The sequence below is a fragment of the Peribacillus deserti genome (assembly GCF_016909175.1).
Taxonomy (GTDB): Bacteria; Bacillota; Bacilli; order Bacillales; family DSM-1321; genus Paraperibacillus; species Paraperibacillus deserti.
Genome location: NZ_JAFBFI010000003.1, coordinates 57,672 through 115,342, shown reverse-complemented (window position 1 = coordinate 115,342; position 57,671 = coordinate 57,672). Strand labels below are relative to the sequence as shown.

The following is a 57,671-nucleotide window of genomic DNA, read 5'->3' as shown; positions in this document are numbered from 1 at the left end:
TCAGACTGTAAGATCCCAGATTCAAACCTGGCACTCTTTAAACCAATGTCAATCCATTCACTTTCCCATTCGAAAAACTCTCGGTACTCAGAATGAAAATAGAATTCTCTGTTCTCTAAAACCAGTCTCTTGTTTTCCTTTATCCAGAGTACATCTTTTCCTGTTTCTCTAATAAGCTTCCATAATCTTTGGCCAGTTATGGGCATAGATTCCTGTAGCTCGTTCTTTAATAGAAGTGGAATAGTGACATCATCCAATTTAATTTTGAAAGCCAATTCATCATCATCATTAAATGCCTCTGGTAAAGGTGTAACTATTAACTGTTCATCCTGTGAAACACTAACAGTTTCATTTTGTTCCTTAATTTCAACCTTTTTTTGATCCACCCTGTTATTAAAGATTAAATTGTTATCGTCGTATTGAATCTCAATGACACTTTTATCCGGATCCACAAAATAAACCGATTTATATTTATCAAGGAAGATAGGTTCAATTGGAAGAACTGCTATTAAGAATTCAGCACCCATTGTTGCTTTGTTTTCGTGCCTATATGCAAATTTTATAAAAGTAGGTTCTGTTTTTTTTGCATTCATGCTTACGCTAATATTTTTCGTTTTTACATCTATACCTATATCTTTTGGATTGGACTTGAATGGTTTGAGGTATTCTTTAGACAAGCTTTTAATATTGCCCATTAAATTAAATCCAAACTGAAGCTGAACCTGCTCATTTCCGTCCGGATTGAATACCACTATATGTCTTTTGCGTTTTCCTGCCGCTGTTTCTTTGTTTGGTTTATCCCAGTATAATAATTTATCAACTACTGTTGTTGAGAAAAATTCCACTTTATCATGGTCAGCTTTGATAATGGCACGTTGGACTTTTGTATACGATTGCTCTTTCCAATTCTCTCCCGCTAATTCCCTGGCTCCATCCTGTACAAATCTTTTTTCTAGCTCTTCCTGTCCAAGGCCGAAATCATGGACTTTCCTGACAAACTCAAATAATTCACGGTTTTTATTTAACCGTTCCTTTTGCTCTTTCCCTTTAAAGCTTTCCAAATCAGGATCTTTAAAAAGACCAAACTTATAATATTCTGTATCATCAATAGAACCCTTTTGAAGTGTTGTAAATATGTCTTCAAATTCAAAAAACGTTATTTGCTGATATTGCTGTTCCCTTAATAGGTTATCTAAATTATCCAGCAAAATAATTTTTTCGACTTTTTGTAAGTCGCTTTTTTCTATTCTAGACTTAAGATTATTAAACAGTGATGACGGATGTAATGGCATCCCTTCCTTTTGAAGATCACTGCTTCCTCCCTGGATGGAATCCAGCTGTTCAGAAACAATACTGATCAAGGCAGTATTCTTCCAATCATCTTTTTGTTCTCCTGCCTGATTCCTTAAGGTAACTAGGAAATCAGGTGTAACGTCTTCAGAAGTATTAGCAACCACAAGCTTAACTGATTGAAAAGGAATATAAAACGTTCTAAATTCTTCCCCTAATTTATGTCTCCAAGGAAAAGGCTGTGTCCCTTCGATTTGTCTTAATGTCTGGATTAGCTGTGATACTTCTGACTCTTTGTCTAATTGTAAATAAAAACGATCTCCCGGTTTTACTCCATTTCGACTAAAATAATCGTTTAAGAGTTCAGAAATATAATTATAAAATTGGCTTGACATACTGAGCATCACCACTATCACTTTTTTTATCTAATATGTTTAGATTATCAAATAACGTAATTATTTCTTTTTTAGAGTATCTATCAAAAGCTAATCCTCTTTTCTCGAATTCCACAAACAATTCGTTAAGAGGAATTCGCTTATCCTTAACAGATACGGCTGTTAAGAGAAGAAGAAAATCATGCTTTATGTTAAGTATCTGCCCTAAGCTTCCCCGGCTCTTTATGAATTGTCCAGCACCCAGGTCTTCGATATTTTTACCGTATTTTTCACATACTCCGGCGTTCATTCCGGCTTTTAAACAGTTAAATAAAACTTTAAAAGCACTCTCAAGGTCATTGGAATCATCTGTGACCTTTTTCCTTGACCATTCTTGGTATTTATAGATCCACTGTTTAACATCTCTGAAAAAGGATTCTTCGAATTCTTCCCCATTTTCCTTTATTCGTTTATTAAGTTCACTATACGGCATAAAAGGGATTTTTTGGCCTCTTTTGTATAGATCATCATTGAAGATATTATGGCTCAAATGAGAAATGGTATGGATATGCCTAAATAGATTAATAGAATGGTCTTTAATAAATTTGAACCCTTCTAATTCATCAGCTGCTTTTCTTCTTTTGCTAATTGACTCCATTTCAAGTGCAAAATACAGCGGCTGTACTTTCTGGAAATCTGCTTCCGTAAATTGCTCAAACTTAAGAATCAGCTGGCATGCGTACATAAATACATAGTAATGTGTTAAAAGAGGAAAGGAAGTGAGAAAATAATCCTTATATTTGCTTAGATACAAAAGATCTTCTTGGTATAGAGAAGTAAAGGCAGGCAGAAGCGGCTGATATTCCTTTTCCTGCTTATTTTTTTGTTCTTCCAATACATCCATTTTACTTAAGACCAGTTCCGTTAGTATGTCCTCTGTCTCTTTGCTGCCGAAAACATTTTTAATTTCTTGATTTCCCTTTACAAAGCTTTCATACATAAAACTCGCATATTTACCGAACTCATTATTTAACTTTTTATCCACTTTTATAAAATTAAAGATATAGGGGTGTACAGGTTTGATTTCTTCCTGATTAAATAAATACTGAGATAAAAATCTTATAAAATCATATTTATCATCTTCATTATCAAACTCAACACTATCTGCCATATGTTCGCTCAATATATTGTCTTCAGACGAAATAAATAACTCTTTATTCTTAAGAGACTTTTCGTCTAACTTTACTTCACAAATCTTTCTAATGAATTCACCAAGAACTTTATTAAAACCACTTTTCCGGATTTCTTGGGTACGCTTTGTTAAAAATGGCAATACATCTAAAGCCATACCTGTATCATTCTTATTTTTATTCTTAATATTATCTGTTAAATAATCTACTTTTAAAATTTGTTCCATTTTTTACTCCCTTTCAAAGACAAAAGATCCGAAGTCATCTCGTTTAATCATGTAAAACTTACCGTCTTGCGGGAAATAAACAAGCATCTCTTCCTTTTTGTCTCCAAACGCCATAAGTTTCTCAATAAATTCAACAAATTTTATTGCGTCTTCTTCATCTTTCTTATTTGGACGGTACCCATCTTGAACCTTGGTTAAAAGCTGATAAAGAGGAAAGTCTATATCCAAAAATATTTTATGATCAGAATCACCATTGCGATAGGCTAAAAGAATAGAAGATTTAAAGGTGTCCAGAACTTCTCTGTCATCTTGTTTAAGATGGTCAATAGATGGCCGCAAATTTAATTTTTGTGCAAGCCTGAATTTTTCAGAAGCCTTATTCATATAAATGTAATCCTTTTTAGGGCTGCCCTTCCATTTATAGATGGCTGTCTTAATTTCTTCGTAGAAATCCCTTATCTGCTTTTTGTCTCCAGTGTTAAATGAATAAAGATTTTTTAAATATTTTTCATAGCTTTGTTCAGCGATCTGCAGAGCAAATTCTTCGTTACATAAAAACGTAATTCTAATAAAAGATTCAAAAAACGTATTAAATGAATGTCCTGTAAGACTGCTTTTCGCTACAAAAGGACTTAACCAGCTAATGGGTGTTTCGTCCTTTATATATTCTTTCATTAAGGTATTCCAGTCAGTAAGAGTATTCAGATCAATAACTAATTGGTCAATCACTTCTGCTCGGCGATGAATGGGGTCCAGTTGACTCATGGCGAGCATTATCGCTGAGCGCTCTCTTCTATTAAAAAGAAGATTAGGCAGAGAAGCTTCAAGCTTATCGAATTCTGTCGTCATTTCCAGATTAATCACTTCATCAGGTATTAGAATATCTGCAATAAAATTTAGGAATGAACGAGCAGAAATTACCAATTTTTTCTTAACTATCGTTTGAATAATTAACTGAACAACCTGGTCTTGCACAAATCGGTTCTGTAAAAACCTGTAATTTTGATGGACCATGGTTTTCACATTGTTCTTCTCGTCTTCCTCCAGGGCTAAGTAAAACGGATTATCTGATGCAGGTTTGAATACCCTTTCAACCAGTGCGGAATAAAAGGAAGATATTGCCCCTTTTTCAGTAATCTCATATGAATGATAATCAGCAAAGCTTAATAAATCGAACATCTCACTGCTAAAGTAAGTGGTTATATCTTGTGAAAATAAGTTACTGTCCTCTACGAATGTTTGCAGTGCATTGTAGGTATATTGATTATGTTCCGTATTAATGAAGTTATGTAAAACACCCATATTAATAGCTAAGATTACTTTATGCGTACATGTGCCAATTTTTTCGTCTGAGAAGTTTTGTAAAACCTCTTCCAATGTCTCCATCGCATTTTTGCTTGGAGAAAAACTTTCTGTGGCATCATTAAATATCGTATATTGATCGATTAGCTGCGGTTTTTTCTCTTTAAGATATGCAAGAAGATGTGACTTTCCATCCCCTACACTTCCGCATAAGAGTATTAGGTTACCTTTCCTGCTATTTACATTCTTCTCTAGGATGTGCTCCAGATCCAACTGAATTTTTCGGTCAACATGCATATAATCTTTAAATGTACTGAATTGGCTTGCATTTTCGATTGCCTCTTGGGAAGAATCTTTTAATCTGCTTAGCTCTCTTAAGAGATAACTTCCACCAGACTGAAGGTCTTTTTTTAGTATTTCTTGATCCTTATTCTCTTCTTGTATGTCAGTTGTTTCAGGGGTGGAAGTTGATACTTTATCTTCATCCAATATCCCTGTTCCTAGTAACTCTAATATTTTTTTCTGAACAATTTCCTCAATGTTTTCTTTTGGACGTGGTTTAGGAATTTCATAGGCTGATATTTTGGCCTCCTCAGAAGAATAAACTTCGTAGTACCAAACGCCAATTTTATATACTTCTTTATGTAACTTAAAAGCTTCCACTATATCATTAAATTTTCCGTCATGTGCAGCTTTATTCCCTGCAAGCCTTATAGTATCGAAGGACTTCTGAATATCTCTCGTAAATACTTCTTCTTTAGCAAGATATGATATTTTATCAAATAAAGTAGAAAGAAATGGTGCATCTTTTTCATTTTGCAATACACCTTCAAGAATCTCCTCAGCAAATACACGTGCTTTAATAATGGAACTGCTCGGATCCTCAAATAGTAGCTCTTCTAATTTCTTTGCATTTTGAGCAGCAGTAGGATTCACATTTTCTAAAAAATTTAGAAAATACACTTCGGGTGAACTCATCTATAAATCAACTCCGTTAGAAATTCTCATCATTATATTTTACCATAATTTCTCCAATTATTTTAACAACCTTCGACAATATTTATTTATAGCAACCTGTTAATTAGTGGAAACCAAAACCGAATAAAAGTTCGGTTTTATTTATTGAATTATATTTCTATTAAGTTTATAATCTTTTTATAAATTACGTACGTAATTAGGAGGAAATACAATGGATGCAGCTTTCAGCTATAATTTCCCTTCGATAAGAGGTGTACAAGCTGGTAAAGAATACTTTGTTGCTATGTGCCCACTAAGAATAATACCAAAAATATTTTTATTCGATGAAGAAGAGATTCCACCCGAGCATAGAGCACAAAGAATTATAAATAAGGCAAGAATACCTGAAATGGCTAACTACATAGTCGAAAACCAGAATGATTATGTCTTTTCTTCGATTACCGCCTCCATAGATGGCGAAATTGAATTTATTCCATTTAACAACGATACCTCTTCAAAGGACTTAGGTCAGTTAAGAATCGCGCTGGATTCCAGGTTTTTAATTAATGACGGCCAGCACAGACGAGCGGCAATAGAAGAAGCCTTAAAAATTTCTCCCGAACTTGGAAACGAAACAATTTCTGTGGTCTTCTTCCATGACGACGGCCTTAAAAAATCACAGCAGATTTTTTCGGATTTGAATAGGCATGCGGTAAATACCACTTCATCAATAGGGATTCTTTATGATCATCGTGACCAGTTAGCAATGGTAACAAAAGATGTAATAACTGCTACACCAATATTAAATAGATATACAGATAAAGAACGAGTCTCATTGTCAAAAAACTCACCAAAAATTTTAGCTTTAAATCACATTTTCAATACCAACCTAAAGTTAATAGGAAAAGCTAAAGGTGATGAGATCTCAAAAGAAGATGAGGATTTTATTAAACAATTCTGGCCTATTTTATGTGAATCTATTGTAGAATGGAATTTGGTTTTTAAAAAGGAACTAACTCCTAGAGATTTAAGAGCTAATTATATAGTAGGCCACGGGGTTTTTATTGAAGCCCTAGGACTAGTTGGTATATATCTAAGAAACTATTACCCAGATAAATGGGAAGATTATATAAAAAAACTTTCAAAAGTTGATTGGAACCGCAGCAATACAAATGATTGGCTTGGACGGGCTTTTAACCAGAATGGAAGAATCCAGAAAACTTCCTATACCATCCAGTTAACAGCAAATAAAATTAAACAATTGATCGGGCTTCCATTAACTGAATCAGAGCAGACACTTGAAGATAAATTTTGTAAAGGAGCGGTTTAATAGATGAAAGGTATTATTAGTAATTTATTAACCAAACAAATGCCCATCGTAGATGATGCAAAAGAACGGATTAAAAAAGCTTATAAAGAGGATGACCGCCCATGGGTGGTCGGGTATAGCGGCGGTAAGGATTCTACTGTCGTCGTACAGCTTGTCTTTGAAGCATTGAGTGAAATGCCCAAAGACGAATTACATAAAAAAGTATATGTAATCTCTTCAGATACACTTGTTGAAACGCCCTTAATTATTAATTCTATTAATACTACACTAAGACGTATTCAAGATGCAGCTCTAAGCCTGGACCTGCCGATTGAAACACATAAGGTAAAACCGGATTATGAACAGTCATTCTGGGTCAATATTATCGGAAAAGGCTATCCATCTCCTAACCAGCAATTCAGATGGTGTACTGACCGCCTTAAAATTGATCCTGCTAATAAATTCATAATGGATAAAGTCTCCTCTTTTGGAGAAGTTATTATGGTTTTAGGGGTTCGGGAAGACGAAAGTGCCACTAGAGGGAATGTTATACGCTCCCATACTATAGAAGGTAAAACGTTTATGAGACACTCTACTTTAGCTAATGCTTATGTGTATGCACCAATAAGAAGCTTTACCTTGGATGATGTTTGGGATTATCTGTTAAACTATCCTTCTCCATGGGGAGACGATAATCATGACTTACACCGTCTATATCAGGATTCAAGCAGTGGTGAATGTCCTCTTGTTGTAGATAAATCAATAAAAGAAAGTGCCGGATCCTGCGGAAACAGCCGTTTTGGCTGCTGGGTCTGCACAGTTGTTAATGAAGATAAAGCTCTTACTGGTTTTATCCAAAGCGGCCATGACTGGATGAAGCCTCTGCTAGATTACCGTAACTGGTTAAGTTTTATCAGAGACTCAAGAACAAGAAGAATGAAATATAGAATGAACGGACAGGTTTATTTTAAAGATGTAAAAATTGAGGATGTTGATGGAATACCGCATGTATTAATTCCAAAGAAGTCTGGAAGGGCAAAATCTCTTACACCTCTTGAACAATATACAATTGTAGATAGAAATGAATTTAAGACCTATGTTGCAGAACACAATATTGATTTAAGCTCACCTGAAGATCATAAGATTCTTGTTACTTACGAAGAAGAAACATTAGAGGGAGAGAAAAATCTTAAGTTTGCTCAGCTTGGCTTAGGACCTTATACTATGGAAACCCGCAAAGAAATGTTAAAACGTCTTTTAACTGTTCAAAAGGAACTGAAGCATCCTGAAGATCCAAATTTTGAGCTTATCAGTATTGAAGAGATGAAAGCTATTAGAAAGATTTGGTTTAAGAACGGTGAATGGGAAGATGATGTTCCAGCTATTTTTGAAGAGGTAATGGGTTATTCCATCGACTGGGAAATTGATGACCGTCCGCTTTTTGATAAAGAGCAAATTTCTGATCTTGAATTGCTAAGTGACCAATTTAAAGTAGACATTAAAGTTCTTAAAAAGCTCATTTCCATTGAAAAAGACTACTCTGGCTACAAAGTTAGAAGGGGTTTAATGGATGAAATCAGCAAAGCATTAAAGCAAGATTATCTACATTTATAATAGTAGAAAATGAGGTTCTAACATGATTATTAATGAAATTCAACTAACAAATATCGGCGCTTATAGAGGGATTAACTCCTTTGATTTTCGTCCGGGAAACGATCAAAATGTTATCCTAATAGGCGGAGAAAACGGGGCTGGGAAAACAACTCTATTAAATGCAATAAAGTTAGGCCTATTTGGTTCATATGGTTATGGGTTCAAAACAGACAATTCCGAATACTTTAAAAGAGTTATAACAATCCTAAATCACGATGCGAAGAAAATCAACGAAAATAATTTTAGGATAAAACTAGAGTTTTCGTTAATAGACGATTTTGAAAGAACAAATTATGTACTTTTCCGAAGCTGGAGGTTCTCTGGCCAACAGATAAAAGAATCAATTGATTTAGTTGCGAATGGAAAACACTTATCCGAATATGAGAAAGAGATTTTCCAATCGAAGCTAAGGGAAGTTATGCCTCCTCAATTATTGGACTTATGCTTATTTGATGGTGAAGAAATTGCAAGGATCATTAGTGAAGATAAATTATCAGAGTACTTGAAAAACCTTTCTAGAGTAGTTTTTAATCTTGACCTGTTTGAAACGCTTGAAGTTGATCTTGAAAACTTTTCGAGCCAGACATTAGATCCTGAGAAAATGGAATCAGCAGAAAAAGAACTCTATAGCCTTAATCTAAGAGAAAAAGAGCAAAGAGAAAAAATAAAAGAATTAATAAACCAGGTTGCCAGTATTAAAGAACGAAAATCCTTGCTTCAGGATGAATACCATCAATTAAAAAACGACTTCGAAGTTAACGGTGGACTTGTAAAAGCTGAACGAGATGAAATTTTGCGGCAAATGTCAGCTATTGAGGCGACCAGAAAACAAAACCTTGAGAAAATCAGGGAATTTGTATCTACCCTTCTTCCCTTTTACTTGTCTAAAGATCTTCTTACTCAAACAATAAAGCAAATTGAGAATGAAGAATCGCTGCAGCTTTATAAGCAGCTAAACTCTAAACTGACGGATGAAAAAATAAGCAGCATCCTACATTCCATTTCAAGCTCTATAAGTCATTCTAGCAGCACAGAATTAAGGAACCAAGTTCTAAATCTAGTAAAGCCTGAGAAAGAAATTACTCAGATCCACGGAGCTTCTTTCTCTGAAAGCAGTTTAGTTGAGAATATACATCAGCAAGTAATAGGTGATAAAGATTCAAGTGCATTGAACATTATTGAAGAAAATAGGACTAAGTTATCTGAACTTCAAGAGTTAAGAAGTAAACTCAGAGACAATGATAACGCCAATGAGTTGAGTGATATGTTTGAGAAAATGGAACTAATTCAACAAACCGTTCTTAAATTAGAAGATGAATTAGTTAAAACAGAAAGTGAACTGGAAGAAAACAAAAAGGCTTTAAGTATTACCCTCTCATCTATTGAAAAGATTCAAGCTTCACTTAGAGACAGTGATAAAACAAAAAGTTCATTTCTTGAATCTCAAAAAATTATTGCCTTAAGCCGACGTTTCCGTGAAATTCAATTAAAGAAAAAATTACAGCAGGTTCAAATTGAAGCTTCTACAATGCTAAAGAAGATCTTTAGAAAGCATAACTATATTTCTGCCATTATTATTGAACCTGAAACATATAATGTCGTTTTGCTGGATTCTCATAAGGATCACATTGAAAAATCTACTCTTTCAGCAGGAGAAAAAGAAATACTTTTAATTTCAATTATCTGGGCGATTTTTAAATGTTCAGGAAGGAAAGTACCGTTTATATTTGATACACTTCTTGGGAGATTAGATAAAACTCACAAGACCGCAGTATTAAAAGAATTTATACCAAACTGTGGAAAACAAGCCATTATTCTTTCTACTGATACGGAGATTGATGAAATCCACTATACTGCATTAAAACCGCATATAGCGAATGAATACATGCTTGATTTTAATGTTGAAAGAAAGCAGACCCAGATCCTTAATAGATATTTTCCTTTTAGAAAAATGGAGATGAACGTATGAATTTCCGAATAAAAACATCCAAAATGACAGGTGAAAAGCTAGCTGCACTTCAATCAACAACTGGTTTAACATGGAATATCTTATCCCGAATTGCAGTATCGCTTTCTTTGAGGGATCCTTCTATACCAGCATTAGTAGAAAATAAATCTGGAGTAGATATTCATAGGAACGCGATGACCGGAGAATATGATTATATTTATAAGGCACTAATTCGTCAGCATGCGCAACGTAATGTTTCGGATGAAGAATATTTCCCTGATCTATTCAATGCTCACTTAGAACGAGGCATTGGACTCCTGGATAGTGAATACAGGCATGCCGGAAATTATGAAAAGCTGTTACAAAACCTTATCAAAATGGAAAACTAGGTGAAAACTTATGCTTTATTTAGATAATAGTGCAACGACACAAATTCATCCTGAAGTAAAAGATGCCATGCTCCCCTATTTAATGGAGGAATTCGGCAATCCTTCAAGCAAATACTATTCAGCTGCGGAAAATGCCAAAATTGCAGTTAAAGAAGCAAGACACTCTCTTGCTTCTTTAATTGGCAGTTCAGATTCAGAAATTATTTTTACAAGCGGTTCAACCGAAAGCAATAACATGATTATTAAGGGTGTAGCTGATTTTTACGCAGATAAAGGCAATCATATTATTACTACTAAAGTTGAACATCCTTCCGTCTTGGAGACTTGCAAATATCTAGAGACCAAGGGTTTTGAGGTTTCTTATCTTGATGTTGATGAATATGGAAGGATCGAACTGGATGATCTAAAGAGTCATATCAAAGAAAACACAATATTAGTTACCGTGATCTGGGGAAACAACGAGCTTGGATCTTTAAATGATATTAAATCAATATCTGAACTATGTTTGGAAAATAACGTATTCTTTCACTCCGACGCTACGCAGGTTGTTGGGAAAATAGAAATAAATTTAAGTAACTACCCTGGTGTTACTTTTCTATCATGTTCATCGCATAAATTTCATGGTCCCAAGGGCATTGGTGCTGCTTTCATAAGAAAAGATGAGTATGATATTCTTACTCGACTTACTCCCCTTCTCCACGGCGGTGGTCAGGAGCAAGGTATCAGAAGCGGTACTCTGGCAGTCCATAATATTGTTGGTTTGGGAAAAGCAGCTGAACTTGCAACCAAGCACCTACCAGATAACATTAAGAAAATAAAAGAATCGGAACAATATCTAGTAGGTATTTTAAAAGAAAAGTTCGGCAGCCAAATATATTTTAACAGCGATGAACTTAAAAAAATACCAGGAGTAATCAGTGTACAATTTAGAGGAATTAATAATGAAGTATTAGTTAAAAGTTTAGCTCCTTATGTAGCAGTATCTACTGGTTCTGCCTGCAGCTCAAGTAAACCTTCACATGTTCTTGCAGCCATCGGTTTGACGATTGATGAAGTGAGGTCTACGGTGCGCATTTCATTATCTAGTTTTATTAAAAAAGAAGACCTAGATATTTTTAAACAACTATGAAGAGGGGGAATCTCCTCTTCTTTTTTATGATAATATTTCTCCGATTCTATAATATCTAATAACTGTTTTATTGCTGCCCTAGCCGAATTGCAGGTTTGGCTAACAACACCTGTTGCTTGACTCTCACTAGACCCAAATGTATTAATTTGCAAAGATTTCTAACCATTCCTATGGACTATGTTGTAGGAAGCATTTACTTCACTCTATACATTTGCGATTATACTTATTTTTGTAAACTCTGATTAATACCATGATAGAAGCTTCTTTTTATCCAGTTAATTATCACCTTTAGTATAAATTTATTTATTCAACTACTTCTATAATTAGGATTTTATCTTTGATTTTGCCATTTTCATGAGTTTTTTGCCGCCTTACCTCTTCTACCCTTACATATGTAACACCATGAATTTCTGCCAGAGCTAACTAGCTCCAAAACATCCGCTAACTCCTCTACAGCCTCTTCGTTATTTGTGGCATTCATATATTCTTCTAACTCTTCAAAAGTCTTTTTCTTGAGTTCATTTATGTATTTTTCTTCGGAAAGGATCCTTGTCTTAAGGTTCTTTCCACCCTCTTCTATAATATTGGGTATTAGATCACGGACTATTTTTTTATATATAGGCATGTTCTGCCTCCTAAAATTTAAACTTGTTATGTGTTTGTAAACAACCCAGTCAGGACCATTAAGAAAACCTTAGAACAAAAAGTTTAACAATTTTTTCAATTAGTATAAAATTGTTAGAAAAATAAACTTGAAAAGGTGATAAAGTGAGCCAATTATCCGAAATGTTATCAAATAATCATGATCAAAATATTGAAGAATTAAAAGAATTGCTTCGTATTCCAAGTATTAGTTCTTTATCCGAGCATAAAGAGGACATTCAAAAAGCAGCTTCTTGGATTACTAATAAATTAGAAAGAATTGGATTGGAACATGTTGAAATTGTTCAGACAAAAGGACATCCGATTATCTATGCGGACTGGCTTCATCAGGAAAACGCCCCAACAGTATTAGTATACGGTCATTATGACGTTCAGCCTGTTGATCCTATTCATTTGTGGGAAACACCTCCTTTTGAACCAACGATTCGTGACGAAAAGATTTTTGCCAGAGGGGCAACCGACGACAAAGGGCAGACATTTTTACATATCAAATCAGTGGAAACACTTTTGAAATTGGAAGGCAGACTACCGGTAAACGTTAAATTCTGTATCGAGGGGGAAGAAGAAATTGGAAGCCCTCATCTTCCGCAGTTTCTATCCGAAAATAAAGAAAAACTAGCCTGTGATGTGGCTGTGATTTCTGATTCAGATATGTGGGAACGAGGTGTCCCTGCCATTACCTATTCCTTAAGAGGTCTGTGTGCACTAGAAATTTCCCTAAAAACTGCAAACTCTGATTTGCATTCAGGTATGTTCGGCGGGGGTGTTCAAAACGCCAACCATCTATTGATTCAGCTCCTTTCCACTCTTCATGATTCAAAATGGTAAAGTACATGTTGACCATTTTTATGATGATGTCGTGGAACTGACAGAATTTGAAAAGGAACAAATTAAAGCATTGGGTTTTAATGAGGAAAAGTTGAAAAAATCATTGGGGCTCACAGATTTAACGGGAGGGTGGGGAAAACAATTTTCCTTACCCTGAGAGAATCAGTTCCCGTCCAACATTAGAAATTAACGGTTTATGGGGCGGTTTCCAGGGAGAAGGAACAAAAACGGTCATCCCGAATGAGGCTCATGCCAAAATAACCTGCCGTTTGGTCCACAACCAAAATCCTGAAAAGATTCAAGGATTGATCAAAAAGCATTTGGAAGAACATGCTCCAAAAGGGTGTACAGTGAAAGTGTCGCTGCAGGATACAGGTAATCCTTTCCTAACACCTATTGACAGTCCAATGATCCAAAAAGCAGCAGAAGCTTATCAAAACGTTTACGGGAAAGCACCTGTATACAAAAGAGAAGGCGGTTCAATTCCTATTGTATCGGACTTCAGCCAATCCCTAAATGCACCTGTCGTCTTAATGGGATTCGGTTTACCAGACGAGAATCTTCATGCTCCCAATGAACATTTTAACTTAGAAAACTTTGATAAAGGGATATTGACCATTTGTTCCTTTTTAGAACTTCTTAAAAAGTAGGATGTCTTTCTGTTGGGGTAAAAATTTGCAAGACCTTGAGGGCTTTGTCAAAATGGAAGTGCCAGGATCAAGTGGCAAAAGTAATTCTTACGAATCAACAAAATAATTCCATGGAGAGAACCACCGACAGAGGTGGTTCTCTTTTTTCAGTACGGACTGGTATCCCTGAATATACAAGTTCTCATAAAAACCAGCGCAGCATAAACGATTATTCAAAGAACGATCAAAGGCACTCCCGCTAAAGCAATGACCGTCTTCTTCCTTTTCCTGAAAGTGCAAAGATAATAAGGATATTCGTCCGTGCTTGCCACTATGCTGCCATTGTCTCCCCTCCCTAAAGACAACAAAGCTTCCCCTTAGGAAACTCGCTCCCAACACTTACGCGTTCTGAAACCTTCAGACCGTATTCACAATGAGTTCCGAACTGCATTCCGAACTGCTCAGAACATATTCACAATGGTTCCGAACTGCATTCCGAACTGCTCAGAACATACTCACAATGCGTTCCGAACTGCATTCCGAACTGCTCAGAACCTCATATATCCAGAAAAATTGCCCTCATTGCATAGATGCAATGAGGGCAGCCTGAAGGAAATTTAGGGCGATTCAATCGTTGTCGTCATAAAATTTGTCCCCGCCCTGGCCGATTGGAGGACGCACATAAGAATCGTAGCCGGTAGGATGGTCTCATGATTTCAATACAGCTCCAATCTCTGAAGACGTTCGTTTCGATCCGATACATAAGCCTTGCCTATTTTCGGAAGCCTCGTCATATCGATCGTGGCAGCCATTGCCCGGGAAAACGGCCCTACATAATTGAACCTGTTTAGTCTTAATATGAACTGTCTCCCTTAAGCAATTGACGTGGGCGGACCAAATATAGTCGTATATCCGCTTATCGATTTTAAGATGCGTTCTGCCTCTTCATTGTTCATTGAACCATATCTTTCAACTGCATCAACGATTTTTGGGAATAAGTGGACATCCCCGGCACTCGCAAAACCAGCTATTCCAGGAAAGGATAGAACAAAGTGTACACAAGCATCTATAATTTCTTGTTGATCAAACGGCTCGTACCACGTTGCATAGCGACGCTCTTGTCCCTCTACCCATGGAGCCTTTGCAATTGCTTTAATGACCCTCACTGCCGTGTTTTGGTTGTTTGCCTCTTTCATTAATGCATCGAAGGATTCTCGATATTCAGGCAAAGAATACATATAATAATTCAGGGGAAGCAATACCGTTTCAAATGGGAATCTCTTCAATGCCTCTAAATGGGTAACGGCAGCCTGATGTCCGTGACCTGTTATACCGATTGCTTTTACTATCCCTTCTTCTTTTGCTTCTATGGCAGCTTCCAACGCACCTCCCTTTACTGTACATTTATTGAGCTCCTCGATAGTACCCACTGCATGTAATTGAAGTAAATCAACTGAATCAACCTGCATCCGTTCTAAAGAACGATAAATTTCTGCTTTCGCTTTTTCTTTCGTCCGCTCTCCCGTTTTAGTAGCAAGAAAAATGTCGTTACGAACTTTGCTTATAATTGGCCCTAATCGAATTTCTGCATTCCCATAGTCAGCAGCTGTATCAAAATGGCTCACTCCATGTTCTAAAGCGAAGGATATCGACTTATCTGCTTCTTCTTGTGTAACATTTCCTAAACTTGCTGCTCCAAACATAACGGCAGACCCTTCATAATCTAAACGACCAATTTTTCTCTTTAACATTGGTAACACTCCTTTATTTATAAGTTGCGTAAGAGGAGTAACTAAAAATCTAGCAATTCCTAATACGCCATTCCTAAATTCAGACGAGAGATCAAATTTTCAGAGAATCAATAATTTATCAATAAGAAGTTCAAATTGCTAAGATGGGTTTCTTGAAAAAATTTATATTTGTATGTCTTCCTCCTACCATTAACCGTTTACTCATAACTAATTCTAAGAAAACAATCAGATATCCTGCTTAACTAACTTGTCCAATATTCTATAAAAAGAGAATAGTTAGCTGGGTAAGTTGCCCACATTATGCAAGATACAGGGAGCTTGGAATTTGTCCACTTTATAAGTTACGGTTAGTTTGTTTTAAGGATGAATTGGTTCAAATATCCCATTAAAAATATTATCTCGTTTTTTAACCAGAAACTTGGGTTGGGTAATCAGTGGAATTTAATACAGAAATGCCTTGGTGCATTCTTTTTGTTGTTTCATATAAACTAAATTATCATGAGTTCCCCTGTCTCTTCACTCAAGATAGAAGGAATGAGCGGTTACACTCATTCCTTTTTCAAAAAAATAGTATATTTAAAAAATTCTTTGCTTACCCAAAAGCATTTTATTGGTTTTTATATGCTAGATTCGCATAAATCTCAACCATCGCAGCCTGCTCAATAAGCGGCACAGACTTTTGAGGATCCCGCTGGAATAAACCCGTTTCCGGATTTCTTACGGTATCCCACATCTTATCCGCATAGGCTTGGGTATATTTTCTATATTTATTATTGTGTTTGACTGAATCCAATAGTTGCAGGTTTTCAAAGAAGATGGCGTTGAATTCTGGAGGATTCTTGTAAAGCTGAGTGTCGCCATAATATTGGAGTGACTTCTCTGCCAGGGTTTCTGCCCGCTCCAGATACTTCTTATCACCTGTTGTTAGATAGAAAAGAACGTTTGCCCCTATCATCATTCCCTGGTTGTAGGTCCACTGAGTTTTCTCGATATTGCCTTTTAGATCTACATGATCCCAATACAAGCCGTTTGGTGCAAGCATGGAATTGTTGACCCAGTCATAGGCTTTTTTTGCCCAGTCAAAATAGTATGGATCACCGGTGATTTGGTATAGATATAGCCCGATCTGTGCCACAGGCGCATTGGAAATCGTGTTCCGGTCCTGGCTCCATGGTGCCTGTGTCCAGAATACTCCGCCCGGATAAGGATGTGATGGGTCAGTGTCCCACCCAAAAACCTGCAGTTTAAAGATATCCTTGGCCCGCTGTAATGCGGACTGGTCACCTGTTAATTGATACAGCTTGAGAAAATTAAGAGCGATCCAGTCATTGTCATCATAAAATTTATCTCCACCCTGGCCGATTGGAGGACGAACATAAGAATCGTAGCCAGCAGGATTGGTCTCATGATTCCAATACAAATCCAATCCCTGGAGACGTTCGTTTCGATCCGATACATAAGCCTTCCCTATTTTCGGAAGCCTCGTCATATCGATCGTGGCAGCCATAGCCCGGGAAAACGGCCATACATAAGAGTAAGGATTTCCTCCATGACGGGGATATTCCTCTGTATAAAGCTTCGCACTGGGCTGATAGAAATACTTCTGCAGTGATTCATAAGTGGCAATGGCTCTCATTGTATTTTTCTTTTGATGGGACGCTGCAAGTGTAGATGTACCAGGAGCCGCCAATAGCGTGATCATTGCAACTAGAGTAAGTACCAAACAGGTTTTAAGAAATTTTGGCATGCTTCTTCCTCCTCCTTTGATTGTTATGATTTTTCTGTGATGTGTTCTATTTGAATAGACACCACCCCCTTTATGGTCATAACAAAAAAGGTACAGGTCATTCTTAACTCAGAAAAAGAGGGAGACATCCCCGTTTTTGTATTCTCGGCGATGCTCCCTTAGTTTTTCTCTTAGATACCTATTTCACTTTCACTATAAAAGTCTTAATCTCATAAGGCTTGATATCAAACACAAACCCTTTGTTTTCCTGAACCTCAGAGATGTTTCTCTCCATCAAGTCACATTCCTGCCATGATTGAATATTCATATCACTTTCAAGCTCCACTTTTCCTCTTGCACCTGCAAATTCGTGAAGACGGATGATAAGAGCATCATCGCTTTCTGCCTTTTTTACTGTATCCACCATCACATTTGGAGCTGAGACGCTGAACAGGGAGACACTTTGTGTCTGTCCTTCTACGTAGCTCAGCGGATTGTTAAGCTCCCAGGCATGGCGTACGGTATTTCCTTCATACCAGCTGCCTTCATGAGGTAGCAGGGAGTACGTAAACAGATGCTCACCCTGGTCTGCTTTGATATCCGGATAGGTAGCGGATTTTAACAGAGTCAGGCGCATGACGTTGTCCTTGATGTCATGGCCGTATTTGCAGTCGTTCAGCAAACTCACCCCATAATCTCTTTCAGAGAGGTCTGCCCACTGATGGCCGACAGTTTCGAAGCGGGCGTAATCCCAGCTTGTGTTCCAGTGAGTCGGGCGTTTCACATTTCCGAACTGAATATCGTAGGTTGCCTCTGTTGCCCGGATTTCGACAGGGAAAGCGACCTTCAGCAGTTGGTCCTGTTCATGCCAATCTACCTTTGTTTCAAAATCGATCCGCGGATTGTCTGCATATAAGACCATTTTTTGAGAGATATCCGATTTTGAGTACGCCCACTTAAACTCCACTACACAGCGGACCGGACCGTTTTCAATGATCTTGGCATCCTGCAGGCTCGAAATCTCCTTCATCTTTTCCTGGTAATACAGATCGATATCCCAGGCATCAAAGCGCATCGGCTTATCCTCAAAAACCTGGAACACATTGCCGCGTGCATGCGATGCTAACACATTCCGTTCATTTTTCTTGTCAAAGATTTTGGTCAGCTGGCCGTTGTCATTCCATGAAATCTCATAATAATGGGATGACACTCCATTTTCAGATACAGTGAATGTTGAAGCCGCTCCATTTGTGCCCTGTTCATAGCGGATCGTGCTCTTTCCAAGGGACGGCACATCATCCACTTTGACAAGCCATTCTCCATCAGCCGTCTTCTGGGCATCGAGTGCGTCTCCTCTTTCGTTCTTCCATACCAATTCACCAGCTGCTTTTGTGTTGATTTTCACGAGATCATTCCGATTCCACGAAGAGGAATTATAAACCGAAATCGAGCTGCTGCCATCATTCTCAGCGATGGACTGGGAAGCGGCATTCCAGGCACCCGCTGCAAGCTCATGCGCTTCGGCGTACTCGATCCTGCTGTCTTCATATACCTCGGTGATGGAGGATCCCGGAATGATGTCATGGAATTGGTTACGTAAGACGATTTTCCAGCTTTCCTCCAGATCCTGTACCGGATAATAGGACCATGAGCCCTTAATGACACTGTTCAAGGCATTCAGCCATTCGGTTTCACGCAGCAGGAGCTCCATTTTACGGTTCATTCGTTTATTGTATGCCTGTGAGGTATAGGTTCCGCGGTGGTACTCCAGATAGAGCTCGCCATCCCACAGGTGGACATATTGATCGGTGTTTTCCACCGTCTCATGCAGGCGCTGGAAGAATTCGTCGGCTCTGCCTGTTTTCACAGCCGGCAGGCCAGGCATTTTATCCAGCTTTCTTCTCATTTCAAGCATTTCCCGGTTAACCCCGCCTCCGCCGTCTCCGTAGCCATAGGAAAGCAGGAGCTCCTGGTTCACGCCTTTATCACGGTACGCCTCCCAGATTCCTTTGACAGAACGAGGGGTGATCTGGCCGTTGTATGTATAAAACCAGCGGTCATCCTCAGGAGTCGTGATGAAATGAGTCAAGATTTCCGTGCCGTCGATGCCTCTCCATTTGAAGGTATCATGGGGCATCCGGTTGTACTGGCTCCAGCTGATTTTTGTGGTCATGAAGGTTTTGATGCCTGACTTCACCAAAATCTGCGGCAGGGCCCAGCTGTAGCCGAACACATCCGGAAGCCATAAGTACTCGCATTCCTTCCCGAAGTTTTCGCGGAAGAACTTAGTGCCTAACAGCAGCTGGCGTACGAGCGATTCTCCAGATGTCAGGTTGCAGTCGGCTTCCAGCCACATCCCGCCTTCTGTTTCCCAGCGCCCTTCCTTCACCCTTTTTTCGATCTGCTCATAAATTTCCGGATAATCGGTTTTGATATAATCATATAATTGCGGCTGTGTCTGCAGGAATACGTAATCCGGGTACTGCTCCATCTGCCGGAGGACGGTGGAAAACGAGCGCGCCGCTTTTTCCCTTGTATGCTTCAGCCGCCACAGCCATGCCACATCGATGTGGGTGTGTCCAATGGCTGTCACGGTTACCGGGTAATTTTGTGGCATCTGCTCGATTTCTGCATTCAGGAGCGATTGCGCCTCGTAAAGAGAGTCATAGAATCGTTCTGAACCGGCATCCGACCAGTCTACTAAAAGAAAGGCACGGTCCAATGCGTTTAACAAGGTCTGCCTCTCAGGCTGGTTTTCCTCCAGATACTTCACCGTTTCCAGTCCTGCTTTTGCGGTGTAATAGAGATCGTCTGCCTTTTCATCCAGACAGGCGATAAAGGCCTTTTTCAATTGATGCTCCTGCAGCGTCGGCTTCCCTCCGCCTTCAAGCCCTGACCAAAGCCTGAAGCACAGGTCGATGCTTGTACCTGCGAGACTCCCATCCAGGAACACCTCCTGGTGGTTCATGTCTACGCCCTGATAGGGCTTGCCGTTTACATACAGCAGGGACTCAAATCCTGAGTTATTCCCGCCGCCTGTTTTTCCGAAATCAAAGACACCGACAATCTTCTGCTGTTCCCACTGCTCTGGGATAGAGACCGCCGTTTTCAGCCAGATATACTGGTCGCGTCCTTCCCAGCGGTCGCGGACATTCATGGTCCCCCATTCCCCGCTCTCAGGAGGTCTTTCGGAAATGTTTCCTTCTTGATCCTCAAGCGCCTGAAACGACAATATCGGCTGAGTATTCCTATAACGATATGAATCTAGTTCCTCTATACGGCGTTCTAGTTTATCAACGGTCCAAAACATGTAAACACTCCTTTAGATTGAAATTATCCTTTAGATGCTCCGCCGAGGCTGAAGCCTGTAGACATAAACTTCTGTGAAAAAATATATAAGATGACCGAAGGCATCGTATAAACCATGGAAAAAGCGGCAAGCTTCCCGTATTCGATCATTCCAAAGCTTCCGAAGAACTGGAAAATGGTGACCGAAGCAGGAAATTTATCAGGTGTCTGGATTAAAATATAAGGTACGAAAAAGTTTCCCCAGCTTCCTGAAAAAGTAAAGATCGCTACTGTACAAATGCCGGGGATCATAAGAGGTGCGACCACCCTCCTTAATCCTGCCCAGACGGAGGCGCCGTCAATCCACGCGGATTCCTCCAATTCCAGGGGTACAGAATCCATGAAGTTTTTCATCATCCAAATAGCATAAGGAAGTCCAGATGCCGTCAAAAACAGGATGGTCCCAATGAGGGAATCCTGCATATTCAGATAAATGAAGAGCTGGTAAACAGGCACCATGACCGCCGTGATTGGCAGAGCCGTCATGAACAAGATGGTGTACATAAACGGTTTCTTAAATTTCAGAGCATATCGTGACAGCGGATAGGCGGCCATAATGGCGACCAATACCACCAGCACAGCCTGCCCCACTGAGATGAACAGCCCGATTCCAAAAGAACGGATATTTGCTGGATCCGCAAAAATGGACGTGAAGTTCTCAAAAGTAAAGGAGCTTGGCATTTTCAAAGCCTGCTGGGCATTGGGATCAAATGATGCGAATAACACCCATAAAAGCGGCAGGATAAACATGATCCCAAGGATTGTTAGGATTACATATGGAACGACTTTTTCAGTTTTATAACGGTTCATGGTTATCCCTCCCTTAAATTTCAACCTTCATGGATCGCATATAAATCAGGCTCGCTCCGATTCCAATGACAAGCAGGATCAGGGAAATCGCTGTCCCATAGCCAAGCTGGTAATTTACAAACGCCTGGTTGTACATAAAAATAGGGAGAGTCTGTGTAGACGTACCCGGCCCCCCGCCCGTCATGGCAAAAATCAGGGTAAACACTCCCAATGTCTGGAGAGTAACTAATATCATATTGGTGACGATGGATCCCTTGACCATGGGCAGGACGATGCGAAACAAGACTTGGAACCGGTTCGCTCCATCTATCACCGCCGCCTCTTCCACACTTTTGGGAACATCATCCAGGGCTGCCTGGAAAACGAGCATCGAAAAGGCTGTTCCGTGCCAGATATTCGCAATGACGACACTCACCATCGGGAAGGTATACATCCAGGTGACCGGCTTTAACCCTATTTGCTGCAGGATCATATTCAGAGTTCCGTTATCACTTAAGAAGGCTACCCAGCAAAAAGCGACCACAATTTCCGGTGTCACCCAGCCGGCAAGGACGATGATGCCGATGATGCGGCGGAACGTTTTGTTTTTCTCCTTCATCAGGACAGCCAGGATGAATCCTAATACCTGCTGCCCAATGACGGCAGATAAAAGGAGGAACACCATCGTTTTGACCACACTGATACGGAAATTCGGATCCTGGAACATGGTTAAGAAGTTCTGGAATCCTATAAACTCGACACTCTTTGCTTGTGTCCCTGTTAAAGAAAGATTCGTAAAAGCGAAATAAAAGGTCAGTAATATAGGACCGACAAAGAAAATAAGCAATAAGATCCAGGCTGGCAGCAGGAAGAGAACTGACTTTAAAAGAGTATGATCCTTTTTGGTTTTCTGCTTGACCGTGACGCCAGGTGACACAACTGTATTTGTACTCATTTCACACCCCGTCCTAAGATTTTTTAGAGGAAGGCTGCCTTTTTAACGCGGCAGCCTCTTATTTTATTTTTCGATCACATTATCCTCACCGACAATTTTGGTGACATTGCTCTGGTACTGCTTGGCAGCTTCCTCTGGGGTGATTTTATCTGTGACAACGCCTTCGACAAGTGATTGAATCTGCGTAGATACAGTAGGATATTTATCAACAGCCGGGCGGAAATGAGTGAAGCTCAAAAATTCGGTAGCTTCTTTAAACATCGGGATTTCCTGATAGGATTGTTCTTTTGCTACATCATCTCGGGGAGTTAGATTTCGTTCTTTCTGAAGAAGAGACAGGTTGTTTTCCTTGCTGGATGCTAGCTTAATGAAGTCCCACGCTGCATCTTTATTTTTAGAATTTTTTGGAATGGAGAGCGCCCATCCGCCGGACATGGTCGTAGTGCCGGGAGCCTGGCCTTTTTGGGTCGGCATGGCTGCAAATCCTAAGGTCTTAAAGGCATCAGGCCACGGTGCAGCACCCGACTCGCCCCAGTTACCAGTCTGCCAGAATCCGTCCAGACCAATGGCAAGCTTACCTTTAGGCATCAGCTGCTGGTACGCAACAGCACCGCCTGTTCCATTCAGTACCTGGGAAAGACTAGGACCCAGTTTGTTCTCGTATACCGTATCAATAAATTTAAAGGAATCTGTAAGGCCCTGGCCTTTTACCACCCATTTCTTCGAGTCGTTGTCATATAGCCAGGTGTCCGTACCAGACAGGAGCATTTCAAAGGTCTGCATGGAGGTTGCTTCCCCTGTTGCTTTTCCAGAGTTCATCCATAGGGGAGTCACACCAGGCAGTTTGTCTTTGATGGTCTCTGCCGCTTGGAGGATATCATCCCAAGATTTAGGCTCCCAGGGAACAGGAAGCCCCGCTTTTTTGAATAGATCCTTGTTGTACCAGAGTCCCCTTGAGTCGGTGTTATAAGGCACTCCGTACGTTTTTCCGTCCTGGGCAATGACACCCTGTTTAACGCTGTCATTATAATTGCTCCAGTCACTCCAGTCCTTGATCCTATCATCAAGCGGTTCCAGATAGCCGGCGCTCGCATCGGAATTGACCATAAACGTGTCCTCTGTCACAATGTCAGGTGCCGTATTCTTTGACTTCAGCATTAAGGCCACCTTTGCAAAATAGTCACCCTCCGAAACATTGAGCGGTGCGAGTTTTACATCCACCTTTGGATGGTCTTTCTCGAACTCTGGAATAATTTCCTTATTAAGCCAGTCTGTCAGTCCTTTATTGGTTCCTCCGCCTGACCGGTATGTAATTTTAATCTCTTGTTTTCCCTTGCTGTCAGTGGACGAGCTCTCATTGGAACACGCGGCACTCAGCAGCATGCTGCCGCCAATGACGGAAACAGCCGCAATTTTCGTGAACATCTTTTTTTTCATGAATTTCTCCCCTATACTCAATATTTTTTTAAATCTGTAAGCGGTTTCAGGTTGAAATAAAAAAATAAGATCACTTCACTTACCTGCTTTGTAATCTCCCTTCGCTTTAATATGCTTTTAGAATAAATGGTATATTTGGTATATGTCAATATGTTAATTGAAAATTTTAAATATTTTATTAATTAATGAGTATATTGCTTTCCCACTTGGTACTAAAGCCTCAATTTATTTCGATGTGTTATCAAATCCGGATGACTAAAAACATTGTCAGAATTTTTTTATAATGATATATTTGATATATCATTTTGGCGTTATTAGGATGTGAGGATAAACATGGAACTACCATTATACGAAAAAATTTATTTGGATTTATTAAATCAGATTGAGACAGAGCAGCTGAAGCCAGGAGATCAGCTCCCAACAGAGAAAGAATTGGCAAACCAATATCAAGTCAGCAGAATCACCTCAAAAAAAGCGGTTGAGAAATTAGTTCAGATTGGGGCAATCGAACGTATCCGCGGGAGGGGATCTTATGTATCTAAGACAATTCCGGACTTGGGTACGCTCGATGCGAAAAGTAAATCAGCCCAGAGGGACCTTCCGGAAGAAGAACCTAATGGATTAATCGCCCTTATTATCCCTGACTTCTTCAAGGACAGCTTTGGAAGAAGCATCATGAAAAATATTGAGAAGCGCTGCGCCGAAAAGAGTTACAATTTAGTGGTGAAGCTGACATATGGAAGCCAGGAAGAGGAAGATGAGGCCATCAATACGATGGTCCAGCTCGGAGTAAAAGGCATCCTGATTTACCCAGTCAACGGACAGCATTACACCAACAGCATCCTGAGATTGGTACTCGAGGGTTTTCCTCTCGTATTAATAGATCGATATCTCAAAGGAATCCCAGTCTGTTCCGTGTACACTGATAACAAGAAAGCGGCCCAAAACCTGACCGAATTTCTGTTTATACAAGGTCATGATCATATTGCTTTTGTATCGCCCCCTGAGGAAGATACCTCCTCCATCGAAGAACGAATTCAGGGATTTCAATCAGCCTATTTGCAAAAAGGCATTGCTGTCAGTCCGGATCTACTTCTAACAGAAATGTTCAGTACATTGCCGACCTTTGAAAAGTCAGATGAGTTCCACGAAGACCTGATCAAACTCCGGAAGTTCATCGAGGAAAATTCACATGTGACAGCCTTCATCGCATGTGAATATGAAATCGCCTCCGTGCTCGCCCATGTCCTGAAATCGCTTGGAAAATCCATACCAAACGATTACGCCATCGCCTGCTTTGACCATCCCGGCTGGTTCTATAATGATATGATCTTTACTCATATCAAACAGGATGAAGCGGCAATCGCAGTAACATCAGTAGACTTGCTTCTGCAGCAAATCAAAGGGGAATCTGTACCAGTTAAAAATATGGTAGAGTTCACTCTTGTCGAGGGGAATACGGTTTAATAAGCCTTATCCATTTTGTCTGGCTAGAAAAATGTAGACACATCTAAATTTTCATAAACCATCTCTCTTCTTTTTCCTTATGACCAAGCAATGATTGGAGAGACTAAGTAATTCTAGAGAACTTTAATCAGCATACAAAAAAGCTTGAGGCGATTAAAATATCCTCAAGCTTTTTGCTCTCTGAATTGATCATTTAATAAATGTCATGCTAAAATATAAGATCTTTTCAAGGAGTTCGTGATTATTCATCTTCTGTTTACTAAATAAATTCTGAAAATAGGACATTAGCTCTTCTTCACGTAGTAAAAGTGATTTATCTATTTAGTAAGGAAGTGCACTGCCCACCAAATTTCTTATGATCAATGCCGTCACAAAGTAAGCGGTCTTATGCTCTCGATCATATTGGTCGACTTCTATTGGATATTTCTCTTCATCTATGGGCGTTTCTCTCATTACGTCAGTGGCATAATAATCAAATTTTTTATTGCGTTCCTTCAGTAATTGAGATAGGTCATGTAGAGTAAAGCGGGAGTAAACAAATTCAAGGAATTCAAGGAATTCAGGGGATAAGTACCACTTTTCTATCCACGGGTGAAATTCCCGGGGGCCTAGCTTTCCCGCTTTTTCTTCAAAAAAAGGGTTGACCTTCTCTAAGATTCGTTTATTTACCCGCAGCTCTTTGCCTATCAAAATTATCTCATTGAGGAGTTCCTCATTCGCCATCTTCTTTCTGCTGAATAATCTCAGGAATAAAGACATATGCCGCCCCCTAAATCTTATAAAATTTTTTCTTACAGTAATAAGCACCCAGCAAGAGACTGAGTGCTTATTACAAATTTAATATGGAAGAGAATTCGCCACAATATCACGGATCATAAGTGCGGTCACGAAGTAAGCAGTTCGGTACTCCTCCACGAATTGATCTACTTCGATAGGGTACTTCTCTTCATCTATGAGTGTTTCGCTCATGACATCATTTGCGTAATAGTCATACTTATCATTGCGCTGCCCGGCCAGTTGAGAGAGGTCTTCCAGAGTGAAATGAATATACACAAATTCAAGCAGCTGCGGTGAGTAATGCCACTCATCAATCCAAGGATGGAATTCCCGCGGGCCAAGCTCTCCTGCTTTCTCTTTGAAAAAAGAATTGGCTTTTCTTAGAATTAGCTCGGGCAATCCTAGTTCCCTGCCTCTGCTCATGAGTTTTTTCAGTAACTCATCATTTTCTAATTTAGGTTTGCCGAACAATTTTTGAAAAAAAGACATGCCCCTTCTCCTTGCCTGTTAATGTTTTTTATCAGGTTTTATCTTTACTATTAATACGGTTAGTAAAGTAACTATCTCAAACCCTATAACCATAACTAAAATGGCAAACCATGCATCCTCGCTCCAGCGGTTAGAATTGATCAAAAACGCAATAACGACAAAGGCGACTACCATATTTCCTTTTATGAAAAAAGAAAGAGGGCTGCCTTGTGAGCGATGAACAACGTCGGTTTTGACTTCTGTTTTCAAATCTGGAATCCCCTTTTCTATTATTTGGTTATGTAGAATAATTGTTGCTTTTGAATGCTTATAACAATATGTATGTATTTGACTATTAATTCCGGCTTACGCCAGCACCATGGTTAATAGGATCATCTGCCACAATAAGAAGGCAAAGAAGGCAATGCTAAGCAGCCTGCTGAAGACAAAAGGAAGTCTGTATATGGCGTTCTGTGCATAATAATTCAGGCCGGAAAAGGCCAGGGCAATTACTTTAAAAAAATATGTACTTACTGAATCCTTTTCTTCAAATGCATTCAATTCATATAGGTAGAGGATCATCTTTGGCAAAAAGATAGAGAACAAGGCAAAAAGAGAGTTTACGAATAAAATGAGCCAAACATAACTGGTTGGCAGTGGAACATCTACACCAAGAAGCGTAGCGGCTAAAAGAGTTAACAAAATGATTCCAGCACCATAGCCAATAACTTTCTTCAATACAATCATCCTTACACTAATTTATAAAATAATCCGTCACGATCGAGAAAATTAAACTATTAAAATCTTGAATAGACATCGGCAGAACATATAATTCATTTTCTTCAACCTTATCATAATCCAGCAGCCAGATATAACTGTCTGTATTCAGAAAAAAGAATACCTGATTCATAGCCAGATAATCCTGCTCGAACTTCATTTCCATCAGGGAGGCATTATCAAATTCAAATCCATTCGCCTTAAAGTCCTCTAAGAAAATACGAAGTGAAAATGGCAGGTTCTCTGAGAGCAGCATGTCTGCGGACTCATCTGTGAGCTGATGAAGCTGATTATAAATGGTTTCATCCAGCTTAAGAGCCTCCAATTCATGAAATTCATGGGCAGAGATCCTCCCTCCGCCGCAAAAATTCTCCAGTACCTGCTTAAGTTCCTGATTCTTAATGATTTCAAGGCGGTGCTGTCCGTCGGCAATCATTTGCAGAAGCAGATTGTTCTGGTCCAGGTGGTGAATGAAGGTTACTTTCTGCCCTCTGATGATCCTTATTTTTTTCTTCGAATGCACAAGCAGGGTAATCAGGCTTTCCAATCCCTCCTCGATCATGGTTTCCCTCTGGTCGTTCCAGAAACCTTTCATTCGTAGGGAAGCCTCCGTTTCCTGCAGGAAACTAGTAAAGCCCTCTTCGCTTTCTAGTACATTCAAGTTATTTATGACATCATTGGCCATTGATTCATAGCCGCATAGAGCAAGAACAGAAGCAAGCTCGTTTGTAGTCAATGAGATTCCTTTCGTCGTCTCCATCGTTTTTCCTCCTATCCTTACCCTATCTGAATAATCCGGTTACGAAACCCGTTACAGAGTCTTTGGCGTCTGAGACAGAATCGGTGATATCCTTCACTTTATCCTCTGTCCATTTGCCTGCTTTTTCTCCCAATTCCTTCACTTTATCTTCCAATGCGATGGATGACACTATACCAACAGCGGCACCTACCATTCCCCCAATCAGGGTACCAGGGCCCGGGCAGATCATGGTGCCGATGGCTGCCCCTCCAGCAGTCAAACCGGCAACACCGACATCCATTCCAATACCTGCTACAGCACGCCCTGCTTTTTCAGAAGTGGATTTGTACTTATTGCCATCATTAAAGAATTCTGATCCATTCGTAATCAGAGACACGGCAACGCCTACATATGGAACTCGTTTGACCACACTCTTCAGCCCTTCAGCATGGGTAAACTGTTTTAATGTTGCGGGAACATCCACGGCAAACCGTTTATAGTTCTCCACCGCATCTTCTGCGAACTTCAGATTAGGAAAATGACTCTCTAGTATTTGTCTAAAACTTTGTCCGTTGGCGGAAGGATTGAATCCTACCAATTGCCGAAGCAGCCTGCTTGGTGCATTACGGTATTTCTTAAAATGATTCTGGATAAACGGAATCGGACTGGCACTTCCTGCTTTGATGATCTTATACAGAGCCGCTGCCAGAGGATCTGCATATTTGCCCTTTACCTGCTTCCAGCCATCCGTTGCCCGGATTGTGAAATTCCCTGCTCCATCCCTGACCAGCTCAAGCTTGTTGGTCAGCAAGATCCCTGCAGCGGATGCTCCAATCAAGGCATCCTTCACACCGGTGGTCTTCCCGAACTTATCCAGCCAGTCTGTAACCATCCCAAGGAACGTGGAGTCACCCTGCTCTATGGATAGTTCCAATGCGGAGTCTATCAGCTTCGAAATGGAGTCATTTTTCTCCAGATACGTGTTGATTTCATTCATAGTCTCTTTGCTTAGGTAGACACCGCCTCTGCTCCAGCCCTCGACCTTGGAAATGAACTGGCCGACTTCATCTAGGTTCTTTTGTACTTCTTTTAAGGACTTTCCTGCGTCGCTGTCCAGCTTATGGAGATTCTCTACTGTTTTCTGAGTATGTAAGTTTGCGCGGTTTAGCAGGGAATCCATTTTGCTGAAGCTTAATGGAGCTGAGCTCATAAGGTCGCTTACTTTTGAAAGCTCTTCGTTAATGGAATCAGAGATCGAACGGGCGATATTCTCAAATTTCTGGAGTGCCTGCTTAATATCATGCTCGATGAAGTCTTCGCGGACAACGCCGTTCCCAGTTTCGTAATCCGAGATTAGCTCTTTCATTTTCTTAAGTTCATCCATATATGTCTGCTGAAACTGGTTCAAGAGAAGGATGGCGGGTATATGTATGGTTGTGAAGTGGTCTTTGATGGCATTTCCGCCGCTTCCTTCAAGGGCGCTTCCGAGATCGATGACTTTATTGACAGCATCGCGGACATCCAGAATTTGTTCTTTTTCCTTTTTTTTCTGTTGCAGTGCCTGATCAATGCCTGCAAAAACTTCTGAAACATCTATCGCTTTCATCTTTGCCTCCCGCTGCTGATTTCTTTTCCAAGTTCCTCTTCAACTTGAATGAAATCCTGGATCTTTTGTAATGCATCCTGCTGAAACTGGGTAAGCAGGCGCTTGTAATTAGTCATAAGCTGATAGTAGGAGTTCTCGATCTCCTCTATGGCAGAAGCGAATTCCATGGAAGTATTGGCGAGGTTTGCGTCATGCTTTACCACTTCAAGTGTCTGAAGCCTGCTGTTCAGCTCTTGAAACGCTGCTGTTACTTCCTGCTCATTAATCTTTATTTCCATCTGTTTTCTCCTTAATTCGCTAATAAGTTTAGTTCAGAATGCATGGAAGTTATTCTAGAGCGGGCTGAGGAAATCAGATCCTCAAAATACAGGATCTTTGCATCCATATCGCTTAGAATGGCTTCCGTATCCTCACCGGACAGCAGATTATATTCGACTTCCATTTGACTGCGAATCTCTTCGAAGCTCTGTGCATGTCTGCCTGCCCAGGTCTGCGATGTCAGAATGGGCTCTTTCACCATATTCCTGTTTGCGTGAAATTCTCCCTGTTCACTGGAAATATGCGCATAAGAATTTCTTAAGCGCCTTACTTTTTCTTCGTAATCACGGACCAGCGATTCCAGCTGGCTGATTCCGCTGTTCAGGCTGTGCATCCGCGCCTCATTTTTCTCCATTTTTTAACCTCCTGTCCAAATAAGCAAACAAAAAGATATCTAAATTTTACCAAAGTGGCAATCATATAAAAATAGTACAATCCGGCTACATTTCTAAGCACATATGAGAATAGAATGATATTCAACCATTTTCCTTTTTCCAGATTTTTTAAGTTTTAAACCATTTACTTGAAATTATTTCTAAAATATTCCATACACTAAAATTTTTGTAATGATCTACTTTCTGTTATATCTATATATATTTCTTATTTTTCGATAAATAATGACATAAACTTTATGTTTTTGTATAATACTTGAAAAAATTAGGAGTTATAGAAATACTAATTTACAAGGATTGTAAAAGTTAGGATAATATTCCTATAGGAGGTGGAATGATTTTTATAAATAGTAAGAGTTCGTTGTGCAAAGGTAAATAAAAAAAGGGTTCTTGGGGGATGTATTATGGAAATGAGAAATAGCTATATTATTAATCAAGACACTGTTCTTATTAAGTCAGAATTTGATTCAAATGGTTATCACTGCTCCCAAGTTATTCAGGGAAAAGACACTTTCCTTGTTAGACAAAAGCCTTCAGAGATCCTGGATTACAGCATGATGCATTATGGCACTTCTGACCTCCAGGGCGGAATACGAACTGCCAGATACCTACTGGGAAATATCAGCATGTGCCCCATCTCCGTTTGTTCTCAGCTCGATTTCTACTGGTTCCCGCTTTACTCACCAAAGAATGAAAAATGCATTTGGCTTTCCCGCTCCCATGTCCTTAAACCTGAAAAACTTTCTCCTTTCAAAACTAGAGTACACTTAAAATTTGGTCATTCCTTTGAAGTTGATATAAAGATCAGCCGGTTTAAAGAAAAATATGGCCGGGCAACTGACTTGAAGCTCACCATCCAGGAACGTACGAAAAAGGTTGTGACTTATTTTTATGAACCGCATAGTGGCTTTCAACTCGTGAGTGAATCCGCCATAACTTACAAAACCCCGGAATTGTAATCTGGATTAGTTTTTGATTTTACATACTCAGAAATAATGAAAGGACCTGTTTTTATAAGGTCCTTTCAAGTTTCATATAACAAGCGCCGCCCGTAAGCTTAATAGATTGCTAGAATGGATAAATACAAACATATAACAGCCAAAGCAAAAAAAATCATAGAATTTACACGATTTCTTCGCAATTTAAAACCGTACACACCAAAAAAGATCGCAGCAGCTAATTTCGAAAGGCCTTGATAATCAGAATTTGCTGAAAAGAAGGAACTGCTAAAGACGAATGAAACCAACAAACATGTTAAAATCAATACTTTAAACCACAAAGGCTCCCGCAGGAATTGTTTATACATAAATTTGATCTGCTGCAGTACACTCTCACTCCCTTATATATCTTTATAGTTTACTTTAGCATATGGTGAGTTTTTGAAAAGTATTTCCTTCTAAGTTAGCTGGAGGCATCATAACAAACAGAGTCTGGGAACAGAATGTTATTAATAGTAAGAAGCAGGTTCGAAAGTGCTGCTACAGGTTGAATTATTGAGGAATGCTGCAATGTTGATTAAACAGCAGAGTTTTTATAAGAGTCCAAACAAAAACGCCTGGAAGATCCAAGCGTTTGTTTATTTTCTGCCGTGCTAATCTTTTCTAGGAGTCTGCCCGGTGGGTTCTTCTACCCTTATGTCCAGCAATTTGTTGTTTCTGAGGTTATGTCTTACTCTTACAATCGGTTTAATTCTTTTACTATTTTCAATTACATTGAATTGGAATGCATCTTCAACTGCGCCATTACCGAGGTCTTTGCGGCCTAAGTACTGGTAGTCTGTTACAGGTTCACCCGGATAGTCAGCCTGTATAACTGAGATGGCAATTTTGCCGTATTTCTCATAGTCTGTCTTTTGTGCAGATGCGTGGCCTGTCTGAAGCAAGAACAAAACTGCTGCAATAATGCCAAGAAATTTTTTCATAGTAAGCCTCCTGGTAAGTTCTTTTGCTTACTATGTGTTAAATTCCCTTTATTATTCTTATTCCATTAGGTTTCCCGCTGAGTTTTTAGCATGATTGTTAAAAAGTAAGATTAACTGTAAAATATTAGTAATACAATAATTCTACCCGATGAACTTAACGTGAACTGAATGATTTTTTTAGCTATTTTATATTAGAGGAGGATTAGAAAGTGAAAAAGATTTTACAAATATTATTCCCCCCTCGCAAAGAACAAGTACGTTTAAGTGATGTATTAGCCTTTATGTTTTCGTTCTTACTTTTTTATTTGATTGGATTAAATTGGACTAATAAAAATTTTCTATGGGTTGTACCTGCAATCCTGTTTCTATTAATCGCCCAGGCAGTGCTGGAGCCCTTATTTAAAACTTTGTTAAAACGAAAAAACATTGCAGTTAAGCGAGTATACTTCGGTATTCTAGTTGGTATTGTAGTTTTTACTGCTCTACGCTTTAATTAACTAATCCTATTAGGAGCTGGATAAATGAAGGTGGTTAAAGGTTTTGCTATTACACTGTTATTGATGGTTCCACTAATGGGCTGTAATACAAAAAGCTCAAATAGCAGTGATAAAGTATCATACACAGCTGATTTAATTGGTGAAAGCGAAAATAAAATATTTACGATAGCAGACCATGTGGAGGGCTATTATCAGTCTAAAGATAAAATGGCCTATGAAACCCATACATTCACGGTCACCTGGAAAAAAGGCACTCGCCCGCGGGATTTATCTGTGTACTTAAACTCATATCAAATGGATGGAAACTCATATAAGCTGAACGGAAACGATTCTTCTAACATAGATGTGAAATTCTATGACAACGAAGCAAAAGGTGTAAAAGTGTTAGATTACCAGTTCAATAAAGTTCACCCTACGGATATGGACCATTTAAAGGCTTCTATAGATATTGTAGATAACGGCAATATTATAACCGATAATGTAATATTAACGAAGTAAGCTTTGACCATGTCCTCCCTACTGGTTAATCCCCTTAGTTTAGACAGCTCTTGCTGGCTTCCAATTTTATCGTGATCCGTTCGGCCGAATTTGATTCGTTTTGATTTTCAATCAATCCTTGCAACGATGACTCTGTTTAAGGGAGGAAATGAATTGATTGAGACAATGATGAAAATAATGCAATGGGTAGCTTTGAATATAATGCCATTTCTTTGTATTACATTTATTCTAAATTGTGTAAGTTTAGCAAAAAAGATTAAAAAAGGTGATGAAAACACTGCAAAAAACACGATTTGGGTAACAATAACCTTTACTCTTATCATGTACTCATTAATAAGCACAGCTTATTGATCAAACGCGTGCGTTAGTTGATAACCGTGTGTGGTAAGGATGGAACATCATCTATCCGTGTGTGATACAAACAGCGAAAAATTTGCATGTCTTATAACATTTTGGGACTATCTGCAAAATCATCCAAAGCCTTCACGGATTATGGCCATTTAAAAGACTTTAGCAAGAACCTCAAAAGACCAGGCGGCTTATACCGCGGTAAGACAAAGTTTATTCATGCCATAGTAAGTAAGGCTTATATCAAATTAATCGCTAATGATTCATCTTAAATATCCAATAAAATAAGAAGCAGCCATATAGAATGAATGCAAAAAAGCTGAACCAATATATTCTCGTCTCAGCACGAATAGGTGTCCGATACTTAGCGGAAACAAAAAATTCGCCAATATGGTCAAATACCCGGGAGTAAACCCAATATAAAGAAAAGGAATCCCAATAATCCCACCCGTTACTAAAGCGAATAAAGCCCCAATAATCTTTTAACAAGACTTCGATGGAAAATATAAAGATCAAAACACTATAAAAAAAGGGAAAGGTGTGCTTTTTGGGCCTGAACCGAATCAAAAACAATACCAGGAAGCTAAAAGATATGGCGACCGCTGGCATGACCTGGAACAATGGAAGAACAAAACGATAATAATGCAGTACATAAAATAAATAACATAAGCTCGACGAAAACATAAGGCTTATGATCAAAACAAGCCCATAGCGAACCCAATCTTTTTTGAGGATATATATACAGCCCAGCCCGTTAATCATAATGGCCGCAGTTAATATTATGTAATGAATGTCCAATTGGCCCATTTACCTGACTCCTGTATGTTTTCTATTCTTTTAGTTTTGTTTAATACAAGCATTTCATACCGTTCTTTTTCTGCACAAAAAAACAAGCCTTGATTATACACAAGGCTTGTATAGTCAATAATAGTTATTTACTTGTATGACAGCTGCAATGCCATCCTGTTCCAAATAAGAGAATTTAATATTTAAACTGTCCGGTCCAAATAGATGATATTCCTGCAAATAATCGGCCACCGCATCAATTATATCCTGTTCATTAAATCGCAGCGTTCGGCCATGTGCTAAAGATGATGCTGAAAAACCGGACTCCAGGTCATATCCTATATCTGCCTGCACTTGTTCGGGAGTTATGTTCTCCCGCAATGAGGTGTACACACAAATGCTGTCTATCAGGTCCTGTTCGTTAAAAAGTATTTCCATCTCTTTAGCTCCTTAATAATATCTTCTGTTTCTTGAGAATAATCTTCTGAACAACTTGAAGACTACTACAATCAACAAAATATCCAATAAAATCCCGAAAAACGAAAATCCATGTGAGGCTCCGTAATACGTACCCCCAAACGGGTGAAACATGTGAGCTAAAAATGCTCCCGCACCAAATGCCGCTGCATGAGAGAAGAAACTCCCAGTTCCTGATCGTCTCGGAATTTGAGACCGGTTATAAGTGGATCCTTTTGTTACACTTCTGGATGGTGCTCTGTATCCTGAATTATAGCTCCCGCTGCTTCTTGATGGCGTTCTATATCCTGAATTATAGCTGCCGCGTGATCTGCTTCTTGTTTGAATAACAGTTGAAGAACTTTCAGTCGTATAACTATGGCTTGTGGATTTACTGCCGCTGAAACTTCTTGCTTCTGTCATGTCTGGAATCGCTAATGTAAATACCAGCATACATACAACCATTATTTTTTTCATCCGTGTATCCCCTCTCTAGCTGCTTTAAGGGGTAATTACCCGTTTTGAATTCGTTGTATTCTTATAATCCAAAATTTCGATGGTCTTTAAGCTGCAGGAAGAAGTAATCCCATTACTTTTTCATAAAAAAACAACCGGCGGCGGTTGCTTTGTTGTTTTATTTATATCAGCGGTCTCCCGGCATCCGGTGAGAGATTCGGATCTCCCTGGGCAATAATAAATGCTGGTTCACTTTCATTTTGTTCACGGTTATCATCAGATGCGTTTACCTTTTCCTTATCCGCTTGCTGCTCAGGCTGATTTTCGTTTTGCAAAACTAACACCACCTTTTTACGGGATAGTGTTTCTTTAACAAACTGTTTTATTCTCGAATCATAACTTCAAAAAAAAGAGAAGCAATTTATATTACTCCTCTTCCTCCTCTTCTTCAAAATGATCCTCATCAATTAAATGCTGCCAATTAGGTGTAGTCATGTTTTCCCATAAGCGTTCTTTCAGGCTCAATTCAGAACACCTCCTCTAATTGATTTTGTTCAATATAAATACCCACTTTCACCATTATGAATCATGGCAGTATTTGGTGCCTGCCTCCTCTAATAATCCAAACTCTTTATATGTTGGTTGAATGACTATAGCTGCCGTATATCCTATACATACTACACCGTTACCTCCACAAGAAAAACCGCTTTTTAGGCAGCTCTATCTTTAAGAATTCCATCTTTTATATCATTCCCTCCTTATTAGTTTCGGAAAGAAACCATTCTCTTTGTGTCAATTTAGGGGTTATTGTTCAGACTTCTCTTCCACAGGTGTCATTAAAACCAATATAATCCCTAGGACAAAATTACGGACTCTTGTGCTATTTAATGAATTAGATTTTTCTTTTGGGGAATAAAAAGAATAGATTTCGTATTTATAAAGGGGACTAATTATATGGAAGATCTGGGTTTACTCATTATTCGTCTAATGATAGGATTTGTATTTCTTTATTATGGTTCCCAAAAGCTTTTCGGCTGGTTTGGCGGCCATGGCATAGCGGGAACTGGAGGCTGGTTTGAATCCATTGGGATAAAGCCAGGTAAAGCTATTGCAGCATTTAGTGGGATTGCGGAGTTATTGGCAGGAATTTTATTTATTTTGGGAATATTTTTACCACTTGGTGCACTTCTAATTGCTTTAGTAATGATGGGCTCTATTGTAAAGGTCCATGGGCCCAAAGGCTTCTCCGTTACAGCCGGAGGATTCGAATACAATTTATTTTTGATTGTCGTCTCGATCGGTATAGCATTGATTGGGCCCGGAGATTATTCATTGGGTGGACTCTGGTAAAAAAGCTGATGAAAGAAATAATAAAGATTTAATTCCATAACGAACTTCAATCTGACATTAGCTATATAAACCTCGCTGCTTTTTGGCGAGTTTTTTTTTTAAACCTAAGCACAAATTGCTTTTTTACCGACTCGTTAACATGTGCATTCTTTTGTAGACAATATCGGCTTCTCGATTATTTAATGCAATCCACATAAGAAAAAGCCACCGAAGCCATGTTTAATATTTTACCCCTTAGTGCAGCAATAAAAGGATGCCACAGCATCCTTCTTGTTGGTAATGAGTAACTTCACAAATAAATTTAACCCCAAACTTCTTTCGCAACATCAACAATCAGCTTTAATTTCTCCCATTGTTCTTCTTCTGTAAGGTTATTTCCGTGATGAGTTGAAGCGAATCCACATTGAGGACTGATGCACAATTGTTCCAATGGAACATATTGAGAGGCTTCTTTGATCCTTTTCTTAATTTCTTCCTTGTCTTCCAGCTCAGGAAACTTAGAGGTGAATACCCCAAGGACTACACGTGGTGCCTCACTGCCTTGAGGTATATGCTTCAATGGTTCGAAAGTGCCTGAACGCTCATCATCAAACTCAAGGAAAAATCCATCTACCTTTTCCTTATTAAGTAAGGTCGGAGCAATAATGTCATAGCTGCCAGAGAATGCATAATCCGACTTGTAGTTTCCTCTGCATAGGTGGGTAGTAACAAACAGGTCCTCAGGTTTATCCTCCAGGACACCGTTAATGACTCTTAGTGCTAGATCAATTAAATATTCACGTGAATATTTAGCGTCACTAAAAGGCAGAGCCGGTGCAGATAAGCCTGCTATGTATACATCATCCAGCTGCAGATATCGGACACCAACATCATAAAAAGCTTTAAGAGTTTGTCTGTAAGCTTCAATAATATCCTTCGCAAACTCTTCCCAATCTGCATATATCTCCGGGTTGATGATCCCTGCATTGAAGAATTGGTTCGGGCTCGGAATCGTCACTTTAGCAACGGCTCTGTCTCCTGCTATCTCCACTAGATCCTTTGCATGTCCAATGAAAGGGTGATCGGGATTGAATGCTACTCTCCCTATCGCTCGTACATCATGCTTTTCGGTCTCCATCTTACTGAACTGGTAGCCTTTCTCTGGAGTGTAACCTTCCATACCAAGCAGATTCTCCATAAAGTCTGTATGCCACCAATGACGTCTGAATTCACCATCCGTTACCGCTTTAAGTCCAATTTCAATCTGCTTATCTACTATTCTTCTTACTTCTGCCAGCTCTAGCTCTCTTAGCTCTTCAGCACTTATCTCACCCTTGTTAAAGCCAGCCCTTGCTTCAAGCAGGTGCTTGGGTCTTAATAAACTTCCTACATGATCAGCCCTGAATGGAGCCTTTGTTAACGTAATCGACATACATCATACCTTCTTTCTTTTTTTGAAAATCTACATGTAATGCAATATAAAAACCCTCTTCTTGTAAGCAAGAAGAGGGTTTCGGCATCATGGTCCATCACTCTTCTTATCTTCAAGCTTTTTCGCTTCTGGAATTAGCACAGTACTATACAGTCTGCTGCTGAGGTATCAAAGGGCCAGTCCCTCCACCTCTCTGGATAAGAATAATATTTAATTTATTTATAAATCTACCGCTAGTATTATAGTATGTCAAGGAAAAATCAGAAATATTTTAATTCACAAAATACTTTCTTACTTCTCTACCCGTACAATTCCGGAGAAGATGCTGTGATAATGTTTTTCCTTTGCCCTCCTATGTAGGGGATCCAAATGTTCACAAAATTGGAATTCCGCAATTTAAAAAAGCCAATTGTCGGCGAACAATCAGCTTTTTTATTTGATTTGTATTTGTTTATTTAAGTACTTTGTTGCTTACGGTCTTTGAAAAAACCCATGCCGCTTAATAGCGATAGCTTATAAACCTATATATTCTTCTAATGCAACACCTCTGCTGGTTATATGTTTAGCAAGCGTTTGGCCTACATACCTCAGATGCCATGGCTCGTACTTGTAGCCTGTTATGCTTTCTTTCCCTTTTTGATAACGGATGATGAAACCATATTCTGAAGCATGATCCTCAAGCCATGCAGCCTCTGGTGTATTTGCAAAACAGTCTTGGGCAGCGCACTGTCCATTGCCTCCCGTAACGTCTATTGCCAATCCAGTCTGATGTTCACTTGTTCCCGGCATTGCACTATAGGTGCTGGCCTTTTCATATCCATCCCTGCTCACATAATAGTTAAAGAGCTCTACCTGTCTATCATAGGACCGGTAGGCAGATACACCGAGGAGGGATACTCCTTGCGATTTAGCTCCATTAAATAGCTGGGCAATCGCAGCCGCTGCTTCCTTTCTCATTTTTCGCTTGTCCGATTGTTCAGAGAAGGTAAAAGGAATAGGAGCGTATACTAAATCTTGCGGAGTATATCCGTCAGGCAGTTTATTCTGTTTATTGACTAGTACCGTTTTGCTTTCTGGATTCATCACGATAAGTATGTATGTCTTTTTTACATAAGCAGCGCTCACATATCCAAATTTCCCATTGTAATAGATCTTATACCAGCCATTCACTGCATCCGCAGTGATCGCAAGCCCTGTCCCTTTTGGAATGGATGCCAAAATGCCTGATGCTGTTGACGGCCCGCTGCGCAGGTTTAAGTTTGCCGTGGCAGCATACATTACCTCTGTTACTTGAACGTATTTCCCGCTTACATACCCGGTCCGTCCATTATAACTGATCTTAAACCACCCATTTGCTTTCCCAGTTACAGTTAGTTCCTCACCTTTTTGGACAGTTCCAAGGATGCTGTACGCAGTCGAAGGACCTGTACGCACATTTAGATCCGATGTGGCTGTATTGATAAACCCTTTCACTTGAACGTAAGTCCCGCTTACATAACCTCTCTGTCCATTATGGCTTACCTGGTACCACCCATTTGCTGCATTTCCTGTTACATTGAGCTGTGATCCTTTTGCAACAGTTCCAAGGCTTTCGTAGGCAGTAGAGGGTCCTGTCCGGATATTCACATTAGCTGTCGTTTCATAGGTCATTGTTTCTGCACTTGCTGATTTGGCACCCACACCATATATAATAGCAGCACATGCTAATACGAACACGGCGAAGAATGCGGCTTTCACGATTCCATTTTGTTTAGCAACGATTGATATCAAAAACACGTTCCCCCTAATCTTAGTTCATATGTATACACAACTAGCATTATAGCAAAATACTTTTTTGATAGATTGTGAGAATTTCTTCCATGATATGGTGTTAAGAGGTATGAATTGAGCTCAATAGCTAAAAAGCACTACTAACTATACCAAGGATTTTGTTATCTAAAAATAAATTTAAAAAGCTCCTGTATACACAATTTATGTAAGGAGAAAGTAAAAGAGATGATACATATAAAGGAGGAACGAATGTGAAGCTTTACAAAGGATTAATTGCTCTTCTATTTACCATTTCTGTTATGACAGGTTGTACCGCAGATAATGGAAAGCAAGCAAACGAACCGAAGACGAAAGCGGTTAATAATAACAAAGAAGTTAATTCGGAAGATAAAAACAAAGCAAGAATAAAAACAGCTGCTGAAACAGGAAACCCCTCGACTCCTGTAAAAAATGATGAGCCCACTTCTGACCGAATTAATCACTTTAAAGACATGGCCATGTACTATTACTGGCATGGCGGCGACATTAAGCAGGCAGAAAAAGATATCTTTAAAGGAATCACACTCAAGGGAAAATATGATGTAGTCGAAAATGCTTTCAGACAGGCCGCCCTGCTTGACCCTTTTGATTTAGACATAAAGTTCTCTCTTGCATCCACACAAGTGATTCAGAAAAAATACCCGGAAGCACTGCAGACATATACCCAGATCTTGAATTTGGATAGGGATAATTTCAATGCGAACCTCTTACTTGGCGCTTACTCCAAAGTGAATGGAGATGTGCGTACTTATAAAAGGTCACTGTCTAATTTAGCTCAGATCGATTCTGCAAAAGCACGAGATTATTCGCAAAAGATAGAACGAGCAGATTCATTAATGAAAGTGAAATTAAACACTGCACCGCCTGCTGATTTGCCACAGCAAAAACATGCCATTGTGATTCTTGGATATGCCCTTGCTGATGATGGAACGATGAAAGAACCGCTTATAGAACGCTTAAAAGCGGGTTTATCCATTGCAAAGAAGTATCCGAATTCAAAGATTATTGTATCTGGAGGCGTGCCGAAGCAAGGTGTGACCGAAGCAGATGCAATGAATAAGTGGCTCACCGAACAGGGAGTTTCCAAAGACAGAATTCTCATGGAAAATAATTCAACAGATACGGTAGAAAATGCGCTGTTTACACATGATATCCTAGAAAAGCAGGGATTAAAGGACGTAACAATCGTGACAAGTGCAAGTCATATTCGAAGAGCTTTGACGGTGTTTAATGAAGCTAGCGACTTTTATGACAGGATGAATAATAAAAAAACCAATCGCAGTTTTACAAATGTTGTTTATTTAGATTATCCATCAGTCGCAGAAGCACAAAAAGTACCTAAAGACGAAATGTTTGTTATATACCGCGATTTATTTAGAACCTCAGGAATTTGGCAGTACCCTCATCTTCAGAGGTAAAGGAAAAAGTAAAATGAGCCAGTCAAAATTTTGACTGGCTCATAGCTCTGCTTTTTACAGCAATAGGATTAGGATACAACATAAACAGATTATAGGTTAGGATGATCTTTCGTTTTAAGCAAGACTTTACCCTTCTGAATGATGATGACCTAAAGAGAAAAAGCCGCCTTGAAAAAAAGGCAGCTTTTTCCCCTATTGAAAACCAATTTATAGGTAAACTAATTTTTGTTAATAGCAAAATTAAAGCCGGTCCCTATTATGTACTCATTAAGTATCTAGTATCAGAGAGACACTTGTATCCTATCACCTTCTCAACTACCTGTTCTTAGACTTGGGACCAGAGTAGCTCTTTGGCAGCTCGAGATCATGCTGCTCCATCACCATTCGCAGTCGGTCCGGATAATCGGTGATGATACCATCTACCCCGTCATTGATCAGCTTGTCCATAGTAGGCGTGTCGTCAACCGTCCATGGGATCAGCTTCATACCCTTATTGTGTGCTTCTTCCACCATTTGCTTTGTCACGTAAGGCTCGTAGTTTTCCTCGGTAACTTTTCCGTTTTGCGGGAAACCGTGCACAGGTGAGATGGCGTCTGCACCAAACGAGTGAGCAGCCGCAATTAAGTCGCCCCCAAAGTCATCAATATCAATTCCGCCCAGCCATGGAGAGGCTCCAGCCTGGCCAGGCTGCAGGAACTGCGGACCATTGGTCAAAGCGACGATGGGTAACCGCGGCTCGACTTCTTTCATGCGCATGAGCGCTCCCCAGTCGAAGCTTTGGATTGATACCCGGTTGATCATTCCGGCCTCGCGGACCTCGCGGGCAACGATCTGAACAAACTCTTCACGGGGAGCGGTCTCATGTGGTGCACCGGCCTCCACTTTTGTCTCGATGTTCATCCACACTTTATTAGCATGATAGCGCTTTACAAGGTCGAGCACCTCGCTCAGCAAGGGCATCTGTGCGCCAGGACTCAGCCGCTGCTCTGGGAATTGCGGTAAAACCTGTGAACCGCAGTCCAATGTGCGCACCTGGGCGAGTGTAAGGTCCTTAATGTACTTGCCGACATAAGGGTATTCAGGATCACCAGCAAATGCCGGACCGGTATCCTTGCACTTGGCTCCAGAGATCTTGCGGTCGTGCGTGATCACAGCCTGGTGGTCCTCGGTGATCTGTACGTCAAGCTCAAGTGTACTCACACCCATTTCTAGTGCGCGGGAGAACGACGCGATCGTGGACTCTGATGTAAGTCCGAGTCCACCGCGGTGGGCCTGCAGGTCGAATGATTTTGGACCGTAGCTGAAGCCCTCTGACCTGGATGAATTCTCTGCGGCCAAAGCATGTTGTCCAAACATTGGGATTGCCGATGAACATAACGCCAGGGCCGCAATCCCTGCTAAAATAACCTTCTTACTCTTCATTTACTCAGCTCCTTCAACATTCACTACTTTTTTAAGTATAGAGAGACGATGTAAATCCTTCTTTACGTGTTTAATAAGATACAGTAAAGAAAACTATGAAAATGTTCATAGTTCTTTTAACTTATAGTTTGGCGAAACTAGTAAATAGCTTTGTCATTAGCCTTATTCGTTTAGAAAACAGCAGTGCATACATAGCATCAAAATATACAAGCTTTCTGATAAGTACCGCTTTGCAGAAGTGAATGAAGAAATAATGGTAAAATTACTGAAAATTCAAAATCATGAAAACTTTACAAATAATTATGAAAATATTTGTCGAATTGTCACTAAAGTAATAAACTGAATATAATTGATGATTTCGGATGGTGGTAATTGTGGATTTGGTAAAAGATTTATTTTTCAATCTTTCACTCATCATACTTCTAATGTTTATCTTTAATCTCTGGGCTGAACGTTACAATAAGGGACCCCGGCCGCGTGTTCTCTGTGTGATCGGACTCTTTTTGTCTGTTTTGGTCTGCCTCTGCTTTTCCTCACCGCAATATGGAGTTATGGTAGATTTAAGATTAATTCCAATTATTATAGGCGGGCTTTATTTTGGCTATGGCCCGCTGTTGACTATTTGGTCTCTTCTTCTAAGAATGTTATTTTATGGATTAGACAGCGGTTTCTGGATGGTACTGCTGCTCTATATCTCTTTAGGCATTTTCTTGCGGCTTGCTCACCCTTGGTTCCTTAAACAATCCTCAAAAAAACGTCTATCCGTCTCGCTGATAACTGCTGCTATAATTTGCATTTTGATCTTTGGCAGCTTATTGTTTTCGGATCACTCCATAACTGAACTTAAAGTTGTTGTTGTCACCATCTTCATTCAATGCATTGGGATTTGTATGATGTCTTATCTACTGGAGGAAATGAAACAAAATGAGTTTTTTCGCGAGCAAATGTTGAAGGCACAGAAAATAGAATTGGCCAGTCATATGAGTGCAGCTATCTCTCATGAAGTACGCAATCCACTGACTGCTGTGCAAGGGTTTTTACAGCTTGCTTCAGAAGACCCAAACCTCCAGAAGACAACAAAGGGGTATATCGATATTGCCTTAACTGAATTAAACGCAGCTGAGCATGTTATCAAGAATTACTTAACCTTTGCCGAACCCTCCATGCACTCCGTTGAAAAATTTCACGCGAGCGATGAACTTCACCAGATTATTAAAACCTTACAGCCACTGGCGAACATGAATTCAGTCGTGGTGAATATTGAAGATTCTGATTTATGTGTTATTTTTGGGGATAGAAGCCGATTTCGGCAATGTTTCCTAAACATTATGAAAAATTGTATTGAGGCTATGCCAAATGGGGGTACTCTCACCATTCACACGTATTTAAAGAATCATGAAGTCAAAATTAGTGTATGTGATACAGGAATAGGTATGTCAGCAGACCAGGTGAAACGTTTAGGCGAGCCCTATTACTCAACTAAAGGTAAGAAAGGAACCGGCTTGGGTCTTATGGTATCTTTCAGCATCATCCGCGAGTTTAAAGGCACTGTGAAAATTAATAGTAAAATCGGTAAAGGAACAGAGTTCTTAGTCACCTTCCCTGCCTATTTACATGTTCATAGTTAAAACAAATCTATTTTAAAAATGGATTTGTTTTTTTCCGGCTTCTTCAACAAGAGTCCCGTTAGCCGAAGAATCGCCTTTTATAATGATTTTATATTTTTGATAATCCATCTTTTTTCCATTTCAAAAAGGAAATCCCACTTATTTGATTTTAACCAATCAAATAAATACCGTATTTCTTCATATTCTGCCATGAAACGAATAAGAAAGCCGAGCGCTGTTGTTAGCTCACCACTTTCAGATTTCCTTTTTCTTTTCAGGAGTGTTTTTATTCGCCCGATTACAGGCTTGATTGCCGATTGATTTCCATGTCTATTGATCCCTAACATGCCATATCTCTTAACAGCAGACGACCGGTCTTGTAAAGCCGTTAAGAAGATTGGAAGTAAAGAGGCATCCCCTAGTTCATTCAGTGCCCATAAAGCTGAACATTTAACATCCCCTTTCGGATGCCCAAGTTCACTTATTAGGTGAGGAATTGCTTTGTGCCGATCTCTGATAAAACAGAATTTGCAAGGGTTAGGTCATATTCATCTGTTGACTCCGTAATTAGTTTAATGAGAGCTTCCTCTGCATCAGAACTTTTATACGCCCTTAATGCCTGAATTGCAGCTTCTCTGACTGAAGAGCGTTTATCAGACAGATATGGAAAGATAGCAGTATAATCTTCCATTTTTCGCCGCCCTGCTTTTTCTAGCAGCACAGATAATTTATAAGCATTTTTTTCTTTATTTAGCTGTGCAAGTAATTCGTCCAATTTAGAGAGTTCCCCTCAAAACAAGTTTTATTTGGCTGCCTTTACATGAACAAAAAGATCCCCTTCTGTATGACTTTACACAAATAGGGGTCTTTTTGAGTTTACCATTCTTTTTCTTAAACTCTTGCACCTGACCAACATAAATTCCGCCGCTTTTCATGTGTTGAATTTCTTTAGATCAGGGGCAGATATCCTCACCTTCCATGCTGATATGCGGTATAAGGTATCTCCCTTTATCACCGTGTAGGTTACAGCACTTGCCTGGCTGCTTGATGCTGCAGGACCCTTTAATTTTTGTCTTACTTTAAGAGATGCGCTCTTTAATTTATTAAGCTTCTTGGACGCTTCAACCGAAGATCTTATATTTAATAGCGAATCGGTATAGATAGTCCGTATTAACCGCTGTCTTGTCCTCTCCTTCTGTTCCGCATCTTCTGGCCTTTTTTTATTATTATGGGTTGACGGATTCCCTTCTTTTTTATGTTTCTAATAGTTTGGAACAATATTCCTTTATCCAATATTAAACGAAGTAAACGCTATCATACGGGTAAAATATTCTTATTTTTTGATATAAAAATAAAGTTTTTCTGCAAAAATCAGGCAGGTTAGGCTGTTTCTATAAATGAAAACGTACTTTCAAGCAGGTTTTGTTATCTTCTGTTAGCTTTATAGACATTGATGAACCGTTTATGCTTATCCTTTGAGGTTATATGCTTTAGTTTCAGAAGTTTATGATTATGTTTAACGAATGTATGCTTATGTTTCAATGTTTTATGCTTGTATGCCGCCCAGCTATACTCATCTTATACCATTTATGCGTACAGCAAGTGTGTAATGTGTGTTTTGTTCTGGTTGTGCTGATGATGAAAGAAAAGCAGGACTTATTAAAATCATAATAAAAAGTCCTTTATGAAGGAACATAAAGGACCAAAACTTTTTAGATTCTCTTATTTATTAAAAACCATTATCCTCTTCTCTTGTAGTAGGATCACTGATTGAATTCGAAGCTTCAGGAATGTCATCATAGATTTTCGTGTCAATGCTATGAATGGTTCCATCCGCTAGTCCCTTAAATACATCATAAAGTGGTGCTTTTACCGTTTCCTTTAACATGCCGCTTTGTTTTTGTCCAAGCGTCTGGCTTTGTCCTTTAATTTCTATCAGCATAATTGCTGCGTCATTTAATGCGAAAGCACCAAGTGCAGTTCCCGGCAGGTTCACGTCAGGATACTTTTGAATGGCACCAAAGTGTGAGAATCCTCTCTGCAAGGACAGATAAGAAAGAGCGTTAACCTGTTTTCCAAGTTTCAGGGCATCAGCGTCTACTTCGTATGTTTTCCCGCTGAACGGATCCGTATAGGACTGAGTGGCTACTACTGCTGCCAGCTGCACCGGCACGGAGCGGTCATCCTCATCTGATACCGTATTAAAACCGCGATGATGAACATCCACATAAACATCAGGTTTAAACTCCTTAAAGACACTAGAAACCGTTCTTGATTCAGCGGTTACGAAAAGGCCGCCATTTCTGCTGTTGTTCGCTGCTTTATTGTTCAAAAACGCAGCAACACTAGCTTTGTCTTGGTCTTCAATCCGGAAATCCAGATTCGGGTTGTAGTCGCGGTTCTGGTCATAGCCAGGAATACCGTAGACTACACGGCCGTTATTGTTTTGGGCACGCTCACTGCCATCTGCGTTATAATACCACGGGAAAGCCGTTCCTGCTGGAAGGCCAATTGCTGCCGGGTTCCAGGTTTGATGGGTATAACGCGTTGGATACCATTTGTCTTCAAAAAGATTGTCGGATCCTTCCGGATTGATTCGCGGCATAATCCAGATGGACACTTTATCCAATATTTCATCCACTTCTCTTCCCCCGGAAGAAAGCTTTTGAATAATATCTATAGCAGCCTCTGTACCAATTTGCTCATTGCCATGAATTTGAGTCGTAATAAGGACTCTTTTTTTATTAGGATCGGCACTGCCAAACTTAGCAACATAAAGAGGGCTGCCTTTATCGGTTTCTGTAGCATATCCATCAGGCGAAAGATTCGAATATCCCGCGATATCCAATTTCATTTTACCTTTTGAGGACTCTTCTAATTTCTGAAGAGTTTTAAAAAGATCTTCATTGCTCATGTAGCTGGCTAGCGAGACGTTTTGCTCGTTTTCTATGTATGGTCCGTTGGGTCTTGATTGCGGATCTGCAAATGCGGTCGTGGAAGTCGCTGCCGTTAATGCAAGTACTGCTGGAATCATCATCTTTGATAATTTTTTCATTCCATATCCTCCTTAAGGTTTTTAGGTTTTTAGTTCGGTGGAAAGGTTTCTGCTTACTTTCATTTTCAGTAATAATATCAACCTTACTGTTAATAAAAACAGAATAATCCGAAATTTCTATCTATTATATATTTTATATGAAATAAATCAGGAGTAAATTGGTCTTACGGACTATTAAATTGAATTTAGAATGGGATAAAAAACCTATTTTGCGATTTTACTGGAATTGTAAATATGTTGAGGAACTGCGAAGATTAGCAGTAAAAGAAGAAGGACTATGGTCTAAGCAGATTCAAGATGTTAGTCTATCAACCAAAAAAAACGCCGAAAATATCGGCGCTTTTAATGAAATTTTGAACACTAATAAAGATTGGAAGGAGACGAAGATTTATAATATTCTATTACAGTATGAATTCAACAAAGCTCGGCGTCCGCATCAAACCAGTCCTTGTGTAGTCCTGAAATTTAACTTTACAATGCATGACCGGATCCAGATAGAGCCAGTCTTTGTCTTCGTCCGTCACAATCTGTTCGGCAATCTTCCAGAAAGCGGACCGTTCAGCTGATGGAACAAACTCACAGGTACCTACGTATTTTCCATCTTTCATAAGTGACCAGCCGAAATTGTCTTTCCGCAGTCCGGCGATTTGCACGGTTTCAAACTTATAGTTCTTAACCTTAAGCCAATCCCGGCTTCGTGTATTGAGTTTATAAAGGCTCCCTATCCGCTTTGACACAATTCCTTCGAGTCCCATACCTTTAACGGCTTGAAACAGTGCCACCCCATCATCAAATGCTTTCGCTTTTGAAATAACGTCACAATCTGAAACAACTTGATCAAGAAGAGCTAACCTCTCCTCTAATGGTTTCTGCGTTACATCTTCCCCATTTATGTAGAGAATGTCAAAAGCAACAAATTGAGCTGGAAATTCTTCAGCCAGCCATTTTACAGATTTCCCTGCTTGGAATCGCTGCATCACAGACTCCCAGCAAGGCTTTCCCTGCCTGAGTACAACCATTTCTCCATCAAGCACTATGTCAGCCGGAAATAATATCTGTAATTCCGGGAACTGTGGAGTACATTCATTCTGATGCCGGGTAAACAATTTCACATGATCTCCTTTTGATGAAAGAATACAGCGGAACCCGTCGAGCTTTAATTGATGTATATAATCTCCACTTGGTGGAGTATTTAATTTATGAAGAAGCATTGGTTTAATTGCTTTATGAATCATAATATCACCATCTTAATCATAACAAGACAGAAAAGAGCTATATAGTGGGAATGAGTGGGAGGGAACGTTAAAGAGATAATAAAAAGGTTTTACATGCTTATTCATCTTTTTTTATGGTTTTTGTTTACGCAACTTGAGCTTAAAACAAAGCAAAACTACATGAGTAATTAAACCCATAAAAAAACTACACCACTAATTGTTATGCTGCTAACAATTGTGGTGCAGTAATTTATGAGGCTTTACTTTCTTCCGATTTTTCCTTAGATAAAAACCATCCACCAACAGCAATAAGAACCATTACTGACCAAAAAATAGAGTTCCAGATTGGCCCTTCAACGAAATCGTGCGATATGATGTGCAGTGACGGATGTGCAAGGGTATGCATCAATAATTTAACCCCTACCCAGCCGACGATGAGCATGGCAGCCGTTTCTATACTTGGACGTTTTGTCAGTATTTTAACAAAGAAGCCTGCTGCAAACCGAATCACAATTAATCCGGCTATGGCACCTAATAAAATAACAATGAATTTAGCTCCATCCATACCGCCAATTTCAGCCATCGGTGTATCTGGCAAAGCAAGGACTAGAGCTACTGCAGCTAAAATAGAATCCACAGCGAATGCGATATCTGCTAATGCAATCTGCATAACAGTCATACGATAGCTTGTGTCTTTCTTATTTTTCTCTCCATGGTCCCTTTTAAGCAAATGCCTTAAAGAGATAAAAATTAAATAAGCGGCTCCAACAGCCTGGATTTGCCAAACGTGAAAAAGATACGAAATGACAAAAATGGCACCAATCCTAAATATAAAAGCTAACAGCAATCCAATATTGATTGCCTTTTTTTGCTGTTCGGCCGGCAAATGTTTAGACATAATAGCTAACACTAAAGCATTATCAGCAGACAATAAGCCTTCTAAAATAATCAAAATCAGTAACACCCAGCCATACTCTAATAATAAAGATAACTCCATATAAGCCCCCTAAAAATAATAACTCTTCTCAACAGTATTATATTACATGATTTACTAGTGTTAGTGTAATTTTCCACCACGATCTAGTCAATCTTTTTGCTTTTTTATATTAATTTATTAAAGCCTTTTTCTAATCCACTTCAAACTCTGTCAGCAAGATAAAAAGACTGCCACAGCAGCCTCGTTTGTTAGATCCATACATTGCCCAAAGTCCTTTTGTCCTTCATCGCCGGTATGATGGCCTTTTCTCTCACTAAATTATCGGTATTTTTGCAGCCCTCAGAGATAAGGAATGAACTTAATCAGCAAACGTTGATTATTAACAAGCCTTAACTGATCGCATATTTTACATATAACACAAGTATAAGGTAAGAGTGAACTAGATTAAAGGAATGGATGAGTTCTAAACCAGATACATTTAAAATAGCCTGAGCAGGGAGCCCAGGCTATAAAACATTTGATTGATTTTTGGTCAAATTTTTACTTTTGATATAGTTCCATAGGTTATCGTGGATTCCTTGGCTTCTTCTTTGTGTAATCTCTTTAACGCTCGTTCAAGTACATTCTTCTTCGTTTTCATTCAGTAGAACCTCCTTGAGTGATTGTTATACCTATCTAAATAGGTATAAAATTCATTCTAGCATATCTCAGTTAACAAAATAATCAGACATTTGTACTAAAAATAAAGGTAGGTCATTTCTTCTAGGTTCTTTAATTAATTTCTCCAAGTACGTTCCTTTTCATTGACTTGAGGGGCGAATTGGCTGCGTGCATCTCTTTATTATGCACGTGAGCAGTCGCTCTTTATCGGTATTCACGGTGAGTAGGTGTAAACAACTCTTCATCCGAATTTCTAACCATTGAAAAGTTGTCTACATTATAATGTCCGTGCAGGATTCTATTGTGATGCAGGATTATTTGCTTTGCAGATAATTGTTCAGAGTCTGAGGTGGAATGTCCATCGCCAACTAATGTTACATCAAATTGGCTGACTGTAGCCGTTCTAACTGCTGTATCTATGCAGTATTCCGTCTGGCATCCCATAATTACAAGATGCTTGACGTTATGTTCCTTTAAATAGGCATTTAATTCTGTTCCATAAAATGAATTAGTAGCAGCCTTATTAAATATCACAGCATTGGAGGGGACATTTATATTCTTATGTATCTCGAAACCAGGTCCTTCTCCCTTTGAAACGTCTATATCTCTCACAAAAACTATAAAGGCTTTTTCTTCTTTCGCCTTTTTAATCACTGTATTAATGTTATCTATTAATCTTTCTTTTTCAATAACACCTTGTTCTCCATCTTCACCCTCTATTAATGCCTGTTGGGCATCAATGATTAATAAAACTTGTTTCAAATGATCTTCTCCTCTCCATTTACAAAAATCTGATTGAACGGACCTGATCTACTAGTTCAGGATAGAATTACTAAGTAGAAGGCAGTGTTATTGTGCCTTGATGAAAGACCATTTTCCAGCTTCCATCCGTAAGTTTCCATATTGAGCTGCGTAAGGAATGTTGTTTTTTCACTTCGTTAAATATTCGGAAGGTAGTAAGCACTATTTCTTCAGATAACGGATGTATCTCAAATTCACTTAGTGTCATCTTTACCACACCTATTCCCTCATCACCTATAGCCTGATCTTTGTAAAAAACGTTGCCAGAACTTCCGAATTCAAAAAACTGATCTGCAAGTAATTGATTAAGTTCATTTTGAGATGTACGAATCTCTGGTTTTAATAATTTCTCTTCCAATTGAAGTAAATGTTGTTTTAAAGAAAACTCACTATCCATTGCACTCACCTTTCTTGCTGTCTAAAAAAACTCACTATCAAACATTCTCTATTTCCTATTAAAATCCCTATCGTTTCTCAAAAAAAAACGCTGAATGAACAGCCCTAACTTTTAAACAAATATACCCATGGCTATAAAGCTCATAATCTTAAAGTCATAAAAACACTATTCGGGTCCTCCAGATAATCCGAAAATGGCTTGCAATAATGGAACCCGAAGCTTGCATACAGTCTTCTTGCTGGTTCAAATGAATCCATTGATCCAGTTTCCAAACTTAGCTGCCGATAGCCGCGCCGCTTGGCTTCTCCAATAATGTGCTGTAAAAGCCGCTTGGCAACCCCTTTTCTTAGATGTGATGAAGACGTTCGCATCGATTTTATTTCTCCATGAAGACTATCGAGTTCTTTAAGTGCTCCGCATCCTGCTAAGACAGAATCCTCCCATACACTCCAGAATGTAATATCTGGTTTTCGCAGCTGGTCCTGATTTAGTGCATGTATACTTTCTGGCGGTGAATTCAATGTCATACCTTGAAGATGCTCCCTAATTAATTGAACTATTTCAGTTCCAGTTAAATCATCTAATTTGATATCCATCCAAACCCACTCCTTTACAACAATATCTTAAATATAACCCCTTTTTCATTCAACAAATACAGAAGGAAATCTCACAAATGATTTATAGGAAAATAACTGATTTCCTTCAAATAATCTGCCGTTCGTGGTTTTTTTAATCTAAGAAAACTTTATGTTATTAGTTATTAAATCTGCGCATTTCCTGTTTAAATTCAATAATCATTTTGAATACAGCGTAAATAGTAACTAACAAATATGCCCCCTCGCTTGCATCATGCTCTAAATCATACTCTGGCGCAATTATTTTGAAAAACGGCTTAATTTCTTCGATTACCGGCTTAATAATTTTAATTAATGGCTCAATTAATTCTTGGGACCTCAATTAATTCAGAACAAAAACTCGATTAGTTATTCTTTTGTTTTCTGCCAAACTGAAAAAGGAGAGGTTAAAATGGAATGGCACTATCCACAGGGTTATATTGATAATGAAACCAGATTTGCAATGTACCTGTAATCATATCAATTACTTCTTAGTTTTTGGTCAATGATAAAAATAAATGCAATTATGTTATTTTGCTTGATATTAACGGTATAATAAGACATGTAGCCAGAATGATTACATGTGAAAATCAGGAAATTATTAGTTGAAACAAAGAAGGTGACTATTTTGACCATAAGCAGCCGCTTTGCTGTGGGGATTCATATATTAACTCTTATTGATTTAAATAAAGATGGGATAAGCTCTTCCGAATATTTAGCAGGCAGTGTAAACACCAATCCAGCTGTGATAAGAAAAATCATGGGGATGCTCAAAAAATCCGGATTAATAGAAGTCCATCCTGGAATTGCGGGGGCTAAGCTAGCCAAACCAATATCTGACATTACATTGCTTGATGTATATAAGGCCGTTAATGTTGTGCAGGAAAAGGAATTATTCAGTGTACACGAAAATTCAAATCCGGATTGCCCCGTGGGCAGGAATATTCATGATACGATCCTCCCGCTTTTTTCAGCTGCTCAACTAGCATTGGAGAAGTCACTAGGCAGCGTTACGATTGAGGACGTTGTAAGGGATATCATGGAAAAGGAAAAATGTAAGTAAGGCATTCTTTTTTATGAATGTCTTTTTAGTTCTTGTTAGAAGAAATGTCATTTTCTAAGTTAAATGTTACTTCTTTCGGTGCATGGTCTCCAGTTAATCCGAAACTTTTGCCATTTCGTCAGACATTGCGACAAGTCTGCTGATTGTCTTCCAGTTACGTCCGGTAGCCGGCACGCCCAATTTATCCACCTGGATCGCTAGCTTGGAATTTCGTATGCTTTGCCGGAACAAGAGAAATATGTCCCTCCCTGCAATCTGATACCGATCACCATTTGGTTCAAATCCCTTCAGCTTTTCGAGCCGATCGGCCCTGGCACATCCACAAGCATCGAAACGTACAGGCACTCCCCCTCTGAAGAGCTATTTGCTTCGGCAAGTTGTTTAACTGTAAAGGGGCAGCTCGCTAGAATCTTTTTCATTTCCTCAGACATTCTTAAAATAACCTTGATTGATAGTCCGAACACCTTCTCAACCTGTTGTTCAATCCTCTGCCGCAGAACGGCCTCCTCTTCTTCTGACTCAAACAAAACATTGCCGCTTTGAATATACGTTTGGATCCGTTCCAAGCCCAGCGCTCCTAGTGCTTCCCTTAAGTCTGTCATCTTGATCTTATTCTTTCCTCCTACATTAATACCACGCAGCAATGCAATATAAATGGTCATGTATTCATCAGCTCCTTCCCGCCAGTTGAATAATTTTCTTAATTTAATTTTCTTCCAAATTTATTGTCTAGCCTTTCTTTGCATTCATCCCAGGGAGGTTGATGATCTGCTTCCCAATTCATTGATTCTAATTCACTTGCAATCTTTCTTGAGACTTTCATCGCTTTTAAATGACTTCCATTATTCCTGTACTTTTTCATACTTTGATTGTTTTCCCAGATCGTTAATGTCCAATATGTATGCCATCCTTCTTTATTAAAACTTGAATATAAAATTCCCTCTGCTTTCTTGGCTTGATTTATGGATTTAACAGTATACCAAATAAAGGCAGGCAGATTTCTCTTTCCCTTTAAACGCAATCTCGTAACGGAGATAAACATACGTAACATCCCTTCAAGAACAATTTGTACTGTATTCTAGTTTGAATATTAAAAGTCCTGCTTTAATTGGGAAATGGGGACAGTCCCCGTAGAAATGCTGTTGCATCAAGGATAAATGCTGGGAAATGAGGGACTGTCCCCTTGATTGGCAGTGTATAAATTCTATTTGTTTGATAAACTGATTAATAACGTAGCTATACAGTTAAAAAACTAGCAGAAAAAACTCTTAGGTGGTTTTATTAATGAAATTAAATAAAGAAATCCATGCTTTTAAGTTGTTCATTAGAAGATATATGGATAGTTTGGAGAGAAGACACAATGATAAGATTTGAGAATGATTACACGGAAGGCTGTCATAGGAGGATTCTGCAACGATTATCGGAAACTAACGATGAACAAACACCCGGATACGGAACAGATGAACACTGTGAAAAAGCCCGGGATTATATAAGAAAAGCGTGTGATGCAGCGAATGCAGATGTACATTTTTTAGTAGGAGGAACACAAACAAATACGACAATTATCGCTTCCATCCTGCGCCCGCATCAAGGTGCTGTCTCTGCCATCACTGGCCACATCGCTGGGCATGAGACCGGAGCGATCGAAGCCACTGGCCATAAAGTGCTAACCCTGCCAAGCGATGATGGAAAAATTCAGGCAGAACAGGTGAAAGAATTGTATGATGCTCACTGGGATGATGTCACACATGAGCATATGGTACAGCCAGGCTTGGTTTACATATCTCACCCTACAGAAAATGGAACGACTTATAGTAAAGCCGAATTGGAAGCATTAAGTAAAGTCTGCAGAGAGGCCGGCCTGCCCTTAATGATGGATGGCGCCAGATTAGGATACGGTTTGGCTGCAAAAGACAGCGATTTATCCCTGGCTGATATTGCACGGCTATGTGACGTATTCTATATAGGTGGAACGAAAATTGGGGCCATGTTTGGTGAAGCAGTTGTCATCACAAATGATTCTCTAAAAAAGGATTTCCGGTATATGATCAAGCAAAAAGGAGGATTACTGGCTAAGGGGAGATTGCTGGGTATCCAGTTTGAAACCTTATTTGAAGATGGCTTGTACTATGAAATTTCTAATCACGCCGACGAAATGGCTATGATGATTCGAGAAGCATTTGTTGAAAGAGGATTTTCATTGCGTTATGATTCTACAACAAATCAGCAGTTTCCTATCTTGCCAAATGACGTACTGCTTGAGTTAGGTAAAAAGTATTCATTTTCCTTATGGGAGAAATTCGATTCTACTCACAGTGTTGTACGATTTTGTACTAGCTGGGCTACGAAAAAAGAAAATGTTGAAATGCTTTTAGAAGATATCAGGGCTCTATAATAGGTGGAAAGTCAGCTTTGGCAAACAACAAAAAAAAGGTAAAAAAATCATGGGGACCGCTCATCCAATGATTTTTTTACCTCTTCACACTTTCCCCTTTGCAAGAAACTTTATTAGTTTACGCTTTGGATCTTCTTATTTCTTAAATAGTAGAAAGCTACAAGCAGAATAAACCATACTGGCGTCACCAACAGGGCCACCCGCGTATCATCCGCTAATCCCAATACAACTAGTACAAAAGCTAAAAAGGTAAGAATAAGGTAATTGGAAAAAGGATATAAAGGAAGCTTAAATTTATTTACCCTGGCTAATTCCGGTCTGGTTTGGCGATATCTTAAATGGCTGATCACGATAACTCCCCAAATAAAAATAAAACAAACGGTAGAAATACTTGTTATTAGTGTAAATACTCCTTCAGGCATTACATAGTTCAAAAAAACAGCGATCAAAATGACCACAATGGAGAAATACAGAGCATTCGATGGTACCTTTCTTGCATTAAGCTTGCTAAAAGGAACAGGTGCATAATGATCCTTTGCCAGCGAAAAAACCATTCTGCTTGTACTAAAAATGGCACTGTTACAGGCGGATGCTGCTGATGTTAAGACCACAAAATTGACAATTCCGGATGCTGCTGCAATCCCTGCAGCGAGAAATACCTGTACAAACGGACTTTCGCTTGGGATGACCGCATTCCAGGGATAGATGCTTATAATAACTAGTAGTGCCCCGATATAAAAAATGAAAATCCTTACAGGAATATTGTTAATTGCTTTTGGCAACACTTTCTCCGGGTCTTCCGTTTCTCCCGCTGTCAGTCCGACAAGTTCAATTCCAACAAAAGCAAAGACCACCATCTGGAAGGATAATAGAAAGCCATGCATGCCATTTGGAAACATTCCCCCGTGCTCCCATAGGTTCGAGAAGCTTGATGGGCCTGCATCCGTAGAAAAGCCTTTTACAATCATGTATATTCCTACAGCGATTAACGCTAGGATTGCCAGTATCTTAATTAAGGCAAACCAAAATTCCATTTCCCCAAAAAGCTTTACTGTGGCAAGATTCATGATAAGCAAGATCACAATAGCGATTAGTCCAGGCATCCATTGCGGAGCCTCTGGAAACCAATATTGAGTATAAAGACCAATCGCGGTTAAATCCGCCATAGTGATCGAAATCCAGCAAAACCAGTATGTCCACCCTGTGACAAATGCAGTTAAATCTCCTAAGTAATCGCGGACAAAATCTACAAATGAATGATATTCTAAATTACTTAATAATATTTCCCCTAAAGCCCGCATGATGAAAAACAGGATAATCCCTGTAATCGTATAGGCAAAAAGAATCGAGGGGCCGGCTAAATGGATGGACTTTCCTGCTCCAAGAAACAAGCCTGTTCCAATTGCTCCCCCAATCGCAATAAGCTGCACATGCCTATTCTTTAATCCTCTCGTTAACGTTTCATCCTGATTCATTCGTCCATCACTCTCTCTTTCTCGGATGTCTCTTATTCGGATTCTTCCAGCTATTTATCTCCTTTAAGATTTTGTCCAAATCAACCTTTCTTTATTTTTAATCATACTGGCTGCAAAGCCAATCAAACCCCCAGCAATAGCAGGAATAATCCACCCCAGCCCTACATCATAGAAAGGGAGATTGTGAACGAAAAATTGATCAATCTCTAAAATGGTTGAATTAAAACCTTTTAGGCTGTCGACTAAACTTACAACAAATGTTAACAGCAGACTTCCTTGATATACTTCTGTCCTGCCTTTAAATGAGCAATGTAAGAACGTTAAGAAAATCAGCACAATGGCTATTGGATATAGAATGGATAATACGGGTACGGAAAAAGAAATTAAATGAGTTAATCCTATGTTGGCAACTACTGCACTAAAAACACATAAACCAATGGCGAGTGTCTTATAAGATAAAAATGGTAAAAGCTTATGAAAATAAGCCGAACACGAAGTAATAAGTCCTACACTAGTTGTGAGGCAGGCTACTGTGATGATGAGTCCTAAGAAAATCCCGCCGTAAGTCCCGAAATAATAATTTGAGACCTGTGCTAATACTTCTCCCCCATTATCTAAGTACCCGAGCTTTTCCACACTAGAA

General features: G+C 39.3%; 53 protein-coding genes, 1 pseudogene and 1 riboswitch (2 of these 55 cut by a window edge). Of the genes and pseudogenes, 16 read left to right on the top strand and 38 right to left on the bottom strand.

Features of this window, described 5'->3' with window-relative positions:
- The 3 genes in view from dptH to dptF are tightly spaced (at most 3 nt apart) and all read right to left on the bottom strand, a layout consistent with a single transcriptional unit that may run on beyond the window.
- Positions 1-1,685, bottom strand: partial view of a DNA phosphorothioation-dependent restriction protein DptH gene (gene dptH, locus JOC77_RS04945; protein WP_204539509.1) — the 5' portion only. Its footprint begins 3,610 nt before the window's first position; 1,685 of the gene's 5,295 nt are visible here — the first part of the coding sequence; the start codon lies at positions 1,683-1,685; its stop codon lies beyond the left edge, outside the window.
- On the bottom strand, positions 1,666-3,081 hold the full coding sequence (dptG, locus tag JOC77_RS04940) for a DNA phosphorothioation-dependent restriction protein DptG (protein ID WP_204539505.1): 1,416 nt from the start codon (positions 3,079-3,081) through the stop codon (positions 1,666-1,668). The genes dptH and dptG overlap by 20 nt, the downstream gene beginning before the upstream one ends.
- Positions 3,082-3,084: 3 nt before the next feature.
- A complete protein-coding gene (dptF, locus tag JOC77_RS04935; protein WP_204539502.1) occupies positions 3,085-5,361 on the bottom strand; it encodes a DNA phosphorothioation-dependent restriction protein DptF in 2,277 nt (758 codons plus the stop codon).
- A 211-nt stretch (positions 5,362-5,572) separates the two neighbouring features.
- Here dptF and dndB point away from each other — a divergent pair, with 211 nt between their 5' ends.
- The 5 genes from dndB to JOC77_RS04910 are packed head-to-tail and all read left to right on the top strand — an operon-like array spanning position 5,573 to position 11,768.
- Entirely contained in the window at positions 5,573-6,670 is a 1,098-nt protein-coding gene (gene dndB, locus JOC77_RS04930) for a DNA sulfur modification protein DndB (protein ID WP_204539499.1), read from the top strand.
- Between the two features lie 3 nt (positions 6,671-6,673).
- Complete coding sequence (gene dndC / locus JOC77_RS04925; protein ID WP_204539497.1) at positions 6,674-8,263, top strand: DNA phosphorothioation system sulfurtransferase DndC; 1,590 nt, start codon at positions 6,674-6,676, stop codon at positions 8,261-8,263.
- Positions 8,264-8,285: 22 nt separating this feature from the next.
- Entirely contained in the window at positions 8,286-10,271 is a 1,986-nt protein-coding gene (dndD, locus tag JOC77_RS04920; RefSeq protein ID WP_204539494.1) for a DNA sulfur modification protein DndD, read from the top strand.
- Entirely contained in the window at positions 10,268-10,639 is a 372-nt protein-coding gene (dndE, locus tag JOC77_RS04915) for a DNA sulfur modification protein DndE (RefSeq protein WP_204539492.1), read from the top strand. The genes dndD and dndE overlap by 4 nt, the downstream gene beginning before the upstream one ends.
- A gap of 10 nt (positions 10,640-10,649) precedes the next feature.
- Positions 10,650-11,768 carry a cysteine desulfurase family protein gene (locus JOC77_RS04910; protein ID WP_204539489.1) on the top strand — a complete coding sequence of 373 codons (1,119 nt, stop codon included), beginning with the start codon at positions 10,650-10,652 and terminating at the stop codon, positions 11,766-11,768.
- A gap of 352 nt (positions 11,769-12,120) precedes the next feature.
- Here JOC77_RS04910 and JOC77_RS04905 read toward each other — a convergent pair whose 3' ends face one another.
- Positions 12,121-12,393: a nucleoside triphosphate pyrophosphohydrolase gene (locus JOC77_RS04905; protein WP_338047181.1), complete on the bottom strand. Its 273-nt coding sequence runs from the start codon at positions 12,391-12,393 to the stop codon at positions 12,121-12,123.
- A gap of 161 nt (positions 12,394-12,554) precedes the next feature.
- Between JOC77_RS04905 and JOC77_RS04900 the strand changes: the two are divergent.
- Positions 12,555-13,909: pseudogene (locus JOC77_RS04900) on the top strand (dipeptidase).
- A gap of 851 nt (positions 13,910-14,760) precedes the next feature.
- Here the strand turns inward: JOC77_RS04900 and JOC77_RS04895 are convergent.
- The 6 genes from JOC77_RS04895 to JOC77_RS04870 all read right to left on the bottom strand — a co-directional run bounded on the left by JOC77_RS04895 (position 14,761) and on the right by JOC77_RS04870 (position 23,894).
- Positions 14,761-15,639, bottom strand: a complete 879-nt coding sequence (locus tag JOC77_RS04895) for an aldo/keto reductase (protein ID WP_204539486.1) — start codon at positions 15,637-15,639, stop codon at positions 14,761-14,763.
- A 607-nt stretch (positions 15,640-16,246) separates the two neighbouring features.
- The gene (locus tag JOC77_RS04890; RefSeq protein ID WP_204539483.1) at positions 16,247-17,386 is read right to left on the bottom strand and encodes a glycoside hydrolase family 76 protein; all 1,140 of its coding nucleotides are present in this window, start codon (positions 17,384-17,386) and stop codon (positions 16,247-16,249) included.
- 178 nt (positions 17,387-17,564) lie between these two features.
- Complete coding sequence (locus JOC77_RS04885; RefSeq protein WP_204539479.1) at positions 17,565-20,675, bottom strand: alpha-mannosidase; 3,111 nt, start codon at positions 20,673-20,675, stop codon at positions 17,565-17,567.
- A 23-nt stretch (positions 20,676-20,698) separates the two neighbouring features.
- Positions 20,699-21,523, bottom strand: coding sequence for a carbohydrate ABC transporter permease (locus JOC77_RS04880; protein ID WP_204539475.1), 825 nt, complete (start codon positions 21,521-21,523; stop codon positions 20,699-20,701).
- A gap of 13 nt (positions 21,524-21,536) precedes the next feature.
- Positions 21,537-22,457, bottom strand: a complete 921-nt coding sequence (locus JOC77_RS04875; protein ID WP_204539471.1) for a carbohydrate ABC transporter permease — start codon at positions 22,455-22,457, stop codon at positions 21,537-21,539.
- 63 nt (positions 22,458-22,520) lie between these two features.
- Complete coding sequence (locus JOC77_RS04870) at positions 22,521-23,894, bottom strand: extracellular solute-binding protein (protein WP_204539468.1); 1,374 nt, start codon at positions 23,892-23,894, stop codon at positions 22,521-22,523.
- Between the two features lie 333 nt (positions 23,895-24,227).
- Here JOC77_RS04870 and JOC77_RS04865 point away from each other — a divergent pair, with 333 nt between their 5' ends.
- Positions 24,228-25,361: a GntR family transcriptional regulator gene (locus JOC77_RS04865; protein ID WP_204539465.1), complete on the top strand. Its 1,134-nt coding sequence runs from the start codon at positions 24,228-24,230 to the stop codon at positions 25,359-25,361.
- A 321-nt stretch (positions 25,362-25,682) separates the two neighbouring features.
- Here JOC77_RS04865 and JOC77_RS04860 read toward each other — a convergent pair whose 3' ends face one another.
- The 8 genes from JOC77_RS04860 to JOC77_RS04825 all read right to left on the bottom strand — a co-directional run bounded on the left by JOC77_RS04860 (position 25,683) and on the right by JOC77_RS04825 (position 30,401).
- Positions 25,683-26,120 carry a hypothetical protein gene (locus JOC77_RS04860; protein WP_204539462.1) on the bottom strand — a complete coding sequence of 146 codons (438 nt, stop codon included), beginning with the start codon at positions 26,118-26,120 and terminating at the stop codon, positions 25,683-25,685.
- Positions 26,121-26,198: 78 nt separating this feature from the next.
- A complete protein-coding gene (locus JOC77_RS04855; RefSeq protein WP_204539459.1) occupies positions 26,199-26,627 on the bottom strand; it encodes a hypothetical protein in 429 nt (142 codons plus the stop codon).
- Positions 26,628-26,645: 18 nt separating this feature from the next.
- Positions 26,646-26,876: a hypothetical protein gene (locus JOC77_RS04850; RefSeq protein ID WP_204539455.1), complete on the bottom strand. Its 231-nt coding sequence runs from the start codon at positions 26,874-26,876 to the stop codon at positions 26,646-26,648.
- 96 nt (positions 26,877-26,972) lie between these two features.
- Positions 26,973-27,344, bottom strand: a complete 372-nt coding sequence (locus tag JOC77_RS04845; protein WP_204539452.1) for a hypothetical protein — start codon at positions 27,342-27,344, stop codon at positions 26,973-26,975.
- Between the two features lie 16 nt (positions 27,345-27,360).
- Complete coding sequence (locus JOC77_RS04840) at positions 27,361-28,143, bottom strand: hypothetical protein (protein ID WP_204539450.1); 783 nt, start codon at positions 28,141-28,143, stop codon at positions 27,361-27,363.
- 22 nt (positions 28,144-28,165) lie between these two features.
- Positions 28,166-29,728 carry a T7SS effector LXG polymorphic toxin gene (locus JOC77_RS04835; protein ID WP_204539447.1) on the bottom strand — a complete coding sequence of 521 codons (1,563 nt, stop codon included), beginning with the start codon at positions 29,726-29,728 and terminating at the stop codon, positions 28,166-28,168.
- Positions 29,725-30,006 (bottom strand): DUF5344 family protein, encoded by a 282-nt coding sequence (locus JOC77_RS04830; RefSeq protein WP_204539444.1) that lies wholly within the window; start codon positions 30,004-30,006, stop codon positions 29,725-29,727. The genes JOC77_RS04835 and JOC77_RS04830 overlap by 4 nt, the downstream gene beginning before the upstream one ends.
- Positions 30,007-30,017: 11 nt before the next feature.
- A complete protein-coding gene (locus JOC77_RS04825; RefSeq protein WP_204539441.1) occupies positions 30,018-30,401 on the bottom strand; it encodes a YwqH-like family protein in 384 nt (127 codons plus the stop codon).
- A gap of 441 nt (positions 30,402-30,842) precedes the next feature.
- Here JOC77_RS04825 and JOC77_RS04820 point away from each other — a divergent pair, with 441 nt between their 5' ends.
- Positions 30,843-31,397 carry a competence protein ComK gene (locus JOC77_RS04820; protein ID WP_204539438.1) on the top strand — a complete coding sequence of 185 codons (555 nt, stop codon included), beginning with the start codon at positions 30,843-30,845 and terminating at the stop codon, positions 31,395-31,397.
- A gap of 632 nt (positions 31,398-32,029) precedes the next feature.
- Here JOC77_RS04820 and JOC77_RS04815 read toward each other — a convergent pair.
- Positions 32,030-32,359 carry a DUF3889 domain-containing protein gene (locus JOC77_RS04815; protein WP_204539435.1) on the bottom strand — a complete coding sequence of 110 codons (330 nt, stop codon included), beginning with the start codon at positions 32,357-32,359 and terminating at the stop codon, positions 32,030-32,032.
- Positions 32,360-32,568: 209 nt separating this feature from the next.
- Here JOC77_RS04815 and JOC77_RS04810 point away from each other — a divergent pair, with 209 nt between their 5' ends.
- The 3 genes from JOC77_RS04810 to JOC77_RS04800 all read left to right on the top strand — a co-directional run bounded on the left by JOC77_RS04810 (position 32,569) and on the right by JOC77_RS04800 (position 33,705).
- The gene (locus tag JOC77_RS04810; protein ID WP_204539432.1) at positions 32,569-32,856 is read left to right on the top strand and encodes a hypothetical protein; all 288 of its coding nucleotides are present in this window, start codon (positions 32,569-32,571) and stop codon (positions 32,854-32,856) included.
- A gap of 24 nt (positions 32,857-32,880) precedes the next feature.
- Positions 32,881-33,354 carry a hypothetical protein gene (locus JOC77_RS04805; RefSeq protein ID WP_204539429.1) on the top strand — a complete coding sequence of 158 codons (474 nt, stop codon included), beginning with the start codon at positions 32,881-32,883 and terminating at the stop codon, positions 33,352-33,354.
- Between the two features lie 153 nt (positions 33,355-33,507).
- On the top strand, positions 33,508-33,705 hold the full coding sequence (locus JOC77_RS04800; RefSeq protein WP_204539426.1) for a hypothetical protein: 198 nt from the start codon (positions 33,508-33,510) through the stop codon (positions 33,703-33,705).
- A 918-nt stretch (positions 33,706-34,623) separates the two neighbouring features.
- On the opposite strand, the gene JOC77_RS04795 is transcribed toward JOC77_RS04800, so the two are convergent.
- The 3 genes from JOC77_RS04795 to JOC77_RS04785 form a co-directional block, all read right to left on the bottom strand.
- Positions 34,624-34,926, bottom strand: coding sequence for a DUF2653 family protein (locus JOC77_RS04795; RefSeq protein WP_204539423.1), 303 nt, complete (start codon positions 34,924-34,926; stop codon positions 34,624-34,626).
- A gap of 12 nt (positions 34,927-34,938) precedes the next feature.
- On the bottom strand, positions 34,939-35,421 hold the full coding sequence (locus JOC77_RS04790) for a hypothetical protein (protein WP_204539420.1): 483 nt from the start codon (positions 35,419-35,421) through the stop codon (positions 34,939-34,941).
- A gap of 161 nt (positions 35,422-35,582) precedes the next feature.
- Entirely contained in the window at positions 35,583-35,735 is a 153-nt protein-coding gene (locus JOC77_RS04785; protein ID WP_204539417.1) for a hypothetical protein, read from the bottom strand.
- 619 nt (positions 35,736-36,354) lie between these two features.
- On the opposite strand from JOC77_RS04785, the gene JOC77_RS04780 reads away from it, so the two are divergent.
- Entirely contained in the window at positions 36,355-36,750 is a 396-nt protein-coding gene (locus tag JOC77_RS04780; RefSeq protein WP_204539414.1) for a DoxX family protein, read from the top strand.
- Between the two features lie 301 nt (positions 36,751-37,051).
- Here the strand turns inward: JOC77_RS04780 and JOC77_RS04775 are convergent, their stop codons facing one another.
- Together JOC77_RS04775 and JOC77_RS04770 are read right to left on the bottom strand one after the other, a co-directional pair.
- A complete protein-coding gene (locus JOC77_RS04775; RefSeq protein ID WP_204539411.1) occupies positions 37,052-38,161 on the bottom strand; it encodes a 5-methyltetrahydropteroyltriglutamate--homocysteine S-methyltransferase in 1,110 nt (369 codons plus the stop codon).
- A 103-nt stretch (positions 38,162-38,264) separates the two neighbouring features.
- A riboswitch (SAM riboswitch) is annotated at positions 38,265-38,365 on the bottom strand.
- Between the two features lie 309 nt (positions 38,366-38,674).
- Positions 38,675-39,931 carry an SH3 domain-containing protein gene (locus tag JOC77_RS04770; protein ID WP_239558609.1) on the bottom strand — a complete coding sequence of 419 codons (1,257 nt, stop codon included), beginning with the start codon at positions 39,929-39,931 and terminating at the stop codon, positions 38,675-38,677.
- A 251-nt stretch (positions 39,932-40,182) separates the two neighbouring features.
- On the opposite strand from JOC77_RS04770, the gene JOC77_RS04765 reads away from it, so the two are divergent.
- A complete protein-coding gene (locus JOC77_RS04765; RefSeq protein ID WP_338047180.1) occupies positions 40,183-41,388 on the top strand; it encodes an ElyC/SanA/YdcF family protein in 1,206 nt (401 codons plus the stop codon).
- Between the two features lie 315 nt (positions 41,389-41,703).
- Here JOC77_RS04765 and JOC77_RS04760 read toward each other — a convergent pair whose 3' ends face one another.
- The gene (locus JOC77_RS04760) at positions 41,704-42,810 is read right to left on the bottom strand and encodes a glycerophosphodiester phosphodiesterase (protein WP_204539408.1); all 1,107 of its coding nucleotides are present in this window, start codon (positions 42,808-42,810) and stop codon (positions 41,704-41,706) included.
- Between the two features lie 374 nt (positions 42,811-43,184).
- On the opposite strand from JOC77_RS04760, the gene JOC77_RS04755 reads away from it, so the two are divergent.
- Positions 43,185-44,438, top strand: coding sequence for an ATP-binding protein (locus tag JOC77_RS04755; RefSeq protein WP_204539405.1), 1,254 nt, complete (start codon positions 43,185-43,187; stop codon positions 44,436-44,438).
- 77 nt (positions 44,439-44,515) lie between these two features.
- Here JOC77_RS04755 and JOC77_RS21810 read toward each other — a convergent pair whose 3' ends face one another.
- The 8 genes from JOC77_RS21810 to JOC77_RS04710 all read right to left on the bottom strand — a co-directional run bounded on the left by JOC77_RS21810 (position 44,516) and on the right by JOC77_RS04710 (position 52,077).
- The gene (locus tag JOC77_RS21810) at positions 44,516-44,902 is read right to left on the bottom strand and encodes a HEAT repeat domain-containing protein (protein WP_420850653.1); all 387 of its coding nucleotides are present in this window, start codon (positions 44,900-44,902) and stop codon (positions 44,516-44,518) included.
- The gene (locus JOC77_RS04745) at positions 44,902-45,192 is read right to left on the bottom strand and encodes a HEAT repeat domain-containing protein (RefSeq protein WP_204539398.1); all 291 of its coding nucleotides are present in this window, start codon (positions 45,190-45,192) and stop codon (positions 44,902-44,904) included. The genes JOC77_RS21810 and JOC77_RS04745 overlap by 1 nt, the downstream gene beginning before the upstream one ends.
- 954 nt (positions 45,193-46,146) lie before the next feature.
- Positions 46,147-47,472 (bottom strand): M14 family zinc carboxypeptidase, encoded by a 1,326-nt coding sequence (locus tag JOC77_RS04735; protein ID WP_204539394.1) that lies wholly within the window; start codon positions 47,470-47,472, stop codon positions 46,147-46,149.
- A gap of 401 nt (positions 47,473-47,873) precedes the next feature.
- The gene (locus tag JOC77_RS04730; RefSeq protein ID WP_204539390.1) at positions 47,874-48,707 is read right to left on the bottom strand and encodes an ATP-dependent DNA ligase; all 834 of its coding nucleotides are present in this window, start codon (positions 48,705-48,707) and stop codon (positions 47,874-47,876) included.
- Between the two features lie 229 nt (positions 48,708-48,936).
- The gene (locus JOC77_RS04725) at positions 48,937-49,683 is read right to left on the bottom strand and encodes a TerC family protein (RefSeq protein ID WP_204539386.1); all 747 of its coding nucleotides are present in this window, start codon (positions 49,681-49,683) and stop codon (positions 48,937-48,939) included.
- 804 nt (positions 49,684-50,487) lie between these two features.
- Positions 50,488-51,045 carry a cysteine hydrolase family protein gene (locus JOC77_RS04720; RefSeq protein ID WP_204539381.1) on the bottom strand — a complete coding sequence of 186 codons (558 nt, stop codon included), beginning with the start codon at positions 51,043-51,045 and terminating at the stop codon, positions 50,488-50,490.
- 70 nt (positions 51,046-51,115) lie between these two features.
- The gene (locus JOC77_RS04715) at positions 51,116-51,481 is read right to left on the bottom strand and encodes a nuclear transport factor 2 family protein (protein ID WP_204539377.1); all 366 of its coding nucleotides are present in this window, start codon (positions 51,479-51,481) and stop codon (positions 51,116-51,118) included.
- 140 nt (positions 51,482-51,621) lie between these two features.
- Positions 51,622-52,077, bottom strand: coding sequence for a GNAT family N-acetyltransferase (locus tag JOC77_RS04710; protein WP_204539373.1), 456 nt, complete (start codon positions 52,075-52,077; stop codon positions 51,622-51,624).
- 646 nt (positions 52,078-52,723) lie between these two features.
- On the opposite strand from JOC77_RS04710, the gene JOC77_RS04705 reads away from it, so the two are divergent.
- Complete coding sequence (locus JOC77_RS04705) at positions 52,724-53,158, top strand: Rrf2 family transcriptional regulator (RefSeq protein WP_204539936.1); 435 nt, start codon at positions 52,724-52,726, stop codon at positions 53,156-53,158.
- 93 nt (positions 53,159-53,251) lie between these two features.
- On the opposite strand, the gene JOC77_RS21715 is transcribed toward JOC77_RS04705, so the two are convergent.
- From JOC77_RS21715 to JOC77_RS04695, 3 genes are read right to left on the bottom strand one after another with little or no spacing between them, the layout of a single operon-like run.
- Entirely contained in the window at positions 53,252-53,389 is a 138-nt protein-coding gene (locus JOC77_RS21715; protein WP_338047179.1) for a hypothetical protein, read from the bottom strand.
- Between the two features lie 56 nt (positions 53,390-53,445).
- The gene (locus tag JOC77_RS04700; protein ID WP_338047178.1) at positions 53,446-53,820 is read right to left on the bottom strand and encodes a DUF1697 domain-containing protein; all 375 of its coding nucleotides are present in this window, start codon (positions 53,818-53,820) and stop codon (positions 53,446-53,448) included.
- Between the two features lie 38 nt (positions 53,821-53,858).
- On the bottom strand, positions 53,859-54,200 hold the full coding sequence (locus tag JOC77_RS04695) for a DUF3291 domain-containing protein (protein WP_204539368.1): 342 nt from the start codon (positions 54,198-54,200) through the stop codon (positions 53,859-53,861).
- Positions 54,201-54,518: 318 nt separating this feature from the next.
- Here JOC77_RS04695 and JOC77_RS04690 point away from each other — a divergent pair, with 318 nt between their 5' ends.
- Positions 54,519-55,553 carry a threonine aldolase family protein gene (locus tag JOC77_RS04690; protein ID WP_204539365.1) on the top strand — a complete coding sequence of 345 codons (1,035 nt, stop codon included), beginning with the start codon at positions 54,519-54,521 and terminating at the stop codon, positions 55,551-55,553.
- Between the two features lie 113 nt (positions 55,554-55,666).
- Here JOC77_RS04690 and JOC77_RS04685 read toward each other — a convergent pair whose 3' ends face one another.
- Together JOC77_RS04685 and brnQ are read right to left on the bottom strand one after the other, a co-directional pair.
- A complete protein-coding gene (locus JOC77_RS04685) occupies positions 55,667-57,028 on the bottom strand; it encodes an amino acid permease (RefSeq protein ID WP_204539361.1) in 1,362 nt (453 codons plus the stop codon).
- Between the two features lie 63 nt (positions 57,029-57,091).
- Positions 57,092-57,671: the final stretch of a branched-chain amino acid transport system II carrier protein gene (brnQ, locus tag JOC77_RS04680; RefSeq protein ID WP_204539356.1), read on the bottom strand. The gene runs 761 nt beyond the window's last position; 580 of the gene's 1,341 nt are visible here — the last part of the coding sequence; the start codon falls outside the window, past its right edge; the stop codon is at positions 57,092-57,094.

Coding starts and splice junctions, on each gene's coding strand:
- dptG (WP_204539505.1), bottom strand. CDS start 3,081: ATGGAACAAATTTTAAAAGTAGATTATTTAACAGATAATATTAAGAAT.
- dptF (WP_204539502.1), bottom strand. CDS start 5,361: ATGAGTTCACCCGAAGTGTATTTTCTAAATTTTTTAGAAAATGTGAAT.
- dndB (WP_204539499.1), top strand. CDS start 5,573: ATGGATGCAGCTTTCAGCTATAATTTCCCTTCGATAAGAGGTGTACAA.
- dndC (WP_204539497.1), top strand. CDS start 6,674: ATGAAAGGTATTATTAGTAATTTATTAACCAAACAAATGCCCATCGTA.
- dndD (WP_204539494.1), top strand. CDS start 8,286: ATGATTATTAATGAAATTCAACTAACAAATATCGGCGCTTATAGAGGG.
- dndE (WP_204539492.1), top strand. CDS start 10,268: ATGAATTTCCGAATAAAAACATCCAAAATGACAGGTGAAAAGCTAGCT.
- JOC77_RS04910 (WP_204539489.1), top strand. CDS start 10,650: ATGCTTTATTTAGATAATAGTGCAACGACACAAATTCATCCTGAAGTA.
- JOC77_RS04905 (WP_338047181.1), bottom strand. CDS start 12,393: ATGCCTATATATAAAAAAATAGTCCGTGATCTAATACCCAATATTATA.
- JOC77_RS04895 (WP_204539486.1), bottom strand. CDS start 15,639: ATGTTAAAGAGAAAAATTGGTCGTTTAGATTATGAAGGGTCTGCCGTT.
- JOC77_RS04890 (WP_204539483.1), bottom strand. CDS start 17,386: ATGCCAAAATTTCTTAAAACCTGTTTGGTACTTACTCTAGTTGCAATG.
- JOC77_RS04885 (WP_204539479.1), bottom strand. CDS start 20,675: ATGTTTTGGACCGTTGATAAACTAGAACGCCGTATAGAGGAACTAGAT.
- JOC77_RS04880 (WP_204539475.1), bottom strand. CDS start 21,523: ATGAACCGTTATAAAACTGAAAAAGTCGTTCCATATGTAATCCTAACA.
- JOC77_RS04875 (WP_204539471.1), bottom strand. CDS start 22,457: ATGAGTACAAATACAGTTGTGTCACCTGGCGTCACGGTCAAGCAGAAA.
- JOC77_RS04870 (WP_204539468.1), bottom strand. CDS start 23,894: ATGAAAAAAAAGATGTTCACGAAAATTGCGGCTGTTTCCGTCATTGGC.
- JOC77_RS04865 (WP_204539465.1), top strand. CDS start 24,228: ATGGAACTACCATTATACGAAAAAATTTATTTGGATTTATTAAATCAG.
- JOC77_RS04860 (WP_204539462.1), bottom strand. CDS start 26,120: ATGTCTTTATTCCTGAGATTATTCAGCAGAAAGAAGATGGCGAATGAG.
- JOC77_RS04855 (WP_204539459.1), bottom strand. CDS start 26,627: ATGTCTTTTTTTCAAAAATTGTTCGGCAAACCTAAATTAGAAAATGAT.
- JOC77_RS04840 (WP_204539450.1), bottom strand. CDS start 28,143: ATGGAGACGACGAAAGGAATCTCATTGACTACAAACGAGCTTGCTTCT.
- JOC77_RS04835 (WP_204539447.1), bottom strand. CDS start 29,728: ATGAAAGCGATAGATGTTTCAGAAGTTTTTGCAGGCATTGATCAGGCA.
- JOC77_RS04830 (WP_204539444.1), bottom strand. CDS start 30,006: ATGGAAATAAAGATTAATGAGCAGGAAGTAACAGCAGCGTTTCAAGAG.
- JOC77_RS04825 (WP_204539441.1), bottom strand. CDS start 30,401: ATGGAGAAAAATGAGGCGCGGATGCACAGCCTGAACAGCGGAATCAGC.
- JOC77_RS04820 (WP_204539438.1), top strand. CDS start 30,843: ATGGAAATGAGAAATAGCTATATTATTAATCAAGACACTGTTCTTATT.
- JOC77_RS04815 (WP_204539435.1), bottom strand. CDS start 32,359: ATGAAAAAATTTCTTGGCATTATTGCAGCAGTTTTGTTCTTGCTTCAG.
- JOC77_RS04805 (WP_204539429.1), top strand. CDS start 32,881: ATGAAGGTGGTTAAAGGTTTTGCTATTACACTGTTATTGATGGTTCCA.
- JOC77_RS04795 (WP_204539423.1), bottom strand. CDS start 34,926: ATGGAAATACTTTTTAACGAACAGGACCTGATAGACAGCATTTGTGTG.
- JOC77_RS04790 (WP_204539420.1), bottom strand. CDS start 35,421: ATGAAAAAAATAATGGTTGTATGTATGCTGGTATTTACATTAGCGATT.
- JOC77_RS04780 (WP_204539414.1), top strand. CDS start 36,355: ATGGAAGATCTGGGTTTACTCATTATTCGTCTAATGATAGGATTTGTA.
- JOC77_RS04775 (WP_204539411.1), bottom strand. CDS start 38,161: ATGTCGATTACGTTAACAAAGGCTCCATTCAGGGCTGATCATGTAGGA.
- JOC77_RS04760 (WP_204539408.1), bottom strand. CDS start 42,810: ATGAAGAGTAAGAAGGTTATTTTAGCAGGGATTGCGGCCCTGGCGTTA.
- JOC77_RS04735 (WP_204539394.1), bottom strand. CDS start 47,472: ATGAAAAAATTATCAAAGATGATGATTCCAGCAGTACTTGCATTAACG.
- JOC77_RS04730 (WP_204539390.1), bottom strand. CDS start 48,707: ATGATTCATAAAGCAATTAAACCAATGCTTCTTCATAAATTAAATACT.
- JOC77_RS04725 (WP_204539386.1), bottom strand. CDS start 49,683: ATGGAGTTATCTTTATTATTAGAGTATGGCTGGGTGTTACTGATTTTG.
- JOC77_RS04715 (WP_204539377.1), bottom strand. CDS start 51,481: ATGGATAGTGAGTTTTCTTTAAAACAACATTTACTTCAATTGGAAGAG.
- JOC77_RS04710 (WP_204539373.1), bottom strand. CDS start 52,077: ATGGATATCAAATTAGATGATTTAACTGGAACTGAAATAGTTCAATTA.
- JOC77_RS04700 (WP_338047178.1), bottom strand. CDS start 53,820: ATGACCATTTATATTGCATTGCTGCGTGGTATTAATGTAGGAGGAAAG.
- JOC77_RS04695 (WP_204539368.1), bottom strand. CDS start 54,200: ATGTTTATCTCCGTTACGAGATTGCGTTTAAAGGGAAAGAGAAATCTG.
- JOC77_RS04690 (WP_204539365.1), top strand. CDS start 54,519: ATGATAAGATTTGAGAATGATTACACGGAAGGCTGTCATAGGAGGATT.
- JOC77_RS04685 (WP_204539361.1), bottom strand. CDS start 57,028: ATGAATCAGGATGAAACGTTAACGAGAGGATTAAAGAATAGGCATGTG.